Source organism: Mycolicibacterium arcueilense (genome assembly GCF_058536225.1).
Genome location: NZ_JBZTYL010000034.1, coordinates 1 through 57,671 on the forward strand (window position 1 = coordinate 1; position 57,671 = coordinate 57,671).

49 protein-coding genes and 1 pseudogene (1 of these 50 running past the window's edge) are annotated in these 57,671 nt (G+C 62.3%); 15 read left to right on the plus strand and 35 right to left on the minus strand.

Annotated elements, in window-relative coordinates; translation table 11 throughout:
• Positions 1-960: 960 nt before the first annotated feature.
• Both AC4LGL_RS28650 and AC4LGL_RS28655 read right to left on the minus strand, forming a co-directional pair.
• Entirely contained in the window at positions 961-1,392 is a 432-nt protein-coding gene (locus tag AC4LGL_RS28650; RefSeq protein WP_491841699.1) for a hypothetical protein, read from the minus strand.
• An 85-nt stretch (positions 1,393-1,477) separates the two neighbouring features.
• Positions 1,478-2,977, minus strand: coding sequence for an SIR2 family protein (locus AC4LGL_RS28655; protein WP_491841700.1), 1,500 nt, complete (start codon positions 2,975-2,977; stop codon positions 1,478-1,480).
• A 223-nt stretch (positions 2,978-3,200) separates the two neighbouring features.
• Between AC4LGL_RS28655 and AC4LGL_RS28660 the strand changes: the two genes are divergently transcribed.
• The gene (locus AC4LGL_RS28660) at positions 3,201-4,085 is read left to right on the plus strand and encodes an HNH endonuclease (RefSeq protein ID WP_491841701.1); all 885 of its coding nucleotides are present in this window, start codon (positions 3,201-3,203) and stop codon (positions 4,083-4,085) included.
• A 180-nt stretch (positions 4,086-4,265) separates the two neighbouring features.
• On the opposite strand, the gene AC4LGL_RS28665 is transcribed toward AC4LGL_RS28660, so the two are convergent.
• From AC4LGL_RS28665 to AC4LGL_RS28710, 10 genes are all read right to left on the minus strand, one after another.
• Positions 4,266-5,363 carry a DUF3320 domain-containing protein gene (locus tag AC4LGL_RS28665; RefSeq protein ID WP_491841702.1) on the minus strand — a complete coding sequence of 366 codons (1,098 nt, stop codon included), beginning with the start codon at positions 5,361-5,363 and terminating at the stop codon, positions 4,266-4,268.
• Between the two features lie 98 nt (positions 5,364-5,461).
• A complete protein-coding gene (locus AC4LGL_RS28670; RefSeq protein WP_491841703.1) occupies positions 5,462-6,895 on the minus strand; it encodes a DNA phosphorothioation-associated putative methyltransferase in 1,434 nt (477 codons plus the stop codon).
• Between the two features lie 22 nt (positions 6,896-6,917).
• The gene (locus tag AC4LGL_RS28675) at positions 6,918-7,337 is read right to left on the minus strand and encodes a T3SS (YopN, CesT) and YbjN peptide-binding chaperone 1 (protein WP_135359506.1); all 420 of its coding nucleotides are present in this window, start codon (positions 7,335-7,337) and stop codon (positions 6,918-6,920) included.
• A 4-nt stretch (positions 7,338-7,341) separates the two neighbouring features.
• Positions 7,342-8,292 carry a phospholipase D-like domain-containing protein gene (locus AC4LGL_RS28680; protein WP_491841704.1) on the minus strand — a complete coding sequence of 317 codons (951 nt, stop codon included), beginning with the start codon at positions 8,290-8,292 and terminating at the stop codon, positions 7,342-7,344.
• 542 nt (positions 8,293-8,834) lie between these two features.
• Positions 8,835-10,661, minus strand: coding sequence for an ATP-binding protein (locus tag AC4LGL_RS28685; RefSeq protein WP_491841705.1), 1,827 nt, complete (start codon positions 10,659-10,661; stop codon positions 8,835-8,837).
• Positions 10,658-12,256 carry a DEAD/DEAH box helicase gene (locus AC4LGL_RS28690; RefSeq protein WP_491841706.1) on the minus strand — a complete coding sequence of 533 codons (1,599 nt, stop codon included), beginning with the start codon at positions 12,254-12,256 and terminating at the stop codon, positions 10,658-10,660. The genes AC4LGL_RS28685 and AC4LGL_RS28690 overlap by 4 nt, the downstream gene beginning before the upstream one ends.
• A 245-nt stretch (positions 12,257-12,501) precedes the next feature.
• Positions 12,502-13,350 carry a phosphoadenosine phosphosulfate reductase family protein gene (locus AC4LGL_RS28695; protein ID WP_491841707.1) on the minus strand — a complete coding sequence of 283 codons (849 nt, stop codon included), beginning with the start codon at positions 13,348-13,350 and terminating at the stop codon, positions 12,502-12,504.
• Positions 13,343-16,792, minus strand: coding sequence for a hypothetical protein (locus tag AC4LGL_RS28700; RefSeq protein WP_491841708.1), 3,450 nt, complete (start codon positions 16,790-16,792; stop codon positions 13,343-13,345). The genes AC4LGL_RS28695 and AC4LGL_RS28700 overlap by 8 nt, the downstream gene beginning before the upstream one ends.
• Positions 16,789-17,859, minus strand: a complete 1,071-nt coding sequence (locus AC4LGL_RS28705) for a DUF4007 family protein (RefSeq protein WP_491841709.1) — start codon at positions 17,857-17,859, stop codon at positions 16,789-16,791. The genes AC4LGL_RS28700 and AC4LGL_RS28705 overlap by 4 nt, the downstream gene beginning before the upstream one ends.
• A 10-nt stretch (positions 17,860-17,869) precedes the next feature.
• Positions 17,870-19,015: a cysteine desulfurase family protein gene (locus AC4LGL_RS28710; RefSeq protein ID WP_491841710.1), complete on the minus strand. Its 1,146-nt coding sequence runs from the start codon at positions 19,013-19,015 to the stop codon at positions 17,870-17,872.
• A gap of 701 nt (positions 19,016-19,716) precedes the next feature.
• Between AC4LGL_RS28710 and AC4LGL_RS28715 the strand changes: the two genes are divergently transcribed.
• Genes AC4LGL_RS28715 through AC4LGL_RS28725 form a run of 3 tightly spaced genes read left to right on the plus strand, consistent with a single transcriptional unit; the run spans position 19,717 to position 24,278 of the window.
• The gene (locus AC4LGL_RS28715; protein WP_491841711.1) at positions 19,717-21,282 is read left to right on the plus strand and encodes a DEAD/DEAH box helicase; all 1,566 of its coding nucleotides are present in this window, start codon (positions 19,717-19,719) and stop codon (positions 21,280-21,282) included.
• 7 nt (positions 21,283-21,289) lie between these two features.
• Positions 21,290-23,377: an ATP-binding protein gene (locus AC4LGL_RS28720; RefSeq protein WP_491841712.1), complete on the plus strand. Its 2,088-nt coding sequence runs from the start codon at positions 21,290-21,292 to the stop codon at positions 23,375-23,377.
• A complete protein-coding gene (locus AC4LGL_RS28725) occupies positions 23,367-24,278 on the plus strand; it encodes a phospholipase D-like domain-containing protein (RefSeq protein ID WP_491841713.1) in 912 nt (303 codons plus the stop codon). The genes AC4LGL_RS28720 and AC4LGL_RS28725 overlap by 11 nt, the downstream gene beginning before the upstream one ends.
• A gap of 1 nt (position 24,279) precedes the next feature.
• Here AC4LGL_RS28725 and AC4LGL_RS28730 read toward each other — a convergent pair whose 3' ends face one another.
• From AC4LGL_RS28730 to AC4LGL_RS28745, 4 genes are all read right to left on the minus strand, one after another.
• Complete coding sequence (locus AC4LGL_RS28730) at positions 24,280-24,693, minus strand: hypothetical protein (RefSeq protein WP_491841714.1); 414 nt, start codon at positions 24,691-24,693, stop codon at positions 24,280-24,282.
• 285 nt (positions 24,694-24,978) lie between these two features.
• A complete protein-coding gene (locus AC4LGL_RS28735) occupies positions 24,979-25,884 on the minus strand; it encodes an acetoacetate decarboxylase family protein (RefSeq protein WP_491841715.1) in 906 nt (301 codons plus the stop codon).
• A complete protein-coding gene (locus tag AC4LGL_RS28740; RefSeq protein ID WP_491841716.1) occupies positions 25,884-26,588 on the minus strand; it encodes a type 1 glutamine amidotransferase domain-containing protein in 705 nt (234 codons plus the stop codon). The genes AC4LGL_RS28735 and AC4LGL_RS28740 overlap by 1 nt, the downstream gene beginning before the upstream one ends.
• 13 nt (positions 26,589-26,601) lie before the next feature.
• Entirely contained in the window at positions 26,602-27,879 is a 1,278-nt protein-coding gene (locus AC4LGL_RS28745; protein WP_491841717.1) for an NADH:flavin oxidoreductase/NADH oxidase family protein, read from the minus strand.
• Between the two features lie 97 nt (positions 27,880-27,976).
• Here AC4LGL_RS28745 and AC4LGL_RS28750 point away from each other — a divergent pair, with 97 nt between their 5' ends.
• Positions 27,977-28,555, plus strand: a complete 579-nt coding sequence (locus AC4LGL_RS28750; protein ID WP_491841718.1) for a TetR/AcrR family transcriptional regulator — start codon at positions 27,977-27,979, stop codon at positions 28,553-28,555.
• A 225-nt stretch (positions 28,556-28,780) separates the two neighbouring features.
• Here the strand turns inward: AC4LGL_RS28750 and AC4LGL_RS28755 are convergent, their stop codons facing one another.
• The 10 genes from AC4LGL_RS28755 to AC4LGL_RS28800 form a co-directional block, all read right to left on the minus strand.
• Complete coding sequence (locus AC4LGL_RS28755) at positions 28,781-29,074, minus strand: hypothetical protein (RefSeq protein ID WP_491841719.1); 294 nt, start codon at positions 29,072-29,074, stop codon at positions 28,781-28,783.
• 88 nt (positions 29,075-29,162) lie between these two features.
• On the minus strand, positions 29,163-29,975 hold the full coding sequence (locus AC4LGL_RS28760) for a hypothetical protein (RefSeq protein WP_491841720.1): 813 nt from the start codon (positions 29,973-29,975) through the stop codon (positions 29,163-29,165).
• The gene (locus AC4LGL_RS28765) at positions 29,968-30,381 is read right to left on the minus strand and encodes a UCP033725 family protein (RefSeq protein ID WP_491841721.1); all 414 of its coding nucleotides are present in this window, start codon (positions 30,379-30,381) and stop codon (positions 29,968-29,970) included. The genes AC4LGL_RS28760 and AC4LGL_RS28765 overlap by 8 nt, the downstream gene beginning before the upstream one ends.
• A complete protein-coding gene (locus AC4LGL_RS28770; protein WP_491841722.1) occupies positions 30,381-32,963 on the minus strand; it encodes a WXG100-like domain-containing protein in 2,583 nt (860 codons plus the stop codon). The genes AC4LGL_RS28765 and AC4LGL_RS28770 overlap by 1 nt, the downstream gene beginning before the upstream one ends.
• Before the next feature lie 3 nt (positions 32,964-32,966).
• A complete protein-coding gene (locus AC4LGL_RS28775; RefSeq protein WP_491841723.1) occupies positions 32,967-33,254 on the minus strand; it encodes a WXG100 family type VII secretion target in 288 nt (95 codons plus the stop codon).
• A gap of 3 nt (positions 33,255-33,257) precedes the next feature.
• Positions 33,258-33,560 carry a WXG100 family type VII secretion target gene (locus tag AC4LGL_RS28780; RefSeq protein WP_491841724.1) on the minus strand — a complete coding sequence of 101 codons (303 nt, stop codon included), beginning with the start codon at positions 33,558-33,560 and terminating at the stop codon, positions 33,258-33,260.
• A gap of 303 nt (positions 33,561-33,863) precedes the next feature.
• Complete coding sequence (locus AC4LGL_RS28785; protein ID WP_491841725.1) at positions 33,864-34,682, minus strand: SWIM zinc finger family protein; 819 nt, start codon at positions 34,680-34,682, stop codon at positions 33,864-33,866.
• Entirely contained in the window at positions 34,675-37,689 is a 3,015-nt protein-coding gene (locus tag AC4LGL_RS28790) for a DEAD/DEAH box helicase (RefSeq protein ID WP_491841726.1), read from the minus strand. Before AC4LGL_RS28790 ends, AC4LGL_RS28785 begins: the two co-directional genes overlap by 8 nt.
• 479 nt (positions 37,690-38,168) lie before the next feature.
• The gene (locus AC4LGL_RS28795; RefSeq protein WP_491841727.1) at positions 38,169-38,573 is read right to left on the minus strand and encodes a TA system VapC family ribonuclease toxin; all 405 of its coding nucleotides are present in this window, start codon (positions 38,571-38,573) and stop codon (positions 38,169-38,171) included.
• Complete coding sequence (locus AC4LGL_RS28800; protein WP_491841728.1) at positions 38,570-38,800, minus strand: antitoxin; 231 nt, start codon at positions 38,798-38,800, stop codon at positions 38,570-38,572. The genes AC4LGL_RS28795 and AC4LGL_RS28800 overlap by 4 nt, the downstream gene beginning before the upstream one ends.
• Positions 38,801-38,870: 70 nt before the next feature.
• On the opposite strand from AC4LGL_RS28800, the gene AC4LGL_RS28805 reads away from it, so the two are divergent.
• The 3 genes from AC4LGL_RS28805 (at position 38,871) to AC4LGL_RS28815 (ending at position 41,074) form a co-directional block, all read left to right on the plus strand.
• Positions 38,871-40,157, plus strand: coding sequence for a DUF2786 domain-containing protein (locus tag AC4LGL_RS28805; RefSeq protein WP_491841729.1), 1,287 nt, complete (start codon positions 38,871-38,873; stop codon positions 40,155-40,157).
• Positions 40,158-40,235: 78 nt separating this feature from the next.
• A complete protein-coding gene (locus tag AC4LGL_RS28810) occupies positions 40,236-40,538 on the plus strand; it encodes a type II toxin-antitoxin system TacA family antitoxin (protein ID WP_491841730.1) in 303 nt (100 codons plus the stop codon).
• Between the two features lie 8 nt (positions 40,539-40,546).
• On the plus strand, positions 40,547-41,074 hold the full coding sequence (locus AC4LGL_RS28815) for a GNAT family N-acetyltransferase (protein WP_491841731.1): 528 nt from the start codon (positions 40,547-40,549) through the stop codon (positions 41,072-41,074).
• Positions 41,075-41,083: 9 nt separating this feature from the next.
• Here AC4LGL_RS28815 and AC4LGL_RS28820 read toward each other — a convergent pair whose 3' ends face one another.
• From AC4LGL_RS28820 to AC4LGL_RS28840, 5 genes and pseudogenes are all read right to left on the minus strand, one after another.
• Entirely contained in the window at positions 41,084-42,502 is a 1,419-nt protein-coding gene (locus tag AC4LGL_RS28820) for an SDR family NAD(P)-dependent oxidoreductase (protein WP_491841732.1), read from the minus strand.
• Positions 42,503-42,577: 75 nt separating this feature from the next.
• The gene (gene arr, locus AC4LGL_RS28825) at positions 42,578-43,018 is read right to left on the minus strand and encodes an NAD(+)--rifampin ADP-ribosyltransferase (protein ID WP_491841841.1); all 441 of its coding nucleotides are present in this window, start codon (positions 43,016-43,018) and stop codon (positions 42,578-42,580) included.
• Positions 43,019-43,188: 170 nt separating this feature from the next.
• Positions 43,189-44,157, minus strand: coding sequence for a HipA domain-containing protein (locus tag AC4LGL_RS28830; RefSeq protein ID WP_491841842.1), 969 nt, complete (start codon positions 44,155-44,157; stop codon positions 43,189-43,191).
• Between the two features lie 54 nt (positions 44,158-44,211).
• Positions 44,212-44,469, minus strand: a pseudogene (locus AC4LGL_RS28835) (HipA N-terminal domain-containing protein); the annotation flags it as partial.
• On the minus strand, positions 44,469-44,804 hold the full coding sequence (locus tag AC4LGL_RS28840) for a helix-turn-helix domain-containing protein (protein ID WP_074415012.1): 336 nt from the start codon (positions 44,802-44,804) through the stop codon (positions 44,469-44,471). The gene AC4LGL_RS28840 and the pseudogene AC4LGL_RS28835, both read right to left, overlap by 1 nt.
• Positions 44,805-44,957: 153 nt before the next feature.
• On the opposite strand from AC4LGL_RS28840, the gene AC4LGL_RS28845 reads away from it, so the two are divergent.
• Positions 44,958-45,938: an ERCC4 domain-containing protein gene (locus tag AC4LGL_RS28845; protein ID WP_055110220.1), complete on the plus strand. Its 981-nt coding sequence runs from the start codon at positions 44,958-44,960 to the stop codon at positions 45,936-45,938.
• Between the two features lie 103 nt (positions 45,939-46,041).
• On the opposite strand, the gene AC4LGL_RS28850 is transcribed toward AC4LGL_RS28845, so the two are convergent.
• Positions 46,042-46,995: a hypothetical protein gene (locus tag AC4LGL_RS28850; protein ID WP_418026667.1), complete on the minus strand. Its 954-nt coding sequence runs from the start codon at positions 46,993-46,995 to the stop codon at positions 46,042-46,044.
• 99 nt (positions 46,996-47,094) lie between these two features.
• Here AC4LGL_RS28850 and AC4LGL_RS28855 point away from each other — a divergent pair, with 99 nt between their 5' ends.
• From AC4LGL_RS28855 to AC4LGL_RS28870, 4 genes are all read left to right on the plus strand, one after another.
• The gene (locus AC4LGL_RS28855) at positions 47,095-48,678 is read left to right on the plus strand and encodes a serine/threonine-protein kinase (RefSeq protein WP_491841733.1); all 1,584 of its coding nucleotides are present in this window, start codon (positions 47,095-47,097) and stop codon (positions 48,676-48,678) included.
• Positions 48,679-48,982: 304 nt separating this feature from the next.
• Positions 48,983-49,984 carry a Rieske 2Fe-2S domain-containing protein gene (locus AC4LGL_RS28860; RefSeq protein WP_491841734.1) on the plus strand — a complete coding sequence of 334 codons (1,002 nt, stop codon included), beginning with the start codon at positions 48,983-48,985 and terminating at the stop codon, positions 49,982-49,984.
• Positions 49,985-50,020: 36 nt separating this feature from the next.
• A complete protein-coding gene (locus AC4LGL_RS28865; RefSeq protein ID WP_491841843.1) occupies positions 50,021-51,412 on the plus strand; it encodes a wax ester/triacylglycerol synthase domain-containing protein in 1,392 nt (463 codons plus the stop codon).
• A 179-nt stretch (positions 51,413-51,591) separates the two neighbouring features.
• Entirely contained in the window at positions 51,592-52,578 is a 987-nt protein-coding gene (locus AC4LGL_RS28870) for a hypothetical protein (RefSeq protein WP_491841735.1), read from the plus strand.
• A 3-nt stretch (positions 52,579-52,581) separates the two neighbouring features.
• On the opposite strand, the gene AC4LGL_RS28875 is transcribed toward AC4LGL_RS28870, so the two are convergent.
• The 3 genes from AC4LGL_RS28875 to AC4LGL_RS28885 all read right to left on the minus strand — a co-directional run bounded on the left by AC4LGL_RS28875 (position 52,582) and on the right by AC4LGL_RS28885 (position 55,918).
• The gene (locus tag AC4LGL_RS28875) at positions 52,582-53,607 is read right to left on the minus strand and encodes a hypothetical protein (protein WP_491841736.1); all 1,026 of its coding nucleotides are present in this window, start codon (positions 53,605-53,607) and stop codon (positions 52,582-52,584) included.
• Between the two features lie 230 nt (positions 53,608-53,837).
• Positions 53,838-54,158, minus strand: coding sequence for a hypothetical protein (locus AC4LGL_RS28880; protein ID WP_491841737.1), 321 nt, complete (start codon positions 54,156-54,158; stop codon positions 53,838-53,840).
• A gap of 110 nt (positions 54,159-54,268) precedes the next feature.
• On the minus strand, positions 54,269-55,918 hold the full coding sequence (locus AC4LGL_RS28885; RefSeq protein ID WP_491841738.1) for an acyl-CoA synthetase: 1,650 nt from the start codon (positions 55,916-55,918) through the stop codon (positions 54,269-54,271).
• A gap of 151 nt (positions 55,919-56,069) precedes the next feature.
• On the opposite strand from AC4LGL_RS28885, the gene AC4LGL_RS28890 reads away from it, so the two are divergent.
• Positions 56,070-57,119 carry an ABC transporter permease gene (locus AC4LGL_RS28890; protein WP_491841739.1) on the plus strand — a complete coding sequence of 350 codons (1,050 nt, stop codon included), beginning with the start codon at positions 56,070-56,072 and terminating at the stop codon, positions 57,117-57,119.
• Position 57,120: 1 nt separating this feature from the next.
• Positions 57,121-57,671, plus strand: partial view of an ABC transporter ATP-binding protein gene (locus AC4LGL_RS28895; RefSeq protein WP_491841740.1) — the 5' portion only. The gene runs 451 nt beyond the window's last position; only the first 551 of its 1,002 coding nucleotides appear in the window; its start codon is at positions 57,121-57,123; its stop codon lies off the right edge, out of view.

Below are 57,671 nucleotides of genomic sequence, written 5' to 3' on the forward strand. Positions count from 1 at the left end.
CTACCGCCAATGGCTCAACGCCCAGCTCAACAACGCCGCTTGACTCTTACCAGAGATAGGAGCATCAAGTTGATGTGCTGTGGAGGTCCTGCGTCGGCGTTCTCGACGATCGCGGTCCGCCGTCCAGATCACCCGACAGGCCGGACGAAGGCAAAGGTGCGCAAAACCGCTTCAATCGAAGGACAAGCGCCGCAGTATCGTTGAGCACAGCCTGCTGAAACTGAATTCAAACGTCACCGGTCAACACCCACAGTCCTTCACCGAGGTCCGACGTCGACGAGCGCAGCTCGTATCTGGCCAGCCTCATCGCGCTCATCTGGCCAGGCCCCGACAAGCTCGCAGCCGTCCGCCCAACTCCCACGCCGTCAGCCACTCAACCAGCCCAGGTACCGCCAGTGCCCGCGAGCGGTCCATTCGATCCGGATGAGTTGCCAAGGGAGAGCACCTCAACGCCTCCCGCATTCCGCGACCGCATCCGTGAATTGCTCCGCAGCGGCCTAACTACGAGCGAAACTTCAGACCGCCTCGGCGGTGGGCGCGAATTGTGGTTGATCGTTCTCGAAGAAGAAGCAATCCTCGCCAATGAGGTACTAACTCGCGCCCCAAACCCGGCCGATGCGGTAGCTCTGCGCAACGGCCAAAAATATGCGCTGGGAGCGCGTCGCCGCACGACTATACGGGGATCCCCGGCGCGTCGGTGCTGCCCAACGCCTTTACGGTCAAGCCAAAGGTCATGGCGCAGCGAAGCGCTCGTACACCGGCAAAGGCCGCATGTTTCCAGAAATGGGAATCATGACCTGTCTCAGGAGCGAGACAGACTGCTCAGCTTTCGTGCCCAGCCCTCGTTGGCCCCGGGGCATCTCAGTTGGCACCCGAATATAGAAACTCCCACCCATACCCCTGTTTTGGTGCATGACAACGCTTTTGGATGTTCGCACCTTGGTGTCGTTATCTTGCGCCTCATCGTCCGGTGATCCTTTCCAAGACAGCCGGGCGATCTTGCACTACGACGACGTCAGGGAACTGTGCGAGCAATGCACAGACGAACGCAGATCGCATGACTTTCAGGTCGTTGAGCAGCTCAATATGGCTCAGAGTCCCGTTCTTACACAACTGTTCCCAGGCCACGACGATCATCCATGCCGGCACCAGCTGCGGTCCCGTCGCCAAAGCTCGTGACCGCTCCGTCTCCACCCGCACGCCAGTTCGGTCGAACGACGTAATCCAGTTGGTGCGCTTGTTACTCAAGGTCTCGATGACATCGCTGCGGGCGAACACCTCGGTGACGCGCCCTAGCATGTCGACGTCGAGTACCGCCGCATAGTCGCGGCCTTCCGAATGTGTCACTGCCCATACCTTTCGCACTGAATGGCGCTGCCTGTCTTCAGGCAAGCCGGACAGAATGACAGAGCCCACCGACAAACTTGCGAACCCGCACCGCAGGAGTGCCGCCGGTATGACCACCCGGGCGTACGGACTACTCGATGGTTGCGCCCATCCCTCTGAGCGTCTCGGCGATCCGTGACCACCCCGGACTCGTCTTCGCTGCGGGTTCGACGGTATCCAGAAATTGGTAGACGACATCCCGCAGTGCCCGCTCGTTCGGGCGCAGACCGCTCTTGTAGTCGTCATCGAGAAGATACTGAGCGGCCCGATCGTCGCTGGAAGCCGCCTTCCAGCAGACTCGGTCGAGAAAGATCTCCAACCGGCGCGCTCCCTCGGCGAACGACGTCGCCCCCATCGATACTGAGTAAAGATCCTGATACCCAAAGTCTGCGACTGCGCTGTCCACGAGCGCGATCGCAGTTCCGGCCCGGGTCCGGTCCTCACGGAGTGCTCGTTGTCGAACACGGGTAACCTCACTCGCCAACGCCAGAAAGCTCTGTTCGCGAAGGCTGTAACCAACGAACAATAAGTGGCTGGTGAGCAGCAGGCTCTGCACCACGCCCCGTAACGCCTGGCTCTCCTCCTCGTGCCGGCCGAAGTCTTCGCGAGTCAAGACGATTGAGGCGGGCACCTTAATGTCGCCATTGAGTTTGAGCAGCCACGGTAGACTGCCATCGGCGAGTTCTCTTGCGAGCACGCGGTATTCACGGGACGTCACAGAGTCAAGCGCAAGCTCGAGGCAGGGATCGAAATTTGTCGTGACCATCTTCTGCACCCGCAGGCTTGCCAACAGTGCATGGCCGATTGCATGGCGTGGCACGTCGAGCAGCTTGGACAGAAGCCCGTGGTACCGGTCGCCCAGCTGAGCCTCAATCTCGGTTGCGGCATCCTCTGGTGCCGTCTCGTGGGCGGGATGTGGCACGCCCGCTTCGTCTGCCAGTCGCTGCAGCAGCGACGACCAGTCGGGCAGGCCAGCTGGACGAGATACGCCCGCCCCCAAGAACAATGAGAGCTGCCCGTGCCTCCCGAGGTCGCCGAGACGGTCCGCCTCTGAGATCAGCTGGGTAGACAGAGCGGACCAATCACGACTCGGATCCCGCCGGTTCTGCGTGGCTGCAAAGTCCCTCTGGTCGAAGAGGATCAGTGCGATGTCGCAGAACTGCTCCACATCGCGATACTGCTCGAGCAACTTGTCGATCACTTCGCCGCGACGGCCGCTCAGCCCTCCTTCACCCGTTCCCGGCACCGGAACGCCAATAAGCGGACGGGCCCGCCCGTCACCGGTCTCCAAACCCCGTGACACGTGGTCGATGGCCTTCCACATGCGGCGCACCACATCGTCTGGCGTCGTGCGTCCTTCCACGGCGACGAAAGCGCGCACCTTCCTGCCATCGTGGTCATCCAGCGTGACAACGCCATTGGCGTCTTGGTTTCCGGGCAGTCGCAGCCACCTGGCGTCCCCCGCCGGGAGGCCTTTCGGCAGAACACCCGACCACATGCGGTTCACGTTCAGTCGGGAATCACAGGGAATCAAAACCGCGTCGCACGCGAGCCTGGTCAGGTCGCCCTGGGCGACGAAGAGGTGCCCCACGAACAAACAGCCTAGTCAGGACGGCGGCCATAGAACGGCGCATTGCCCGTCCGGCATGGCCAAATATGGCCGCACAGTCAGGATCGCGCCGTAACGAAAGATCCTTACGACAAATGGTGGATCGGTTTCGCAATACCGTGGCAGCTCTTCCCGAGACTGGCTGGCGTGTTGCCAGGTGTCCTACATACTCAGGCACCAACTCACGAGGTGAGAGAATGCCCGAATGGACGGTAACGTCGAGTTGGAACTGCGTCGCATGATCTTTGAGCGACTCGCGGAAATAGTTGCTGACCACGGTGTTGTGACGCGACGCCAGCTGGAATCCCTCGAAGTGGGTGGTGAGATTCGCCGAGTGATCGGCCATAGCGGAGGAATCTGGAACCCCAGCAACCTAGCAGCAACGCTATCTGTGCTTTCGACCCCTCATGGACCGTACGCGGATTCCGACATTGGTGACTCACTGTTCGCATACGACTACCAGGTCGGAAAGAACGACGGAAACAATCGAAAGCTGCGGCGTGCCTACGAGTTGGAGTTACCAATCATCTTGTTGCGCAAAGTAAAAGACGCCGTGTTTGTGCCAGTCTTCCCTGTCTACGTCGCATACGACGATACTCCCCACCGTCGCTTCATCTTGGCGCTTGACGAGAGTCTAAGGTTTCTCCCCGATCCGCTTCATCTGAAACCCGCCGAACGGGATTACGCGGAGCGCATGGTGAAGCTTCGACTCCACCAACCAGAATTTCGTGGACGAATCCTCCTGGCGTACGAAGAACGCTGCGCCGTCTGCACTCTGCGACACGGGAAACTCCTCGACGCGGCTCACATTATTGGCGATAACAAGCCGCACGGTCATCCTGTCGTTGAGAATGGCCTGAGCCTCTGCAAGATTCACCACGCGGCATACGATGCAAACCTCCTTGGTATCTCACCCGAGTACACCGTACAGATCAACCGTGACCTCATGGAGGAAGTCGACGGACCTATGCTCCTACACGGAATACAGGCAATGGACGGACGACAGCTGACCCTGCCGCGCCGTCGGCTCGATCGGCCGTCAAAGGAACGACTGGCTGAACGCTTCGCCGAGTTCCGTGCGGCTGGTTAGCCAAGCCGCATACTGATTTCAATATCGGGCGGTTCAAGCGAGCGATAGCGATCCATCCAAACAACCCAACGGAAGTTGATTTGGCAATCACGCCGATGGGTTCACTCGACCGGGGAGACGCCGTCGTAGGGGTACCGCAGTCCGCGGGATGTCGATCGGCGTCGCATTTTTTGCAGTGCTCTATCCGGCTCGAGCCATCGCAAGCGCAAGGTGGTTAGTAATCTGCTTGGTTCGCCGCTTACGGCCAAAGGTTTGCAGCACGGCGGCGGCAAGCTCGTCTGGGTCAATCCCGGGCTGCTGTGCCCGGATCAAGCGTGCGGCATTCGCAATCTCGACCGGGCTAATGTCCTGGAAAGGACGGTCAACTGTACTGTCGTTTGGCCGGAACTCGGACCAGGTCGCCGGGTCGATCTCTCGGGGCCACACGAAGTCGTCGGTGTCGATCAATAGTTCTGACTGGCGGATTTGGTATGCCAGCTTCTTTTCGCGTGAAGCCCGGACACGTTGCAGGCCAAAGGATTGTGCGGTGAGCTGAACCAATCTGTCTATGTGAATTGGACCTTCGTAAGTGGCAATCTCGATTGCTGCGGCCCGGACTTTCTCTTTGGCTGCCTTCTTTGGAAGTTCGTCGAGATCATCGACACAACCAACTTGCACAACGGTCCAGGGTTCAAACGGAAGTCGCTGATCGCCAATGACACTCGGTTCACGTGTCAGGACGGTGGGATCTGGCTTGACAACCTCCAGCGCCGTATCAGACGCACCTTCAACCTCATCAGTTGCCATGTGGCCGGTACCGGCGGCCTCGACAGGAACACTCGCCAAAGTAGCTACCGCCGCTTGTTCTGAGACACCGGCTTCCGCAGCAAGTGCAGCGAGCGCTAAGTGCCTGACACGCCTGGCTTCTGCCAAACCGTCTGCATCTTCGAAATGCTCGAGCAGCCTGACGCAGAAATCGTTTGCGCGGAAGGCCTCTTCAGTCGAGAACTTGTGCATGTGTGCCATCTGGTTGCGGACGATCCGCAGCTCACCGCCCAGTGTGCTGACAACGCGCTGCTTGTCATCGAATGGAAAGCCCAAGTTCCCCAACCTCTCAGTGATCATCCGAAGCTGGGCTTGAAGATCGGTCGTCAAGTACTTGTTCGCGCGAGTGAAGCCCTTCTTATCATCGACAATCTCCAGGACAACCGTCCAAGGATTCCCGCCGAGCTCGCCTCCGAGCCGGCTGCCTATGATCGGCCCCAACCGGTCCGCGAGGTGGTCGAGCGCTTCCTTCACCGAGAGGTTAGGCTTGAATGTCACTGTAGATATTGCCTTTTCGTAAATCGATAATGTACCCGGGGATGACGAAGCTGAGCCCTAACGTTTCATAGCTATCACTTTGCTTTGACAACCCTGTGCCCGCGCAACATCACGCCACATCGTTCAAGTTCAGCAGCCCACCCATGCTCCAGACCGATATGGGCTGGATTCTGGTAGAGCCCCGCGCGGACCTCGGCGGCAGTCAAGCGTCGATATTTCTCGACATCGCCGTCGGCGGGATCTAGAAACTCTTCCTTGCGGTGCAGTAGCGGCCGATTCTCTCGATCTCCGAACCGCTGGAAAGCGGCCTTGAGCGAAGACATTTCAACCCCGTACGTCCAATCCAACGTGGGATGGGGGTTGGTATCGAACTCTGGGTATGACGACCATGAAACTCGCCGACCACGATGGTCAAGCTTCAAGATGTTCCAATCGGCAGGCCGCCCCGCAGCGACAGAGCCGCAGAACTCGTAGAGCCGGAGCACCACTGGCATCTTCGGCACCGCCCGACGGTGCACGTACAGTGCCGTCGCCGTCAACTTTCCCGGCGAATTCTGCATCGCGCCACGCACGTACTTGTCGTCCCGAATCTTCACCAACAGACGGTCGGCTCGTGCGCATGCCTCCTTGTAGCTCTTAAAACAATGCTTGATGTCTGCCTGAACAGCCAAAGGAAGTTCTCCGAGAGATACCCGACCGCTGAAGATCGATGTGCCTAGGTACAGGAGAGTGTCGAGTGTCGTCCGTTTGAAGCCCTCGGCGACCTTCTCAGTCGCAGCGCCCTTGTTGATCACTTCGAGAACTGCCCGACGCGACATCTTGCCAACCTGGGGGATCAGGTCAGCGGGAATCTCTTCGAAAAGTGGTGGTCGGCCGCGCTTCTCGGTGAACAAGACAAGTTCAGCGACCGCCGATGCGTAGTCCTCGCTCTTTGACCATTCGAACTCCGCAATTGTCCCTCGCGCGAGGTAGGCAAAGCGATCCTCATCCTTCTGGAAGGCATAGACGACGCCCGGTAGGGGTGAGACACAACGTTTCCCGGTTACCTCTTCGACTAGCTGACGAAGCTCGTGCGGACTGAAGAAGTGCTGGAAAGTACCGCGGCTTGTCATGATTCCGTCGCCGGCTGCCTCGCCGCTGACCGAGTTCATCTCCCACTTCAACCGCGTTGACACCACCAAGGCATCCCCTGCGAGCCGCCAAGCCTTCTCGAGCGTCGATCGACGCTCGAGAGGGTCCTCGATGACATTGAGGACATAGGTGAGAAGTACGACGTTGCTGTCCAACAGCTGCGTATCAGGAGAGAAGTAGGGATCCCAACCGATCGCGCTGATGCCCATCTGCTGGAGACGCTTCGCGTCCTGTCCGCGACCCGCGCCATAATCAAGCACCGACAAGCCCGGCCTGATAACTTCGTCGACCAGGCTCTGCCGCAAAGGCATTGATAGGTCGCCTCGACCGATTGCGGTTCGCTGCCGGGAACTGTTCCAGTTCTGACCGTTAGTCATCGCTCGTCCCGAAGTATCCTCGTTATCCCTCAAACGCCCTTCGACCCCCGAGGGTCTGTTTGAGGTGGTCGTCGTGGTAGTCCGCGGCCCGGGCCAACGCGGCAAGGCTCGTCATCAATTCGTTCTCCTGAAGATGGTCTCCCAGAAGGTCGTACTCCACGGAGATTGTCTTCGACTCGCGATAGTAGACCCAGCGGCAGAACTGCGACTCTGCATTAAGCCGGTTCATTTCCCGACGGGCGAGCCTGCCCGCCGCCTCGATGTCGGTTAGGACATCCGCACAAATCTGAATCAAAGTCTGGGCGCCCCAGCTTGCGAGCTCGATCGACACACCAGCGCTAGAGAACCTGAGATACATCCCATCGGTCGGTGTTTGGGACCACGTCAGCGAGTTCGCTTCGAGTATCGCTGCAATCTGTTTACGGACATGCTGTTTCGTCATTCGATCAATTCCTATCCGCATCATCTCTTCGCGCGACAATCTCGGAGTGCCTGTTCACGCTGTGTGTGTACCGATGAGGCAGGAACTCCAGCATCCAGCGCATGATGGTCTGCCAGGATTCGTCAGCCTGGTGGCGATCCATACCAACAACATCGCCAATCAACTCCCGAACTTCGCCAAATCTCCTTGGTACGGCCAGGAATTCGTCAATCTGCTGAAAGATCGGGTGGTGCAGAAGTCTGTGCGCAACGAGCCGCTCAAACTGCGAACGTTCGAGACCAAGAGGCATGTCGAGGACCGCCAAATCAGAAGATGCCGCGGACGCGGAATGCGACGTGAGCGTCGCCGGCCCTCGACTGTAAGCGACAAACAAGTCCGCAGGAAGCCTCAACGACGGCATCCACATACCAACAGGTCGGTGCGCAATATCTACGCGAGGAGAGTTCACAGGTGGCCCAAGCAACCGAGCGAGTTCGTCGACATTGGCGGCAATTTCATCTGTCGCCACGATCCCGCTGCTTAGCAATTCCGCTTCGAGTGCGTTCGCAGCGGCCATCTCCGATTCGACAAGCAGTTCGATATTCGGCAATGCTGCCCAACCAAGCGCTGTCGCAGTGAGATTCGCTGATCCAATTAGCACCCTGTGTTCGTTACGGTAGTACTTCGCGTGCAGGCGATCATGCAGGTATACGGTGCCGCCCCGGGCTCGGAGTACCGGAAGAACTTGAGTGTCAGACACTCCAGCGGCAACTTCATCAGGACGCCATCGCGTAATCAGTACCGGTTCGATACCGTCAGGCACCACCGACAACACTTCCTCCAGTACTGCTTGTTTCGCGAATGGCGCGCACAAAACCAGCTCCCGTCGCGACGACGAGGCGAGATCCAGCAGGGCGGTCCCTGGCGCCGTCAAGGTTCCCGTTCCCGAAGCATCTCGATCGCCCGTCGTCCCCATAGGAGACGTGCATCTTCAGCGGCGCGCCTCGCGGATCCTCCGGGAAGGCCATCTTCGTAGAGCGCCCAAGCGCTGAGCAAGATTTCACAAAGCTGCCTGTAGCTGGCTTCGTCCTGCCCTACCTCGAAAGGCGTTGGTAATTCTGCGAACAGCTCATGAGTCGAATTCAACGTTAGTGTGATGGTGTTTCCTGCTGAGCGGACAGTGAAAAACGCATCGGTATCGATCGGACGTCGGTTCACAGCGATGGTGAGGCCACTAGACAGGGTCAACGCCCGTAGTTCGCGGGGTGCATGTGCTGACATGACGTTTGAACGCACGTCAGGTTGCCCACCGATGTTCTTGCGCTGTGCACGAGACTTGGGGTTCGCCGCCGTCCACCGATGACCGGGCTGCCAAACAAATCGTTCCGGCGCCCCCCATAAGGCTGCGTCGCACTCACTGACTACTCCGCCGGTCCTTGCTGCGATCTCGCCAACAGTCAGCGGTTCCGACGACTCCTTGAGGACCGCGGCAATGTCGTCTGAGATAGACATTGCGGGCTACGAACGACTTCCGAGGAACGATTCAGCCATCCGGCCCCAGTCATGCCTGACATTCTGCGTAAGGCGCCGCGTTTCAATCGGCTGCTCATCTTCGTAACGAGCCCACGCGAACAGCATCATCTCTAGCCCCTCTTGAGCAGACTGAAGCTTCTCCTTCAATTTGTCCGGGTCGTCCGGCAGATTCTGTGGATCTCGTGCCCCTAAGAGGCGGTCGTATGCCGGATGGTCTGTGTTCAGCGTGACGAGGAGAACGCCGCCTCGTGGCTGAACTGAGAAGAATGCCCCGCCTTCCAACGAAGCCACCTCGACTCGGTACTTAAGGCCCTTGTCGATGGTCTCGGCGGCAAGCACCTGCGCCGACTCTGCCGAATGGCCCAGATGCTCCAGCTCTCCGGCGACATCCGCCTTCCGCTCCTCGGCAGGTTTGGTTTCGTCGTCGTCACTCCGGCCGCGGTGCCCTTCCCCCTGGCGCTTCCTGACTGCGTCAGTCGCCTTCGCCTCGACGCTCTCCACCGAGTGGCGGTGCGTTTTGCCCGCACGCTGCGTCTTTATCAAGTTCCGCATTTGTCGGATATTCGTCTGAACTCGTTGAATCACCTCAAGGAGAGGTTCGATTGGGTCTTCCTCTTCTCTTAGCACCGCCCGCGCCGCAGAAAGAGAACCATGCTCCTTGACAATAGAACTGATGTCCATCTTCGCCGCCTCAGCGAAATTCCTCGCCGATTGCTTGTTATTAGACACTCCGAACAGCTCATCCAAGCCGGGCTCAAAAGACACCTCTACGCCCCACCACCGTTCCCGCGGGTCATAGGTGGTCGTCCATGCGGGATCAAGCTCGAGCTCTCGGCCTGCACGCACTACTGACACTCCGGCGTTTCGAGCGGCGTGCTGACCAAAAGGCCGACTGCCGGTCGATTGACCACCGTCAGAGTCGCGCGCTTCTTCGCATGCCATCGACAACTTGACCGTCACAATATGCTCTTCGCCGCGAAAGCCAACGGTAATCGGTATCTCATTATCGCCTTGGGCGGGAAAGGGAGCGAACATTGGCCTGTCCGAGAAGGGTTCAGGGCAGCTCGTCTCGGACATCAGGTAGAGCGGGTCGTTCGGCTTGGCATAGCGCTCCTGCAGCATGCGAGCCGGCTCATCGAAAAGAAAGCTCTTGAGTACGATCTCCACGCGTCCGTCGTTGATCCAATACCGATACATCCGGCCGATCAACTCCTCTGAATTATCGATCAGAGCCTTTGAGGTACGCCACAGAACGCGATCGACGTGGCTCCACACAACGAGCGTCCCCGACTCTCCGAACGCCTTCTTACCCACAGCCGTCCGCCACACCTTCGGCAGTGGTTCACGCCTGGGTGCCGCAAGGCCTTTCATCCGCCCAGCGTTGATTTCGGGCAGATCTATGTAGCTATGCAGCGCATTATCTACGCCACCAGTCCAACTCCAAACGTCCACCCGTTGGCACTGAGAGATTGACGCGCTTGGCAATCCCATGCCGAAACGGCCCATACCATCTTGCTGATCGGACTGCAAATGAGTCCCATTGCCGAACTGCAACGCGATCTGCAGTGTGGAAGCGTCCATTCCGCAGCCGTCATCTAGCACGGCTACCTGATACAAGCGCTTTCGAGTCCGTTGATCAACCTGCACTTCTTTATCGGCGCAGAGAAGCTGCACCGTCTTAGCCCCGGCCTGGATGGAGTTGTCCATCAGCTCCGCAATCGCGTACGCGGCGTTCTTATACCCGTTGTCTCGCATGGCCTTAACGGCCAGTGAGGTAGGCACAATATCAAGCTCGCTCAGCACTTCAGTCACCAGACATCCTCCCAATTCTTAAAGGCATCAGCCATGTTGCAAAAGCCTGGAAGCGTCGTGTCGACAACGGTCGCCACCTCAGCACGCTTGTTTCCGCCAGCTCTATAGCCGCGTGTCGCCCGTCCCACCATCTGGCTGAACAGGACAAGGCTCTTTGTCGGGCGGGCGATAATTGCCGCACTTGTTTGCGGCGCGTCAAACCCCGTTGTAAGCACTCCGTAATTGACGATCACCCGTACCTCGTCGCTGGCCATCTTGAACGCACTAATGATGCGCGCACGTTCAGCACTTGGAGTTTCACCAGTCACTGGGTATGCCCAGTATCCGCGCGCACGCAGCACTGTGGCGAGAACTACGGCATGATCCTTCGTCGCAGCAAAGATGATCAGCCGATTGTGCTTCTGACACATCGACTCGGCCCTGCTCAGAATCAACATGTTGCGTTGCTCGTCGGCAGCGAGGGCGTTAATTATGCTCTGCGGCACATCCAGAGCATCTTCGAGCTCCCGTAGCTCGTCCGGCGACAGTTGCGATCCCGCCGTGTACTTCAGCTGAATGAACTCTGTATCTGCCAAGTAGCCTTCGTCGATGAGGTATCGAACAGGACTTTCATAGCCCTCGACTTCGAGCGCCACCTTTCGGCGAAAGAAGAACTCTGCAAGGCGGCGATCCTCATCGATATCGTTCCAAGTCCGTCCGGGTGTTGCCGTCAGACCGAGTAACGGGGTAGGGCGACCAGACTCGGCTAGGAGCTCAAGGATCAACTGGTATGTCGGGGCCACCGCCTGATGCGCTTCGTCCATAACAACGAGCCCCACGTGACCTGCGATTGAGCCAATCTCAGCCACGGACTTCCGGGCAGATGCGTACATCTTGCTCAACCCGGCGACAATGATGCCGTCACGCACAAGAGGCTGCTGCAATGAGTGCGGACCCCACCATCGCTGAATACCTACGGAACGGTTGCCGCGGTTGGTCCAGGCACGCTCGAATTCTTCGACTGCCTGCTCGCAGAGCTCCTCTGAATGCGCGAGCCATACAACGAGCTTCTGCTCATCGCGGTTGAGTACATCGCAGATGACAGACATTGCCGTTCGCGTCTTCCCCGAGCCAGTGGGCATATGCAGCATCACGCGGTTCGGATCTTGCTCCAGGTTGGTCAATACCCGTCTGGCGGCTAGGCGCTGATGCGCGAACAGAGGACGCGTCGGTTCGACAACTTCGTGCGAGGGCGGTATCACCCGACCGCTCTCAGGCTCGCCCACCGAGAAAAAGTCGAGCAAACTCGCTGCACGCGTCGTACCCCGACGTACCTTCATCTTTCGAAGTGCTTCGTACGGCTCGCCGACCAAATTGAGTTGGTCCGCCAAAGCCTGGGCACTGGATGGAGGAAGCAGGAGGAGCAGTTCCCCTCTGAGCACATTATCGAGGAGCATCTGGGCAGGCGTCTGAAGCCCGACCGCGATCTCGCATAGCTTCTCTGGCCTTGCAAGTGCGGGATCTATGCCGGCGAGCAGACGAACAACGTTGCGCCCCACCATCTGCTGAAGCAGCTGGTCAGAAGCTCGCTGAAGCAGATCCTCGAAGGTAATCATCGAGCACCCCGACTCAACACGGCGTCCATCCACGCCCTGACCGGTCCTCGCCCCCTGCGACGGCGGATGTGCGCAACCATGATCCCCACTCATGACCTTGAACAGTTTGGGCCCCATCTATCGGGCCAAACGCCCTGGACTTGCATGGTGCAAGTCCAGGCCAACCGACAGGGGGAAGATGTCTAGAAGAACTTACGACTTCGTGCCCAACTGTGCGTCAATTTCCGCAAAGAAAGAAGGGAGTGTCACAGAGCACACACGGAGCACTGCATCGAATCATCCTCATCGTCGAGCGCGTCACCGAGCACTTCCCAGACGGGACGATTCTTCTTCCGCTTCTTCGCCTGCTGCTGCGCGTCCTCATGCCGGGCGAGGATCTCCTCACGCCGAGCAATGAGTTCGGGCAGCGATTCGCCGCCCGACCAGGTGTACTGACGTCCCTTCATCGCATACTCGCCAAAAGATGCATCACCATCAGCACCTGCGTCCTGCCGCACTTTCGCCTCAATAGCGATTGCTCTCTGCAACAGCTCCGGGTGCTTGTCCGCAAGGCCAACCCACTCAGCCTTGCGCTGGTAGAAGCAGAAGTAGCAACCCGAGCGCGTACGCCATTCGTAGTACTTCGGAAGACCAATCCCCGCATCCTCGAGAATCCGAAGCACGCCATCGTGATCGATATTGTCCTCCACGAAGGGAAGAACAGTCCGAATGTTCGGTTTCGTACTCACGTATCCCTTGCGCCCTGACTCGTCTGCCCTGATGGCGACGTACGAGACAGCGGGGTCCTCGCCTATCCACTCCTCCAGCGGTTCGATTTTCATCTTCTTGGTGCACCAACGCATCTGCGGTGATGGCAACGTGCCTCGATACACGTCGAACCAATGATCGAAACCCTTACGGGCGTTCAGACGCGCAATCGGCTTACCAAGTGCTGTCTCTAAGCGATCCAGGTACTCATAGGTCTCAGGAAGCTCCGCGCCAGTGTCGCAGAAGAAGTACTCCATCTCCGGCACCCGGTCGCGCATGTACACCGCCAGCGCGCTGGAATCTTTACCACCGCTGATACCGCAGATATGCCGGAAGTTGTCAGCCATGTCGTCGGTCCTTCCTGTCAAACGAACGAGCTTGATCGGCGTCTTCCGCAGATTCATGCTCTGCCGCCAACCTTGCCATGAGCATCCGACACGCAGCAGACCTCGATAGCCCGCCCTTCATCAAGGTAGCGACCATCTTTTCGAATGATGGATCAATTGCCGCCTTCTCAGCGTCCGTCAGGACAAGCAATTCGATCGACTCCGTGCCATCCGGACGTGTGAGTGTCATCCGACTAGACGAATAGCCCTGGTTGAGGCTGGATGCGAGCCGCTCATGGAGCAACGCAGAGGTACGGCGGAGGGCGCCACCGCGCTCGGCGATGGCGAGCGGGAACAGACCGGCAAGCTCGTCGGTCCACACTCGGGGAGCTTGCCCCTCTGCTACAACCATCGCAATGTTCTCCAACCACTGCTGATCTTCCAGCGGCCGTGACAGAGCTCCGACAAACGCCTTGAGGCGTGGCTCGAGCACGTGTCCATCGAGACGAGTCGCATCAGCGGCCAACGCTTGACGCAGCTCTGTCAACGACTCCCCCGTCGAGGTGGCCTGCGCGAGCTGGCTCCGTATCGAATCGAGCAGTGCCGGGTATGCATCACGCAGCTCGAGGATCGACTGAGCGAGTTGATTGGCGAAGTCTTTCGAGGCTTCGGGATCGGGGCGCCCCCTGCCAGCGAATGGTGAATATCCGAATATCGCAGGCAAGGTCTCAAAGATCAGAACGTCAGGTTCAGCTGCCTGATGGAATGCCTCCCGAACGGCGATGGTTTCGGGTGATAGCTGAGCTCGGGTCTTTTGCGAGTACGGCGGCAGCACCCGCAGTTCTCGGTAGAGCGCTGTCGCCACATTCAAGAATGTCGGCCTGGCCGAGACGGACGAAATACCAAGTCTGTCAACAAGACTTTCGATTACTGCCGAACGCTTAGCTCCGCGTACTTGGGTATTTTTGACCGAGAAGTGCCCGATGTTCTTTGTAAGGCGCTCTGCCACTGCGTCATCGAGCGCAAGCACCAGGCTGCCGTGCTCGTAAAGTGCAATGTCGTCACGGCGGGAAATGAGCGCCGCAATAATCAACATCGGGATGATGCCGTCCTTGATTCCGATCGGAGGCAACGTCAGTTTGGCGTGTACATCCGATAGCTTCAGACGTTCATCTACCGCAGAGTCGAACGCAGAGTTCATCGCTGCCCACACGGACCTCCAATCGCGGGAAGTGGGCGCGTGTACGGACCATTCCCCGTCACCGGCAGGGCGATGGATGCCAGTCGATCGGAAAATTGCTTCGTAGATCGCGCGCTCCGGGCCGTATCCCTCGATTGAAAAGGCTTCAGCGTCTTGGTGTTCCAGCATCGCCTCGATAAGGAACCGCCGCGCCTTCGCGCCCTGGCTAGTGAGCTCACGGCGTGCGATCATTTCGTTCGCGACGCGAGGCGTCTGCCGGTAGGCCGTATCAGCCACATCGGATAAAAGCGCCGAGATCCCCCGGGCCGTAGTTAGCCGGTCGTCGCGACCGACTTGGAACCAATCGGCACGCGTATCCCACGTTTGAGCGACCTGCAGCTGAAGCCTCTGCTGCGCACTCGCGACTCGCTCGACTAGTTCGCGTTTAGCTACCCAGTCCGCGCCCTCGGCTTCGGCGCTTTGCAGAGCTGAGCGCAACGCAGCGGCATCGATCGCCGCCTCGTGAACCGATGACACGTCGTCTGGCACGACTAAGACAACAGGCCGACCATCTTCGCGTGCAGATATCTCAGCCGGGTCGAGGTCGGGATCAGTTGCGTAGTAAACAATTCCGTCCCATGCCCGGTCCAGCGGTTCAGCCGACTCCGAGTCGTATCGACTGAATTCGCGCGCAAATACTCTCAGCACGCCTGTTGTCTGGCTGTGCCGGCCCGCAACCAGCGGTTCCAACACTGCGGCGTCATTGAGAAGGTCCGCCAGATCGGCGTCCTCGTATGGGCGTTTCGCATTCTCGATGACGCGACGCAAGTCGTAATCGGAACCCTGCCAGATCCGGAACTCGTCGGAGAAGGCGCGATACGTGATCAGGCCCACTTCCGTCATCGAGTTCAGAAGAGCATCAACATCCACAGGATCGCCACCGCTACCTGCGAAATCCTTGAGCGCCAAGTCAAGCAGTGGCCGAGACGCGCGGATGTGACCGCCGCTCGACACGAGATTCAACACACCGATCGTCTTGAGCGCTTTGAGCTGAAGCGCCGAAATGCCTGCTGTATCTCGGATTCGAGTTTCGATCTCCAACCAGCGACTCGCACTCTCCGACACTCCCACCATATTGTTGGATGATTCGAGGAAGTAGTCGTACAGAAGGTCAACGCCGGCGAGTGGCAGCGGAGCTCCCGGCGCCCACTTTGCAGCCTCCAAGTAGCGAGGCAACGCGTTCGGCTCCGCACCCGCAATGAACGAGAAGAGCGTCCTTTCGTTTTGTCCATATCGACTGCACAAATCGGGAAGGACTGCCAGCGCTAGCGGGTCGAGCGGCATCGCACCCACAATGTCGTCGGCAATGTCGCGCAAGCCCAGAGATTCCAAAGACTCTCGCTGTTGGCGCATCCACGCCTCAGCCGCTGCTCGGAACTCGGGCGCTTGGTCAAGCGCCGAGGCAATCAGCCTTCGCGACTGAGCCGGCGTCTCCACGTACGGAATATCCTGAAACCGTCCCTGAACCTTCGACCACTCACGCCGTCGGGCTGTCGAACTATCCTGGACATACTCGTCAAACGAAAGGTGCTGCATCGTGACTACGACCAGTGGAGCCGCGTTCTGACCTTGCGTTAGCTCAGCAAGCTCCTGGAGAAGAAACGGGTCGCCTTCAGCCCCGGACGAAGCGAAGTACTCAAGATTCTTTCCGAATTCATCGATGACCAGCAGTGTCGGGCTTTTGGCACACACCCTTTCAATGCACTCACGAATATCTGAGGCTGCCGGGACCCGCTTTGCTCTAGCGAAAGTTGCGGGCACTAGTTCTTGCGAAGGCCCAAACTGTCGTACCGCGCCTTTATGAAGTGCACGAGCGATAGTCGAAGCAACGGGCTCGCGCTGGGCAGTTGCGAACGCTCGCACGAACCCGCCACGGCCTGCTTTCACGGACCGCATACCGCTGCGAAGCGCGGCGTCAGTGTCTCCGTCGATGGCTTTGAGAATCGAATGAGCTGCCTTGTGTTCATCAGTCGCCGGCCCAGCGAGCAGTCCATCCAGGAATACTGCTAATGATGATTTTCCACCACCATGAGGTCCAGTGATTGAAAAGGTCCGCCCGGCAGCCGGGTTCGCCAATCCATTGGCGATCCGAGTGATTACATCAAGGGCACGCCCGGTAGGTACATACCCGTCGATCGCGTCGCTACCATGATCACGTTCTACGTTGGCTGACTTGCTGAACCGTCCAATAGCAGTCACATAGTCAGACAGAGCACTACTCACGCCGCATCTCCCTGATTCTGTGTCCGCGCCTTGAGGCGCTTGTGGACTGCAACTGCCAGCTCGGCGTCGGACAGAACAGGCTTCGTCGCGGCTGATCCGACGAGTTCTAGCTTGGACATCGGTAGCTGCGACAACCATTGCTCGTGCCGTGCACCAAGCACCTCGATCGCTGCGTCACCCGGCGGCGCAGCGATCGCAAGCTGTCTAGATCCAGCCGGTCGAGCCAATGAGAGACTCGAAGCAACCGCGGACACCTCCGCGATCGCGTCGGCGATGTCTTGCTCGGTGAGTTTCATGATGCGCCCAGGTGCGCCAGGGTCAGCGGCCAGACGGGTGAGCGAGATCGTGCGGGCACCTTCGCCTGCTCGGCTCAGGTAATCGAGGCAGGCGTATGCAATAGCTGCGGCGGGAAGACTCGCCTTGCCACCTCTGACGATGCGATACGTATTCTTCTGACGTCCAGGTGACGGGCGGATCAGGCCGAGTTCCCGAAAGGGCGAGTCAAGTAGATCGTCTAGGGTCTGACGGCCTTGCGTTTCCCGACGGGAGTACATCCGCAGAAGGCAGTCAACGTCTTTCTGCACGCTGCTCTTCATCGGCTGTGTCCATGTCGTAGCAGCGATCTCATCTAGGCAGTATTGGAGCAACTCGCTCTCGGCAAATTCGACCGCACCAAAGTCGTTGAATACCAAGCGCCACACCGGGAGTACAGATTTCTCGGTTGTCGCATGCCAGTGAAGTATCCACAACGTTGCAGGGTCTTGCAGATAGGGGTCGAGCCCATCGTGGTCATCAAGAAGCGCTCGCCCTAGATGTGTTGGTGTATAGATCCACAGGCGAGGACGATCTGGGTGCGGTCGCCGCGCAAGAATTTTCGTCGCGAAAGCCCAGAAGCGAATCGCTTCCACCATGTTCTTCCCGACACCGAGCTCGACCGGAGCCGATTTCTCACTGAAAATGTTGGGGTCGGTCGATGCCGCGTCGTATCCCTTTTTGATCCACCCGAAGCGGGGGTGGAAGGTCTGATGGTTCGCGAACATTGGAGTCGCTGCCTGCTCGAGTGTCATTGTCAGACTCCTATTCGCCGGTCAATTCTCGGACTCGGGATACAGCGGCTGCGATCGCGGTCGCTGCCACGTCGATCTCATCCCTCGTCGTTGGGCGACCAAGTGAAATTCGGAGAGATTCGGAGGCCTCGGTACCACTCATTCCCATCGCTAGCAGAACATGCGATGGACTAGGCACCGCGGAATTGCACGCGCTGCCGGCGGACACACAGACTTCCGGCATAGACGCCATCACTGCTTCGGCGTCCGCCCCAACGAATCTCAGGTTGAGAGTGTTAGGAAGTCGATCCGCTTCAGCACCATTGACGGAAACGTCGGGCAACTGGCGCTGAAGACCAGTGAGCAATGCATTGGCCAAGTCACGGATGCGGGCGGCATCGCTGGCTTGCTCTTTCATTACGAGCTCGGCTGCCAACCCGAAGCCAACGATCGAAGGTGTGTTCTGTGTACCTCCACGGAGTCCGCGCTCCTGGCCGCCGCCCGATGCAATCGGGACGATCGACTTCTGAACACTCCTGCTTGCTACCAAGGCGCCGGCCCCCTTGGGCCCGTAGATCTTGTGGCTGCTGAAGACCATCAGGTCCGCTACGGCCGCCACTCCGTCGAGGGAGTCCTTACCAACCAGCTGGGTGGCATCAACAAAGAAGAGCGCTCCAGCTCGATTCGCAATCTCGGCGATCGCCGCGGAAGGGGCGATGACACCAGTCTCGTTATTTGCCGCCATCGCCGCGACTGCTGCAACGGTGTCGTCGACAACACAAGCAATGTGGTCGAGGTCCACAACCCCGTCTCGATCGACCCGGACAAACCGCACCTCACCTCCCGTAAGGCGAGCGCCGAGCTCTGCGGCCGCGAGTATTGCCTTATGTTCTGTCGGCGACACAACAACATTGGGCCGACTAGGTGTCCCAAGCATCACACCGAGCAGACCAAGGACGGCTGCCTCAGTCGCTCCGCTCGTAAACACCACGTCTTGCGGCGAGCGCCCGACCAGATCCGCAACCCGGCCACGTGCTTGTTCGACGCACTCTGCAGCTGCCTGTCCGACGGCGTGATGCGAACTCGCTGGGTTGCCGTACGCGTCGACCGCCTCTACCAGGGCCGGGAGTATGCGCTGGTCGACCGGTGTGGAAGCGTTGTAATCGAGGTAGACCATTTGACCGGATCCTATTCGCCTGAGGGTAGAAACTTGGGCGCCACGCTGAATCGCATCCACTTTCGCACGTACGTACGACACGAGGCCCATAACGCGCGCTCGGGCGGGCGCGCTCGCCAGCCGTGACCAGTGCATTGCTGGCACAATCGCTCGGGCCGACGCCGCCGCCCACGTCCGCGAAGCTATGCAGCGAGCTTAGAGCCTACGAGTCACGGGAAGCCCATCAGTCGCCAGTCTGGCTACCGACAGCTAGCCGAGGGCGACCAACTAGCCGGCATCCGCTCCTAGTGCGCAATCACCCTCGAATGCCGATTCGAGCGTCGCAACAGCAGAATGCATCGATGATGTAGCTAGCCAACTACCAGGAATGGTCCTCGAAAGTTCAGATGGGCCAGACCACAGACACCGCGGCGGTGATGACATGGGAAGACAGCACCGATGCCGACATGTACTAGAGATTCCGAACTTTCAGCGTAAATCTGTCGGACCGAGCCCTTAGAGTGTCGGCGACACCATCGAAGTGTGAACAAGCATCGGGGGAGTGCGATGGACGCAGTTTCGGAAGTCGAAGGGCAGCATCCATTAGATCGGCTGGGTTGCTCATCGTCGCCCCGGCTCGGACACCACGATGATCCCCGATTCGCGCAGCGGTTGAAGACCCTCTGCTGCAACCACGGGCATTTCCGCCAAACCTAACTCCGATGCCGCCTACACCAGCGCAGTTGTTTAGGGCCTCCGGCGCGGCCAACGCCTATGTTGACCCGCACATTGCCGCGACGATCCACCGCCTAGCGGAACGCGGCCGCTTAGGCAGTCCCGTCGATGACGCGATGATCGCGATCGCGTCCCTTGGCGCCCCCACCGGGATCGTCGACGCCCTTGTCACTTGCGGCGCTGTCCCGCATCTCCTGCCCAAGAAGGATCGGGATCGCTTATCGGCTCGAACGGGACTATACGGCGAGGATTGGAAAAGCCGCTCCAAGGTAGCGACCGCCTACCCTGAGATCGCTTCATTTCTAGGGCTCTCCCGTATCGAAGCGGGTCATGCCGTTACCCCGCCCGAATGCGCCGAAGCCTCATACCCCCTCTTCAGGCATCAACGGCGCGCTCTCCGCGAAGTGACGAAGATACTCGCTGCCGGCGGGGTCGTTCTCCTCCACATGCCTACAGGAGCCGGCAAAACACGCACCGCGATGAATGCAGTCTGCGACACTCTGCGAAGGCACGAGGGAAAGACGGTGTTGTGGATCGCAACTATGAGAGAACTGCTTGAACAAGGTGCGTTCGAGTTTGAGAAGGCATGGCGGTTCCTAGGCGATAGGACTCCCGTCACAGTCAACCATGCTTACGCGTCTCGCGAATGGTGGCGCGAAGAAATCGAGGATGGGATTCTCTTCGCGACTCCGCAAACGTTGCGAGCCCGCCATGTTCGCATGATGAATGAATCCCAATCGAGTCTCTATGCACAACTCGCAGACCGCTTGTCACTGATCGTGTTTGACGAAGCACATCAATCTACGGCCGACACCTACCGTGAAGTTCTCCAGGGCGTTGCCCTAGCGACGTATCCGAATATCCCGGTTCTCGGTTTGTCTGCAACTCCAGGGCGTACGTACCTCGGTTCATCTGATGATTTCGCCCTCATCGACCTGTTCGACGGAACTAAGGTCACCCTTGACACCACCGATAGCGGATACGCGAACCCTGTCGACTACCTGATTGGAAATGGATATCTCGCCCGACCCGAGTTTCGCCTCCTAGGCGACATTCCGCCCACCGGCACTCCCCGACCTGCACCGATGGGGACCGTCGACTACGTAACATTCGTCGTCACGACTGCACTCGACCTCATTGACGAAGGCCACCGCAGGATCATGGTATTTGCGAGGACGGTTGAGGAATCGAATCTCGTGGCCGGTGTGCTTAGAGCGGCGGGCGTATGGGCTATGTCGGTCAACGGAAATACTCCGGGCGATGAGCGAGACACTGCCGCTCGTGAGTACAAGGCACCCGGCGGTGCTCCGCGAGTTCTGGTCAATTTTGGCGTTTACACCGCAGGATTCGACGCCCCGCAGACCAGCGCGGTCATAATCGCTCGTCCCGTCCGATCACTTGTCGCCTACAGCCAGATGGTCGGACGAGGAATCAGGGGTGTCGAAGCAGGAGGCAACGATCACGCTGTAGTTGCTACGGTCGTCGATCCGTCTGAGCCGGCATTCGGCGATATCGCAACAGCTTTCACCAACTGGAACGAGATGTGGGATTGAGGATCACATGACAGGGGAACGTCAAGGCCGGCGACTCTTGAGCGGCAAGCAGACAGTGTTCTCGATCAGAGACACGGGTTATAAGTCGACCGATTACGCCATCGCTGAACTGCTAGACAACTCGGTGCAAGCCGAAGCAGACACAGTCTTAATCGTCTTGATCACGGAACCGAAGACCGGCGGGCAAAGGGCAGTCGAAAATGTCTCCGAGATCGTAGTCATCGACGACGGCGAAGGAATGCCAGAGCCGCTTCTGTTCGACTGCCTCGCATTCGGGGAATCTGGTCGTTTCGATGACCGGTCTGGCATTGGAAGATTCGGAATGGGCCTTTCGCAAGCCAGCGTCTCCCAAGGTCGCCGAGTCGACGTGTGGTCGTTCCAGGACACGCGGCCGACTGAAGCTGGCCACGTGTATGTCGACCTCGACGAGATCGAGAAGTCAGTTAGTTCAGAACTAGACGTGCTTGAACCGACTTACCCCGGCGACAATGACCATCAACCCCTTCCTGACTGGATAGACTCGTTGTATCCGATTTCTGGCATGAAGTCTGCGCAGAAGGACGGGGTTGAGGTCCGTTCTGGAACGATTGTCAGATGGAGCAAACTCGACCGACTCCGCTGGGTGCGGGCAAGCGCGATAAAGGAACACACCGAGCGGACTCTGGGTCGAATCTATCGACGGTTCTTGACTGACGAGGCGGAGCGCCGGGTGCAAATTCGGTTGGCGATCGTCACTCGAGCAACTCTAGATTCTAAATCAGTTGACGCCCTCGATTTCACATCCATGCGTCCGACCGATCCGTTGTTTTTGCTGCGGCCGAACCAGTCGACTCTCGAGTATTGGGAACGGGCACCACTCGACCCCGAAAATACAGACAAACTCGTCAGAGTCCGCAATGTACCAATGTTCCGCCCTTATCCAGCCGGGGCCGGGCCGCTCCCCAGCGCCGTTGACGACGACCCAGCTAGTGCCGCGCCCGATGCCGAGACGACCACTTTCGCCGTCCAGGCACGGCCTGACGCGGCCAATTCCGAGCTGAAGGGCAGGAAGTTCGACGTCAAGGTACGCGCCTCGATGAGTCGAATCGACGCTCAGCCTGGCCGAAACCCCGGGCGCGACACCTACCAGGGCCGGATCGCGCGCGACCTCGCAGGCATTTCAGTTATGCGAGCCGATAGAGAGCTCTGCATTGAAGCCACTCTTGCGACGGAAGCCACTGATCGGTGGTGGGGTCTCGAGCTGTCTTTCGACGCCGAACTCGACGAAGTATTCGGCGTCACAAATAACAAACAGGAAGTTCCTTATTTCACACAGGCACTCAGAATGTGCCGGGAATTGCCAAATTTCAGCGTCGACGACGCCATTAAACAAGGCCTATTTGATGAAGAGCATCCGATCAGTGATTTATGGACCATAGCACAATATATTCTCGCGAAACGCAACTCTATGGTCGCAGAAAGGAGGAAAGATAAGAGCACTGCGAATAACTCGACCGGCAAGAAGCAGCCAGGCGTAGTTGCCGGGGTATCTAAGCAGAAGACGGATCACCCCGAAATCCTGCCGCCGTCCGATACTGCAAGGAAGTTCGAGGAAGAACATCCTGACCCTGACGAGCAAGCTACGCTAATCAAGAAGGAGCTCCAAGAGAAGCACGGCGGGCATCTGACCGACGAGCAGATCGAGGCCATAGTCGAACTCAGAGACGCCAACTTCGTCGTGCAGGTTCACGAAAAATACGTCCCGGAAACAGACGCCGTGTTCTGGCCTGAGGAAACAGGAAATCTGAGTATCGCTTGGATCAATACGGCGCACCCGGCCCACGACAGGCTACTAACACCATTGCGCGTAACAGACGACAAGCTAAATTCCATGTCGGTCGACAATCTACGCAAGCTAGCAGCGGTAGGCGCCGACGCAGTGGGAATGTTGATTCTGATGTGGTGCGAAATGGAGATTGACGACCCGGCCGGCCGACACACATACAAGCAGACGAGGGAACGTTGGGGCGGGGTAATTCAAAGGCTCTTGAACGGTACCGACATCACGATCGGCGAAGATTTACTTGCGTCCCTAGATGACGAGGATGACGACTAGCCCGGCTATGGATTCCTCCGACTTTTGCTTCAACCCTGAACATCTCGGCGAGGACGTCCGAACACTGTTCGCCAACTCGACCGCTGCGACGATAATCGCGCCCTTCATCACTAAGGCGGGACTTCTTCCGTTAGTTGATGCGCTTGCCCCAGGTGGCCGGATAGATGTTGTGACGCGCTGGGATCCGCTAGAAATAGTGGCGGGAGTATCGGACCCGATGATAATCGACAATGTAATTGCGACCGGTGGTACACTACGCCTTCTCCCTCGCCTGCACGCAAAGGTCTATCTGACGGACACAAAGGCACTCGTCGGCTCAGCCAATCCGACCGGCCCGGGCTTGGGTTTTACGAATCCTGCGAATATCGAGATAGTAGTCCCGACCGAAGTTAACAATCCCGCCTTGGTTCGATTGATCGAGGTCGTCGAGGCAGTCGCTTCGATTGCGGACCGCGACTATGCGGTCCAACTTGTAAACTACGCTGAATCGCTTCCTAAATCTGCCGCCGGCGCGGCGCCCGATATCGCTTCTGGAGCTGCATATTGGATTCCAACTACGATGGTGCCCTCCAGGGTGCTGGAATTGTATCTTGGCGGAATGGAACGGTATGACTATCGGGCCGATCTAGATGTTATATGTGCACCACCAGAGTTGACCGCGGATGCATTCCGCGCATATGTCGGGCTCATTCTGCAACAAGGACTGATCGGTAGAATTTTTCACGAATGCGAAGGCATGTTGCAATGGCACGGAGTGGAACACATGCGACGATTACTCATTAATGCTGGAATCGAGATTTCCGATGAACCAATGATGCTTTGGAACAGGCTTTTGAATTGGTTTAAGTATTATCTCGGAGCTACCGACAGTCCCGCCGGCGGCTACATTGCTAAGCGATAAACTATCGCCACATCGCGAAAGGAACGTCGCCATCGAGCTTTTTGACACTCTCAGGAACGATTAAATCGTCCTTTGTTTCTTGTCGGCGCGTCGGCGACACCGCGTCACCAAGGCTAGAAATCACCAAGCTCAAGCGATCGGCCGGTAACGACGCTGCATCATCCCCTCGCAGAACGCTGAGAAGTCGGCATGCGATATCGTGTAAAGGGCCTTCGATTCTGCCGCCGGCTGGTCGTCCCAATGCACCAGCGAACAATGCTTTCACCTCACGCCGAGCGACGTTGTGCGCCTCCACGGACTCAACACCGAGGGATACATCATCTGCGTCGAACGGACGCGTAATAACGGCAATCAACTCAGCGAGCGGTTGCGGGTAGTGCTCTGCCCACATTTGTGCGAGTTTCTCGCGGTTCATGGCTTGTGGCCTCCTCGCCGTCTGACACGCTCACCCCAACGACCTTCGTCAGAACTGCATACAGCACATTAACTTCGCGCGCTAGCGCGGCTGGCCCTGCGCCGTTGACGACGCCGTCGGCGTCTTGAGGTCGTGCCAACCTAGTTCATGAATCGTCACATAAGGTACCGACAACGCCGCCCCAAATCGCTCGGTGCACACATCGACGCGGTGGATACCGTCAAAGGTACTGACGACTTCCAAGAAGCGGCTGCCGCCCGGACAGGCACGTCCTCAACCGTCACCTCAGTCCCGCACTGACACCGGCACCGGCATGTGCAGCGCGAGTTGACCTTCCGTGACGACGTCGAACTGAATGGACTTGATCGGCTTCAGCGCCCGCAGGTCGTCGGCCATCCGCCCCTGCCCGATCTCCAGATCCACACCTCGAGGAAAGCGCACAGACCCTGCCGACAACACATTGGTCTGACTCAACGTGGAATGCCAGGCGCCACCCAACGACGTGTAGGACGTGAGCGTCGAAACCCGCTCCCCTGTCCCGCACTTCGACTGAGACGGCGTGACAGCCGACAACGCCAAATCCACCCCACCCGAGTCGTTCCCGACACGCGCGACGGTCCGGTCCGCGTCGATCGAGACATCTAACTCCGTCACCCACTTCGGGAAGCCGTACCCGTCATGCCCACGCACCTGGGCGATATGCGTGCTCACCGGCAGCGCCAGCACATACGAGTGCAGGTGATCGTTCGCCAGGCTGCTCGCCAGGTCGGCGAAGCCGAGCTTGCCGTGCCGGGCCGGCCGCACCGCCACCCCGACGGCGGCCTCGGTGTAGAAGTCGATGTCGCACACGTCGTACCGGAAGAACATCACCGAAACGATCCCGAGTCCCGGTGCAACCTCTAGCGGCGCAAGTGCTTTAGGCAGCCGTGTACGGATGTCACGGGACCGGGCCAGCATCACGAGCCGGGCCGTCGAGATGCGGTAGTAGAAGTTCGGGGTCAGCGTCGGGCCGATCGCCGAGTTCACCTCCGTCTTGGGGAGCTTCCGGAAGAAGTCGACGCTGGACACCCGGGGATCACGGGCGACCTCGTCGAGATCGGTCCGCATCCGAAACCGGTCATACAGACCACCTTTGGGCACGGTGACCGGACGCCCACCAAGATCGACCTCGACTACGTCCTGAACAGGCATCAGGACCTCCCCACATCGGCCACCAAGCGCTCGGCCAACTTCTCCGAGGACTGCGGGTTCTGCCCGGTGTAGAGATTTCCGTCGGCCACCACATGCGGACGCAGCGGCAGCGTTGCCTTCGAGTAGTCGACGCCCGCCTCTTTCAGCTTGTCCTCCAACAGCCAGGGCGCCTTGCGCGCGAACCGGTTCAACAACTCCTCGCGGTTCGCCAACCCGGTCAGGCGCCGCCCGGCGAACGGTGACACCCCGTCCGGCCCCGAAGCGGCCAGGATCGCCGCCGGCGCATGGCACAGCAGTGCGAGTGGCTTGCCGGATTCCAACCGGTGCGCCAGCAGTGCACCGGAGACCGGGTCGTAGGCGAGGTCCTCCATCGGGCCGTGTCCGCCGGGATAGAACACCACGTCGTAGTCGTCGGCGTTCACAGTGTCGAGCGAGACGGGATGGGCCAGCACGTTGGCGATGCTGTCGAGGTAGCTCTTGACCTCGCGTCGCTTCCACGGCATGCCGCCGGAGATGCCGAGGCTGAGCTTGTCGAGCGTCGGCGCCTTGCCGCCCGGCGTCGCCACCGTGATCTCCCACCCCGCCTCGGTGAAGATCTGGTGCGGCCGCGCGACCTCCTCGGCCCAGTACCCGGACGGATGCACCGTCCCATCGTTGAGTGTCCAGCGGTCGGCCGCCGAGATGACCATCAGTACTTTCGTCATGGTCCGTCTCCCCTTAAATGTGTTGGGTACCAACAACGCGAGCCGGCCGCGGCCGGGACTTCAACCATCGTGAGTACCCGCGCAGGGCACGTCGCGACACCATCTGATCGACTACCAGCGCGAAGGCTGGGCCGACCCACAGCGCGGGCTTCTTCCCCGCGCCGAGCCGGCGCATCTGGTAGCGGACCATCGCCATGCTGGCGATGGAGGCCAGCGGCTTGTCCGACCAGGTCACAGGCTTCAACCGCCCGGCCGCCTCCGCGCCTCGGCGCCACCGCGCGGGCAGGTCGGGGGTTTCGGCCAGCGCGGTGGCCATGCCGACCACCGCGACGCCACTGGCCAGCACCCGTTCGGCCGTCTCGCGCCGGGTGATCCCGCCGGTCAGCATGAGCGGGATGGGGCTGTTCACCGCGAGTTCGGCGGCCAACTCCAGGAAGTACGCCTCGCGGGCCGCGGTGCGCTCATCCGTGGGACGTCCGGTCATCGCGGGGCTTTCGTAGCTGCCGCCAGACAGCTCGACGAGGTCGACACCCAAGGGCGCGAGCATGTCGATCACCTTGCGGGCATCGTCGGCGTCGAAGCCGCCACGCTGGAAGTCCGCTGAATTCAGCTTCACCGCAACGGAAAAGCCCGGCGCCACCTCGGCGCGGATGGCGCGCACGATCTCCAGAAGCAGACGTGCCCGGTTCTCCAGCGAGCCACCCCACTCGCCGGTGCGCGTGTTGACGAGTGGAGACAGGAACTGCGACAAGAGATATCCGTGAGCGGCGTGCACCTCAACCCCGTCGAATCCCGCCTGCTCGGCACGCCGCGCGGTGGTAGCGAAGCGGGTGACGGTGTCGGCGATCTGCTCGGCCGTCATCGCCACCGGCCGTCCGAACCGCTTCGAGTGCCGACCCAGCTCGACCGCGACGTCCGACGGTCCCCACACCACGCCCGGCATGTTGGCCTGGACCTGTCGACCGGGGTGGCTGATCTGCATCCACATCGCCGCACCGTCGTCCTTGCCAGCGCGCGCCCACGCGACGAAGGGCTCCAGCGGCGAGTCGGCATCGAGCACGACGCCGCCCGGACCGGTCATCGCCTCGGCATGGACCATGACGTTGCCGGTGATGAGCAGGCCGGTGCCGCCGGCGCCCCACTGCCGGTACAGCGTGATCAGGCGCTCGTCGGGAAGCTGCGCCGGCCCGGCCATGCCCTCCTCCATGGCCGCCTTGGCGATCCGGTTGCCCAGGACCTGGCCGGACTTGAGCTGCAGGGGCGCGAACAACGCCTCCGACGCTTTCGACACGGAAACTCCCTACCAATGTTGACAGTGCTTACTTCCGACGCCTGCTAACATACGGTCAGCATGTAAGCGGTGTCAACACTTGTGAGGTAGATCCCGAATGGCCACGTTAACCAGGTCGTATCACCACGGCGACCTGCCCAGCGCGCTCGTGCAGGCCGCCCTGGAGCTGCTCGAGGAGGGCGGCGCGACCGAACTGTCGCTGCGCGCGGCGGCCCGCCGCGCGGGGGTCTCCACCGCCGCGCCGTACCGGCATTTCGCCGACCGCGATGCGCTGTTGTCGGCGGTCGCCGCGGTGGGCTACCGCGATCTGGCCACGCAGCTGGTCGCGGCGAACCCGTCACCGGAAACACCCGACGACCTCGCCGACATCGCCATCGCCTACGTGAACTTCGCGCTGCAACGCCCCGGCCTGTTCCGGGCCATGTTCGCCGAACCGTGCGACCCCACCAGCCCAGAACGGGTCGCCGCGGTCGAAGCCATCAGCGAGTACCTCAGATCGATTGTGCAGCAGGCGACTCCCACGTCGGATCCGGACGCGATGGCCAATGCCGTGTGGGCACTCGTGCACGGCCTGGCTTTCCTGCATCTCGACGGCAAGTTCGACGCGTCCTCCCCCGAGACCGTCGCCACCACGGTGCGCGCGGCGGTAGCGGCGGCGCTCGGGCAGCTTGCTTGACTGAGTCGCTAACCGATGCAGCGTGGTGCGACGTAAATGCAGGGTCATCGAATGGGCGCATTAGTACGGCGGCCCGAACGACCGGCGGGCAACCCTTCCTGACTCGCAGTTGTCCTGCGTCCAGCCGCGGACGAATTTCGGTGCAGCCCTGCGATCCCCGAGTGGCAGTATCGCGACAAACCCCTCAGTAACAAGAGGAGACCCAGGCTTCGAAGTTCGATCGTATTAACGCATCAGATACGTGAAGTAGTTGCCGATACAGTCCAAGGACTTCCTCGAAAGCTCGGGGTGGCGATCCTGCATCACTGATTCGACGTAGTCACCGGCCTCGTTGAGGTCCATCGAGTTCCAGTCAGGGTTGATACTCAGCGCCTCGTCAAGTAGCGCGCGAACCAGCCTTCTGGCGACTCCGGCTGCAGCCGGACCGAAATATGAAGCAAAATCCGCATCATTGCCACCCGGAAAGTGCTCCAAGTACAAACGAATCGCCTCATTGATATCGATGTCGTCGCCTGGCACCTGACCTCCCCATCTGCCCCCTCGACAACATGGGAGCTGACTTCCATCTGCGAGCACCCGTAAGCGCACGCGGAGATCCTGCGTCAACTCACCCCCGAGCCAATTGGTTCTCGACACCTTGCACGTTCGCCAACCGACTGGGATCCGCAATCAGTTCGTAGACACCAGGTTCAACGAGTCCAGCGCCGACCTGCTCCGCATCGGCGGGATCATCGGAGAGCAAGAGCAGTTCGGCTGCCCCTCCGCCGGAACGCAATACACGCACAGGAACACCTTGTAACTCAGCAGTGTAGACCCGCTCGAACACCTCACATTCCGACAAAGGCGCTGTCGCAGACCACGCCCGCGGATGAACCTGCGAGAAACCTGCGGGACCTTCCTCGGCCGTCGCAGTCAGAAGGACTTTGTCGCCAGCCACGTCGGCGAAATACTCCCCGCCGCGCCAGCGTGCCATGTTGCCCACTAGGGGACTCGGCAGTCGCCATTTCCTGGCACCGACCCAGCCGCTAGCCGCGCCCTCGTAACGCGAAAGGCGCTTCTGCTCACCATCGGAACGAATCCGCCAGTACTCAGCGCCGTATGAGTACCGAGTCCGTTCCATGACCCATACCTGCGCCAACGAGTCGCCGCGGAGGAAGCCATGTGGAAACACCGGCCACGGCCGTTCAGCTTCACCCGGGGCACTGAATCTAGCCGGTCTTGGCTGCTCGAACCGCACGACATCGACGAATTCGGGCGTTCCCTCAATGCCATACGCCGCCAACAATTCTGCCGGGGTCCGCAGGCCGACGGCCGCTCTCGCATCCGTCACAAACCCGCCAACTTGATCGTGGCCCGTTTCCACGATCGCACTAGCAGTGGGGCCTGCAAGCAGCTTCTGCAATACCAACGTGTCAGGCACGACGCCTCTCTTCCACCTGTACGTCTGTCAACCTGTCGGGCATCACCAGACCAGTCCATCCCATGTATTGGTCGCCGTCCAATCCAAGTTCCCGAGCCACCGCGGGGGGACCGACGAATTCAACCCCAATTTGTCCGTCAGGGAATTGGCTCTGCAGGGACACAGCGTGTCCGGATAGCTTTCCGCTCACGCGAACGTGCACCACGCCGTCCAGCGCGGACCGGGGAACCTTCACCCAAGACTGGTGGTACCCACGACCCATGGACGCTTCGCCGGTCGCGAACCCATCCGGGATCTCAGTATCCGGTTCTGCGTGCAATGCGACCCAGTCGTCACCGCTGAAAACGATGCGGTATCGCTCACCGCGATATTCCGCGATCGCGCCCGTGGTTGGCATTTCAATCATCAGTTCCCCTGCGGAATCCAGTGTCCGCCCTTTAAGACTGCAACGAGGCGTTGTGTGCCGTCGTCAAGAACTTCCCACATCTCGGCACCCTCTCTCATCGTCGTGTTTCTGGCGTAGTACTCCGGAATGACGTCGTCCCCGGACTTCGTGAACCCATTACCGGTGAACGGATCGTCCCACGAGTCGTAGGCATTGCTGCCTCCCATGTCGGAGTTGCGCGGCACTTCATAACTGCCCGGTGACTCAGGGTCGGCTTGGAACCGAATGACGTGTGTGCCTGGGTCGTAGCGTTCAAATGGAGAGTCGGTGTAGTCCAACCTGAGACCGTCGTAGATTCCGCCGGGTGTGCCGAGGTGAGCCGTATCGTCTGCCACTGTGACCGCACCACCCACTCGATCCGGGCTGACACCGTGCTCCATGATGTAGTCATCGGCACGACCCTGCACCAAGCCGTTTGCTTCGTCGAAATACCCCGGCGGAATCACCTTCTGCATCACGGTGTCGCTCGTCGGATGGGGCAAATAGTCGCGCACATCATTGATCAGGTCCCGCTGGGCCGGGGTGAGACTATCGGTCGCTGTGTTGATCAAGTCGATGAAGTCACTCTTCTTGACGCCGTGGTCGGCCAATGCGCCATCAATGCGCTGGACATCCGATAGTTGGTCCGGGGCAAACCCGGTGCTATGGGAGCTATCGTCCATCAACGAGTAGGTACGCGACCCGTCAGTCGACCCGCCATGGTTACCACCGCCTTGATCACCGCCGCCGTGCGAACCACCACCCTGGTCTCCACCACCGCTATGCGCTTCAGCCGTCTCGTGCGGTAGAGGGGGCTCATGCGGAACAGCGCCTCCCGGGCTTGCTTCGTTTGTCCACGCGTACTCCGGTGGTGACGGATGCGTGCCATTGCCGACGCCATGTTGCGGGCCAGCGGCGCCCTCGCCGTCATGTGCAGCCGTCCCCGGCCCATGAGTGGCGGACACCGACTCCTCACTCGGCCTTACCCCAGCATCGACCGGGGCCTTCCCAGCACCAGCGTCCCCCGCTGCGGCACCATCACCAGGTTTCGCCTCCGGCACAGGCCCCGAATCCGCCGGTCGCGCCACCGGTTCAGGGACCTTCGGCACTTCCACCGGCGTGGCACCCAAAGAGTCGAGGTCCTTGCCGATCTTGCCGGCCTGGCCGGCGATTTCATCGACCCCGGTCTTCCCGAATGCCTCCACCCCGCTGCGGGCTGCCGCCCCCTCGGCCCGAGCGACCTGCGCCCCTTCCTCGCCCGCCTTCCCCGCCGTCACGCCGGCTTTGGCCTCGCCGACACCGGGCATCAGGACCTGTGCAATGTTGCCGAGATTGTCGCCCAGCCCGACCAGCGGACGATCGCTGGACCAATCCTTGTAATCGACAACACCTTTGACGGTCTCGAGAAGGTGCTCTCCCGCTTCTTTCTGCCCCTCCGGATCAAGCATCGGCCCCAACGGATTGAAAAACTCCGCCAGGTTCTTGTCGATTTCCCAGATACCTTTCGCTGCTTCTACCGGGTGGGCGAGCATCGTCGGAACGGTCTGCCCAACCTCCAGCCCCGACTTCACCACGCCCTCAGCGATTTGTGTGCGCGCATTAACAAAGCCCGCCAAGAAACCGCCGACGTCGTTGCCGAAGAACCGGGTGAACTCCTTGCGGTCCCATTCCTCGAACTCGCGAACCAGCCCATCCATGCCATCGATGAGCATCTGGAAACCGGAAGCAGCGGTGTCCAATTCACCGCTGAGGGCGTGCAGGATCTCCGAGATATCGTGGCCGATCTGTTTGAGTCCATCGAGCGGGTTATGCCCGCTGAAAACGCTGCCGATCTGGCTGACAATTCCGGAGGCACTCAATCGGTGGAGCAGATCCCGGATCGCATCCTGTGCGCTTCGCACGTCACCGGCGAACGAATCCAGCTTCTCCGCAAGGGAACTGCACTTACCGGCCAAAGCATTAGTACCACCGGTCAACGTGTTCAGAGCTCCGGTGATGTGCGTCAACTCAGGAATGTCCTGGCCCGACACGCTCGAGAGGCAATCTCCGGCGTCGCCTGCTGCAGTCGATATCGCCATACCGAGCGCGCGCCACGCGCCCGCGACCGCGCCCATCGTGTCCGGATTGCCGTTCGGCCAGGCATGGCTGACGAACGGCTGAACCAAGGACCACAAGCTCGGTTCGGGGATTTCCGGCCCTGACTGTCCGGCCACCCCCGAAGCCGTGTACTTGGTCGGCTCTGCTGGCACAGGAATCGATTCGCGTCCACCGCCGACGGTCGAGGCAGCATCACTGACCCCATAGTTGTGCGCCGACACCTCGACGCCATAGCCGACATTACGGAAGGCGTTCACGGCCGACTCAGCCGCCGAGATCACCGCTTGCCCACTTTTGCGGTAGTCGGAGAAGAATTGCAGACCAGCCGCATCGGTTCCACACATCAACCCGGATCCCGCCAATGCAGAATCCAGGGCATCCAGCGCAGCGACCAGCGCATCACCTTGCGCACCAACAGTTTTCCCAGAGGCCGCTAACTGTTGCGGATCAACCTCGTAGCCACCCACCGACTAACCCCAGTTGCGCAGGTTCATTTGCGCAGCACCGTGATAGTTCTCGTGTGCGCCTTCAGCTATCGCGCGCAAATGGGCCAATGCTTGCCGCATCTCGGCCACGCCCTCGGTCCACTGCTGCTGGGCGGCAGCTTGCGCGTGCCCACCCTCGCCATCCCAGGCTGTGCCCAATTGATGCTCGACGGCCTCCAGCTGCGCCACCGTCTGCTCCATGTGCTGCTCGAGTTGCGACATCCGATCGGCAGCGGCCAACAACACCGCCGGATCCACCTTGAAAGCGGCCATGCCCTAGAGGCCCGATCCTGCGATGGACACGCCACCGTCCCGGTCAGTGCCCGAATACCCGGCGGCCGCCGCGACCAAGAGGTCCGACATCGCCGTCAACCCCTGAACGACTTTCGACGACCCGTCATGCCACTCGCGCCAGACTGAGTCGTAGGCCGATGCCGCGTTCCCGGTCCAACTCGGCCCCAGCATCTGCGCGACCTCGCTGTCGAGCGATGCCAGGCTCGCGTGCAACTGCTGCGCCGCCGTCCCGAATTCCGTCGACACCTCTCGCAGCACTTCCGGTGTCACATGCAGATCTGCCATAGTTCCCCCCTGGGCGCTCGCCCTGACTACAGCAATCATCTCAGTCCGATCGGGCGCATTTGCTGTGAAGTAGCTGTCAATGGCCACAGCCCGAATCGGAAAGCTGCCTCGGCAGTGCCAGCAAATTCGTGAACCGGAATTTGTCAAGGCGGATGTGTCCATCGGGTGTTAAGCGGCTGTGGTGTTGGCCTCCCGGGCTGGCGGGTTGATCCAGACGGTGTCGGGTAGGTCGAGAATCTTGAGCGCACCTTGCTTCCGAGAGCTGGCATGCTTGCCGCCATGTGGGGCTAGGAGTAGACCTGGTCAGGGCGCCGCCGCGTCGGATTCCCCGAACGCCACATACGCCGGTCGCAAAATCTCAGCGAGCCCCCGCCTGCGCACGGCGACCGCCACCGCGGGCAGCTGATCCATCAGTGCCGTCGACGAGGCAACGGGAGGGCCGAAAACGGGAAGAGCGCTCTGCCGCACAAAGAATGAATCGAGACAGTCAGCCAAGTCAGGCCCCGAGGACGCCGCACGATCAGCAGCAGGGCGCCCACCCGAACGGGCGGCCGCCAGATTCTCCAACAGGTCCTCACGGTCCCTGCCTCGCCAGGCAAGGATGGTGAACGGATCCTCGTCGAACGCCTCGGCCAGCAGGTAGAACGTCGCCGCGAGATGCTTGCACGGCACGGCGAAGTCCGGACACGAACAGTCCAGAGACAGGTCCCGGGCCGTCGTCGGAAACAGCGGCAACTCCAACGCGCCGAACACATTCTCAATATCGGACGGCATCTCACCGGACAGCAAAGCTGCAGTGTACAACGCACTTTCGGCCAGTACAGCTTCGATCTGCAACCACTCGCCCTTGCCGAATGCGGCGATCCCGATCCGGACCCGATAGGGCCGTACCCTACTGCCCTGCACCTCCGCAGTGACCAGACCCGGCCCGACGTCCAGCGAGATCACCTGACCCCGGCGGGCATAGTTCCGGCCGCGCTGCATCCGACTGCCCATCCCCATGGCCTCGAGCACTTCGATGAACCGTTGCGACCACCATGTCTGAGCGATCGCACCACGGGCGCTGCGGGCCTTCAACCCGTCAGCGGCACGGGGCCGCGACGGCGGATACCAGTCATTCACCGACGGCCCCCTCCGACAGGCTGAACAATGTGCGCAGATCCCCCGTGGACAACTCGGTCAGCCAGCCTTCGCCGTCGCCGACCACCAAATCGGCCAGCGCCTTCTTCTGCTCGATCATGTCGTCGATCTTCTCCTCGAGCGTGCCCGTGCAGATGAACTTACGTACCTGCACGGTGCGCTGCTGACCGATCCGGAAGGCCCGGTCGGTCGCCTGGTTCTCCACCGCCGGGTTCCACCACCGATCCAGGTGCACAACATGATTGGCGGCGGTCAAGGTCAGGCCGGTTCCGCCCGCCTTCAATGACAGCAGGAAGATCGACGGTCCCTCACCGGACTGGAAACGCTCGACCATCTCGTCGCGCCGCTTCTTCGACACACTGCCGTGCAGGTACGCGACGTCCTGACCGAACCGCGCGGCCAGGTGCGGCGCCAACATCTCGGCGAACTCGGTGAACTGGGTGAAGCACAGCACCCGATCGCCTTCGGCGAGAATCTCCTCCAGAATTTCCTCGAGCCGGATCACCTTGCCGGAGCGCATGCCAACCGGTGAGCGGTCGTGCAACAGCTGCGCGGGGTGGTTACAGACCTGCTTCAATTTCGTCATCGCGGCAAGTACATTGCCGCGCCGCTCGATTCCGTCGGTGTGCTCGATCTTCTCCATCATCTCGTCGACGATCGACTGGTAGAGCGATGCCTGCTCGGTGGTGAGTCGGCAGTACTGCTTGACTTCGATCTTCTCGGGCAGATCGTCGATGATGGCCGGATCGATCTTGAGCCGCCGCAGAATATAGGGGCGGGTGATCCGGCGTAGCCGTTCGGCCGGCTCGGTCTGGCCGTATTTCTCCACCGGCACCGCGTACCGGGTCCGGAACAGCTCCGACGAGCCGAGCAGGCCCGGGTTGAGAAAGTCCATGATGGACCACAATTCGGCGAGCCGGTTCTCCACCGGGGTGCCGGTGAGCGCGATGCGGTTCTCGGCGTCGAGCCGACGCACCGCCTTGGCGCCGCGCGACAGGCTGTTCTTGACGGCTTGAGCCTCGTCGAGCACCACCCGGTTCCACCGGTAGCCCGCGAGTTCGTCGATATCGCGGGTGGCGGTGGCATAGGTGGTGACAATCAGGTCGACCTCGGCCAGCCGTTCCTCCAGAGCCTCGCCGCGCAGCCGTGCCGGGCCGTGGTGGGCGTAAACCCGAAGCGCAGGTGCGAATTTCGCGGCCTCACGCTGCCAGTTGCCGACCAGCGACATCGGGCACAGCAGCAGTGTCGGCGCAGTACCGGGCTCGTTGTGACGTTGTGTGGACTCCAGCGCAAGCAACTGCACGGTCTTGCCCAAACCCATGTCGTCGGCCAGACAACTGCCCAGACCCAGCGCCGACAGGAAGGCCAGCCACGACAGGCCCCGCTGCTGGTAGGGACGCAGCGTCGCAGCGAAGTCCGGCGCCGGTTGCAGGGGCTGAAGTGATTGCCCGGCAACACCGTTGAGCAGATCACCGAGCCAACCATCGGCCCGCACTGACACGATCTCCAGCGGGGTGTCGGTGTCGTCGGGGTGGCTCGCCGCCAACGCCAGAAGCTCGGCGGGACTCGCCTGCTCCGACCGATGGGCCTTGAGAAACTCCAGCCCGCGGCGCAGCTGCTCCTGGTCGACCGCCACCCATTGACCGCGCAACCTGATCAACGGTGCCTTGGTCTGCGACAGCGCGTTGATCTCATCCTCAGTGAGCGTGTCATCGCCGACCGCGAGCGCCCACCGAAAGTCGATCAGCTGCTCGCGGCCGAACCGGCTCGCCGTCGCCACCACACCGTCGACGGGGGTGGACGCCGATACGGCGAGACCGAGCTTGCGGCGCCGATCCCACCACGACGGCAGTAGCACCCCGAAGCCCGCATCGTCGAGCAGCGGCGCCGCGACCGACAGGAAGTGGTAGGCGCCCTCGGCGTCCAGGTCGATACCGCAGGGACGTGCGGTGCGCAGACCGGAGGTCAGTTCCGGGTAGACCCGGACGGCCCGTCCGAGTTCGGCGAGAAGTAACTCCTCGGGACGGTCAAGCCAACGCCGCAGGTTGCCGTCGTCGTCCCAGGTCTGCTCGGCCGGGACCAACAGGCTGGGGTCGGCGACCGACTGCAGCAGGAACTCCAGTCGCCAGCCCGCGTCGTCGTCGTCGGATTCGTTCTCGGTGAGCCGGAAGGTCGCACGAGCCGGGCCCGGCTCCTCGATCCCGATCTCATCCCACGGCGTCAGCGCGTCGGCCAAGGCATCGAGATCATCCAGGTCCGCATCGAACCTGCCGTCCGGCGCCGTCAGTGCGGTCACCCATTCTTCTTCGACCGCAAGGCGTTTCGGGCGCCGCCCGCGTCGGGGTGGCAATAACTCCTCGGCCGGCGGCGCGGCGGCGCGCGCCAACTCGTCGACAAATGCGGCCAACGCCGACGTCACCAACTCCGGTGCGCCGGCCGCATCCGACTCCGCCCGGCACACCGGAGGCATAGCCGCGATGATCGCGGTGAGTTCCATCACGTCGGCGCCCTGAATCACCGGCCGCCAGAACGCGACGGGCTGTCCCTCGTCGACACCCAGTGCGGGCAGAATTCGACCGCGCGCCACCAATTTTCGCGCGAAGTTCGCGATATCGGCGATGTAGGTCACCGACTCGCCGTACCGCACATCGGCTGCCTTCTCATCGAAAAGGGCCAGCGCAGAGGCGGCGGGAAGCGATACCACGGGAACCGACCACGGCAGCAGCGCGGGCGCACTGCGTGATGCGGGCCGCGGCGTGACCCGCATCAGTTCCGGCGAGTCCAGCGGCGACGTCCGCAGCGAAGGCAACAGGAGCACGGCGTTGCCTGGCTTGCCGGTGTGGATTTCGGCGATCACATCGGCCGGCGCCGCGAAGGGATGCGGACGGGCGGCACGCAACGCCTGGCTTGCGCTCTTCACCGACAGGGCTGAATCCTCGGCCCACAGACACAGGTCCTCGGTCGACCAGAATCCGTGCAGAACCAACATCGATATTTCACTTCCCTCGAGGCTTCGCCAGGCTAGCTATCGGCACCACCATCCCGAAACCGCCGCGCCGGATTCACCCTGAGCCCGAGCCTGATTGGTGACCAGTGAGGCAGTTGGTACCGGTGAGGTCGGCTGCTTCGGGTGTGAGCCGGCTAAGTTGCGTGCCGGTGACCATGACGGAGCGAGGGGGCGCGGCGCACCCGAGAGACGGGGCCCGCACATGACACGGCGCAGCCATTCGGCTGGATTGGGGATGCACTCAACGGTGTTCGGAGTCCGCGGCGTCCACCGATTTGGGAGGCCGTCAAAGAATTTGACGACCTCCGACAAAGACCCACTACCCAGACCCCGGCCCTTGCCGGTCAGATCAGTGGAGCTGCTGAACCACGCGTCACCGTCGGTCAGCGACTGAATCGCGTCCTGCGCACCCTGCAGATCCATCCCGATCGAATCCGACATGGTCCATGACGACTCCGACATCAGTGATCGCCGGACGACACCAACTCCGCGACGTCGTCGTGCAGATGCGCCAGCCCGGTGTCGAGCGTCGCCAACCGCCCGCCATAGTGGCGAGCAAGCTGCGCCAAGTAGGCGTCGGTCACCTGTCGGTGCCCGATCACCCCGTCCAGTCGCACACCATCGAAAGACACTGCATCCGGCCAGAACTCGTGTAGATCGGACGCTGCGACTGCGACGAGCACCTCGCGGGCCGCCAAAGTGGGGTACCCCTTACGCAACAGGAAACGCAGCAGGCTCCCCTGTGTTATCGGGCAGGTCGCAAATGCCTCGTCCGACGCTGCCAGCCACTCGGTAGCCGCCTCGTGATGCACATGCTCTACCACCACCAGCGCGATCAGCACGTTGGCGTCGAGCAGCGTGGTCACTCGTCGTCCTCCAGCGACCGCACATCCTCGGAGGTGACGACGGCGCCTACGCTGACCACCGGCAACCCCGTCCTGGGATCGGTCGAAACCGTCGAGGGAGCCACAGCTACGCCCAGGCCCCTTCGCATCAGGTCAGCAACCGTCTCACTCAGGGTCCGGCGTGTGTCCCGCGCTATCGCGCGGGCCTGCCTATGCAGGTCATCAGGTAAATCAACGGTGGTCCGCATGCCACATCCTAGCATCTTTGCATCATGATGCATTGATGCGCTAGGCAGACCGTTGCAGCACACTCCACACATGAGCCGCCGCAACCGCCAGAAGCGCGCCGCCAACCACAAGAGCCGCCGCGCATCGTCCCGACGAGAACGCTGGAGCACCGATCCCGGGTACGACCGGGTCGCCCTCCTCGACCGCATCACCGCGGCGCTGTACGACTCCGCTTTGTGTCCCGACCACGATGCGGAATTCCACGCCGCCGAGTTACTCGACGAATTCCCCTGCTGGGCAGACGATCTCGACCTTGCCGCCGAGGGCACCTTGGCCGGTGCCATCAACAGCGCGTGGCAGGTGGGTTGGTCGCCCAATGACCTGCACGAATTCGCTCGTCGCCGTCTCGACGCAGCGGCAGCCGGCTACCTGGCCGAGGCCGTCGTTCGCGAATCCCGGCACTATTCCGTCACCACCTTGCACCCGCGATGGCGCGCCGAGCTTGCCACACTGCCTACGAGCTTCGATCACAGAACTCCGCAGATGTGGGACTGGGCGGACAAGAATGCCGTCGACCATCACGCGGCGTTGACGGTCGTATTGAAGGTGCTGCGGCTGCTGGGAACCCTTCCGATCCTCGAGCCGTTGCTGCCGCTGCCCGGCGCGCACCAGCATTCTGCGGTCGCGGTGAACCCGACCGATGCGAAAGCGCTCAGCCGGGTGCGCGGGCTGCTTGCCAAGGCAGAGGCCACCAAGTTTCCCGAAGAAGCTGAAGCCCTTTCGGCCAAGGCCCAAGAACTGATGAGCAGATACTCGCTGCAGCATGCGATCCGAGATCACGAGCAAGGTCGCGCAGCCGAGGCGACCGCCCGGCGAATCTGGATCGACAGTCCCTACGTCATCGCCAAGGCAGCGCTGGTGCAGTCCGTGGCAACGGCCAACCGGTGTCAGATGGTGTGCGCGGAGAAGCTCGGGTTCGTCGCCGTCATCGGCGCCGCGTGCGATCTGGAATTCGTTGAGCTGCTGTCGACTTCACTACTGGTCCAGGCCAACCGGGCGATGCTGGCAGCGGGCCGCGTTACCGGCGACGGACGGACCCGGACCCGCTCGTTTCGTCAATCATTTCTTCTCTCGTACTCCGAGCGCATCGGTGAACGCCTCACCGTCACCTCCACGACGGTGGCCACCGAGGTGGACCGCGGCACACTGCTTCCGGTACTGGCAGCGCGCAGCCAGGCAACCGATGACCTCACCAACCGGCTCTTCCCGGCGACGATTGCCCGCATGATGTCGCCGTCCAACGGTGCCGGATGGGCGGCCGGGCGCATCGCAGCCGACTTGGCACAGCTGGACGTGCGTCGACCGATCGCGGGGTGATGTGGCCGCCAACGAATCGTCTTGTTGATCCCCGACAGCGACGTACGTACGCTGTACATACCGACCGAGTGAGGCAATATGCGCAACACCGACGCCAGCACCACGAAAACCACCCGCGACCAGCGGATGAATATTCGTGCCAGCGCGCAGCAACAGCTCCTCATCCGTCGGGCGGCCGAAGCCACCGACAGCACGGTCACCGACTTCATTTTGGACAGCGCACTAGAGACCGCCGAGCGAGTTCTCGCAGACCGCAAGTGGTTCGTCGCCAGCGAAGAGCAATGGGTCGAGTTCCAAACCCTGCTCGATGCACCGCTGGAGCCGATGCCCAAACTTGGACGGCTTCTCCGACGCGAGAGCCCTTTCGCCGACAACGATTGACACGACCGGTGGCGGACACCCAGCCAAAACCAACTCGACCCGAGAAACTCACGAAAACCCACGACCGATCGGCCTTCGAATCAGGCGCCGCCGAACTCGACGATTGGCTCCGCAAGTACAGCTGGCAAAACCAGCGGGCCGACAACGCCACCACATACCTCAGCACGTACGAAGGCCGCGTCGTCGGCTACTACGCGATCACCGTCGCCGGCTACCGACGCCGCGCCGCACCCGAGGCAATCGCAAAAAAGGCACCCGAGATGGTTCCGTGCTTCCTTCTGGCACGACTCGCCGTCGACCTCGAATGGCAGGGCCGCGGCTTGGGATGGGGCCTACTCGGCGACGCACTCCAGCGCGTCTTCATGCTGTCGAGGTCCGTAGCCGCACCCGCACTCTTGGTCCATGCTCGTGACGACAATGCCCGCAGTTTCTATCTGCACCACGCAGAGTTCATTGCGTCGCCGGTGGATCCTCTCCACCTCTTCCTTCCCATGAAGGCCATTGCGGCCGCGATGCATGACCTCGATGCGATCTGAAGGATCGCCCTACCAACTAGCCGGCGAGTAATCCTTCAAGAAACACCCATACAGATCCTCGCCCAACTCCCCGCGCACGATCGGGTCATACACGCGCGCAGCACCATCCACCAGATCCAGCGGTGCGTGGAAACCTTCCTCGGCCAGCCGCAGCTTGGTCGGGTGCGGACGTTCGTCGGTAATCCACCCGGTATCGACGGCCGTCATCAAGATGCCGTCCTGCTCCAGCATCTCCCCAGAACTGGTGCGGGTCAGCATGTTCAGCGCGGCCTTGGCCATGTTGGTGTGCGGGTGCCCGGGGCCCTTGTAGCCGCGGCCGAACTGGCCTTCCATCGCGGACACGTTCACCACGTACTTGCGGCGGGCCGGTGAGGCGGCCATCGCGGGACGCAGCCGGCTCACCAGAATGAACGGCGCGGTCTGGTTGCACAGCTGCACTTCGAGGAGCTCCATCGCGTCGACCTCGTGCACGCGTTGGGTCCAGCTGTTGACCGACGCGGTATCGGGCAGCAGACCACCGGCGTCAATGGCCGTGTCGGCGGCGATCCGCTCCGGGGAGGCGCTGCGGGCGGTCAGGGCCAGCTCGGTCAGTGCGTGCGCGGTGGGGTGCTCGCCGAGGCTCCCGGCCAGGGCATGCGGATGCGCGTCACTGACGTGATCGAAGGTGACGACGTCCACCAATGCCGGCGGCGGGGTGCGCTCGGCCTCGACCAGCGCGGCATACGAACCCGGCGCGCGACGGACCGTCTGGGCCGCGTTGTTGATCAGGATGTCGAGCGGGCCCTGCGCGGCGACCTCGTCGGCGAGGGCAACCACCTGGGCCGGGTCCCGCAGGTCGATCCCCACCACCCGCAGCCGGTGCAGCCAGTCGGCGCTGTCGTCCATCGCGGCGAAGCGGCGCACCGCGTCGTTGGGAAACCGGGTGGTGATCGTGGTGTGCGCGCCGTCACGCAACAGCCGCAGCGCGATGTACATGCCGATCTTGGCGCGCCCGCCGGTGAGCAGAGCCCGGCGCCCGGTCAGGTCGGTGCGGGCGTCGCGTTTGGCCCGGTTGAGCGCGGCGCAGTCCGGACAAAGCTGGTGGTAGAAGGCATCGACCACGGTGTGGTGGTTTTTGCAGATGTAGCAGGCCCGCGAGCGCAGCAGCGTGCCCGCACTGGCCCCGACCGCGGTGGACACCAGCGGCAAGCCCTGGGTTTCGTCATCGATCCGTCCCGGCGCACCCGTGGCGGTCGCGGCGATGACAGCGCGGTCAGCGGCCGCGATCGCGTCGCGTCTGGCGGTGCGACGAGCCTTCTTCAGCGCCTTGAACATCTTCGCGGTGGCCAGCCGCACAGCAACGGCGTCGGGGTGCTCGGGAGGCAGCTTGTCCACCTCGGACAGCACCCGTAGGCACGTGCTGAGCTGGTCGGGGTCGATCGCGTTCACCATCGAAGGGTACGGGGAGTGGGCACAAATCCCCTTATCGAGCGAACCGGTGGCAACCCAGTGCGGCCCGTGAGGTCAGTCGTAGATGACGTCCAGTCCTTGCCGACGGAGGTCAGCCAGACCGTCGCGCATGCGCTGCAGCTGCTCCGATGAATGGCCGACCCAGTCGGTGAGCTCACCGACGATTCTCACCGGCCCGCGGGTGCGGTAGGAGCAGGTCGGGTTTCCGGGCAGCTTCTTGTCGGTCACGTTCGGGTCGTCCTCCAGCGCACCGTCGGGTTCGACGATGTAGATGCGGCCCGGCCCGTCGCCGGCCGCCATCTCAGCGCCCCACACCGCGGCATCCAAGGTGCGGGTGACGTACACGTGGTTCATGATCCGTCCGGCTTGGTAATTCGACTCGCGTCCGGGCACCAGGTATTCACCAACCGCCAGGTCGGCCTTGGTGCCGTGCAGGAGCGCACCGGACTCGTGCACCTCGAACGGTTTCGGCGTATTCGTCACAGCATCCCCCATCTCGTCACGGACCGGAAGATTGTGCAGCACGTCAGGGGCCTTGCCGCAAGCCCCACCCCCGGCCGTATGGTGAGAGTGGGAACGGATCGAAAGTCTTTCGCGCCCAGCCAACCCGATTCGGCCGCAACCTATGTCGAGCGAACTGACGTATGTCGCCGCCCTCACGCTGTTCAGCGGTCCAGGTTGGGCTTCCATGTCCCGGAAACATGCTCAATGATCCGCTCCGTCATGCGTTCCGCCTCGGGTTGCACGCTCTCTGGCAGAGTCACCGCAGCACGCGCGAACGCAGCAGGAAGGTCGCCACGGAGTTCGTCCACCCAGGCCACAGCTTGGTCCGCGGGAATCCCGAGACGGCGTCCAACCTTCCTCCAATCCGAGGCGGTGACGTCGAGCATCTTCCAGTGGTCACCGATCTTCATCGAAGAGTAGAGGCGCTCGCGCTGGTCATACGGTGCTGCCGAGGCAGCGTCATACAGCGGCGACACCTGGGCGCGTGACCCAACGAGGACGAGCGAGTAGTTCTTGGCGTGAGCGTCAGTTCCGCCGATGAGGACGTTGTAGGACAACGATTTGAAGAAGCGCTCGGCGTTCACAGCGCGGTCCTCGATCGGCAGCCTGTTGAGAAGGTCAGCGATATCACCGACACCGGGGCCTCCGTCGGACTGGTATTTCAGACTGGGGTGGACCGACAACGCCTGGCAGATGTCTTCTTGGTGGACCCGGTGCCAGGTAGTCCCGTCATAAAGGCGGTCGTAGCGCGTCGAGGTCAACACCTGAACGTCACCGATCTCCATCACTGTGGATTCGGCTGCGAGCAGCCCGGCTTCGCTCGCTGCACGCTGGCACAGTGCCTCGTTGATGTGATGCCGTGCGTAACCAGCAGTTGCCGGCTTGACGATCACGGTCGTCGGCGTCGAATCTCGCGGGATCCCGAACCGCCCGGACTCTGGCTCCCGGAATAGCGCGACCTTGGGTTGAGCGCCAGCGAGGCTCCACCTGCCCTCGAACCTTCCTGCGTCCCAGTCGGATTGATGAGCAGCGAGCGCTTGGACGAGCTCGGCGAATTCAATCTCACTGAGCCATTGAATGTCACCTGTCCGCGCCCGCGCGTCAGACGGATCGGCCTCGGGCGGGAGAATCTGGACTGCGCCGGCTGCGTCGCGCCCGACGTGAGCGAGCAGGGCGAAGGGATTGTTCGGCGAGACGTTGTATTCGCGTCCCCACCGCTGTCGCGCACCTTCACTGTCTGGAAGCAGACCTTCAAGATAGGACCGAACAGCCTTGTCCCGATGCCGATTCGACACGACAGGTAAGGACAGCGACAAGGGCGTAGGATCAGCCCGCTCGGCGTACTCATCGTCATAGGTGAAACTCAGCGCTCCGTGAGCAGACTGTGTCACCGTGCCGGTCGGGATCCCGTCCAGGTAGATCCGCAACGCCCTGTCCGCCATCACCTTTTCCCTGTGCCGAACAGCGCGTCGAACGGATCAAGGGTTGCGGGAGCCGTTCCGGCAGGCGTGGACTTCTCGGGAGCTCCCTTCCGGGTACGTTTTCGAGCGTTCGACGGCGCCTCGGGAGCGGTCGCCTCCAGGCTCACACCGACGACGCGAAGTGCATCGAGCACCCGTTGCGCTTCCAGTCGTGGATGCCCCTTCTCCAGTCGAACGACCCAGTCCCGACTCATCCGCAGTTGCTCGGCCAGCTCAGCCTGAGTCATTCCACGGGCTGTGCGAGCTGCTCGGACGAGGGCGCCAACGTCGCCCATTGTCTTGACTTGCATGTCCATTCCTTGTAGTCGCTCGACGACATTTCGGATTGTAGTCGTTCGACGTCTTTTGCAAAAGAGGTCGTTCTACCACTTTTCACACGTCAGGCGCCTACACGGCGACTGCCGGCGGCACCGCTTGGCCTCCCAGCCGAATCCGGGCACAATCGCGGTGTGGCGGAGATGGTCATAGCCCTCAACCCGGACGAAGGTTCCAGACTGCCCTACCTACTGCGGATTCCACAGCCCGGCAACGACCTCCTGTTTCGCACTTCGGGGACGTGGCCCCGAGCCAAGGCGCTGTACTGCTATCCGGTCGGCCTCGACGAGTGGCCGGCAGACGCGCAGATCGTCGAACGCGTCGCATTGCGGTCGTGCGAGCGCCGGGGCGCTGCCATCGACGTGATTCTGCAGCGCGGCCGGGAGAACCGCTCCCAGTTGGTGTTCACCACCGCCCGGGGCCGGGACGCGGTGTTCTGGCAGTCGCCGCGTACCCGCAAGCAGGCGCGCCCCAACGTGCGGACCCCGGCAGCACGCGCCCAGGGCATCGACGAGCTACAGATCGTGGTCGACAGCCACGAGCGGTACGCCTACAAGTTCGCCGGCCAGCAAGCCAATACCGTTCAACGTGCGCTGCCGTGCGGCGACTATGGGCTGCTCATCGATGGGACGCTCATCGCCAGCGTGGAGCGCAAATCCCTGGCCGACCTGGTCTCCAGCCTCACCACCGGCAAGCTGCGCTATCAGGTCGCCGACCTGGCCGCACTCCCCCGAGCGGCGGTGGTCGTCGAGGACCGCTACTCGCAGCTGTTCAAGCTCGACCGGGTACGCCCCGCTGTCGTCGCCGACGGGCTGGCAGAACTGCAGGTCCGATGGCCGAATGTACCGATCGTATTTTGCGAAGCTCGCCAACTCGCCGAGGAATGGACCTACCGGTTCCTCGCTGCCGCACACGCCTGGTCGACGACTGAAGATGCTGCGATGCAACGTATTTCACAGGTCCGCGTCGACGTCGCCGTCGTCGATCAGGGCAGCGCGGCGCCCGGCCCGAGCACCGCCGAGGTCCGAGCCTGGGCCCGAGAAGCCGGCTTGGAGGTTCCACCCCGCGGCCGACTCCGCCCTGATATCTGGCAGGCATGGCAAGACGCTCACTGACACCCTGGGCAACGTCGAACAATCGGCCTAGCGTGAGGTCATGACAGAGCAGTCGCCCGCGGTCACCGTGGCTCATCCGCCGGCAGCGATGTTGCGCTAGCCACTACTTGAGACACGTGTCGAACTCGTCGCGGATGCGCTGCTGCAGTGCCAACGCTTCCGGCAGGAGCGGTTCGGACTTGGTGCGGTCGCCGTTGACGTACTCGCATTTGCCGATCATGGCGCGGCCCGCCCAGCGAGGCTCGTCGTAGCGGGCCCGGTCGCCGTCCCAGGCCCAGGTGAGGCTGACCGGATGCTCCGGACCGGCCTTGAGCGCGTGGATGGTTCGCACGATGTCGTCGTAAGCGGTCTCCCGCGTCGGCACACCGAAGGTGAAGTGGTCGATCCACCCGTCCCGGACACCGATCCAGCCGGGGTCGGCGGGGGCTGCCGCGGCCAACTGCTGTTCGATGCGTTGCTTATCCGCCGGGGTAAACCGGTTGAAGATCATCCAGTGCGGATCCGCGACCCGGTTGGCGGCGGAGACTTCGATGTCTCTGGGTGGCCGATCGGCGAAGATCCGCAGGATCGAGTCGACCGCGTGATCAGGGTGCTGGGCTTCCAGAATCTGCACCTCTGTGGAGTCCGGCGCGGAGCCGACGGACCACATGATGTCCCGGGCCGGAGCTTCGACGCCGAGGCGACGCACCAGGCCGGTGAGCTGTTCGGTGTCGTCGGGCAGATCAGCGCTCGCTGAAATCGAAGTATCTTCCCCCACAACGATCTTCATCGACTGGTCGAACTTCGCGAAGTCTTTTCCGCGGAGTTCGTCGAGTTCAGCGGCCACTGCGCCGACCTGCTGATCGGTTGCCTGCGACATGTCAACCTTGAGTTGGAACCGAGTGCCCTCGATGATGCCGTTGTTGTAGATCAGATCGACCTCGGACACCCCCGGCATCGCCACGATGCGGTTCTTCATGTCGACGGCTTCCTGTTCACGATCAGGCGCACCGGTGCAGCCACTCACGCCCACCATCACCGCGACCAACAGCGCGGCGGCACCAGCAGCGAATCGCATGCTCATGAGCCTAAGGCCGGGACCGGGTCTGGCAATGCGCAAATCTTGTCGGCACCCTGCGTTACGTTCGCCTGTTCGCCAGTCGAGGAGGCACACAGGATGGTCGAGAACAACCCGGGCGTGGGTGACCGGTTCGGCAAGTATGAGCTGACCGCGCTCCTCGGCCGTGGCGGCATGGGCGACGTGTACGAAGCTCTCGACACCGACAAGGGCCGGACCGTTGCCCTGAAGATCCTGCGCGCGGAGTTTGCCCACGATGAGCAGTTCCGGATCCGGTTCCTGCGTGAGTCGCAGGCGGCGGCGAGTTTGGAGGAGCCCCACGTCGTGCCGATTCACGACTGGGGCGAGATCGACGGCAACCTTTACATCGACATGCGTCTGGTCCGCGGGCAGACCCTGCACGACCTCATCAACAGCGGCCCGCTCGAGCCGCGCCGCGCGGTAACCATCGTCGAGCAGATCGCTTCCGCGCTGGACGCCGCGCACGCGCACGGGCTGATCCACCGCGACGTCAAGCCGCAGAACATCATCGTCACCCCCGCGGACTTCGCCTATCTGCTGGACTTCGGCATCGCTCAGGCCCAAGGCGATTCGAGCCTCACCCAGGCAGACACCCGGATCGGCTCCTTCAGCTATATGGCCCCGGAACGGTTCGGCGACGATCCGTGTACACCCGCTGCCGACGTCTACTCGCTGGCCTGCGTGCTCTACGAGACGCTGACCGCCGACGCGCCGTTCCCGACCCACAGCAACGAGCAGCTGATCGCGGCGCATCTCTCGACCCCGCCGCCACGGCCCAGTACGGTCCAATCGGGCATCCCGACGTCCCTGGATACCGTCATCGCGCGCGGCATGGCCAAGGAGCCGGACGACCGTTACGGCAGTGCCGGCGCATTGGGGCGCGCCGCGCAACGGGCGTTGCACACCACTGACGAGAGGGTCGCCGCCAGCGCCGAAACCATGATGGCGCCATATGTTTCACCCCCGGCCCTCGGCGCACCGCCGGTCGTCGCGCACTACGCACCTGCCATCACCGCTCCCGGCCCGCCCGCGCGGCAACCACTGGTGCCGCTGGCGGCGGTCGTGTTGGTGGCTGCGCTGCTGCTGGGCGCGGTGGGCCTCGTCATTGGTCTGCTGCTATCGAAAAACTCTGCGCCGACGGTCAACTCGGCACCGACGCAGACGGCCACGCTCACCCCGCCGCCCGGCGTGACCGTCCCTGGACCGACTGTGTACAAGACGGTGCCGGCCCCGACGACACCGCCCGCACCGTCGTACACGCCGACGGCGTCCCGCAACCCGGAAGCGTCGAGTTCGGCACAGCTACGCCAGATCTCGCTTGGTGACCACACCGTCGTGAGTACCCAGGGCTCGGATCGGTGGGTGCCGCAATTGAGTTCCAAGCGGCCGGGCGTCGTCGACCAAGGTGTGGTGTGGGACAACGAGTTGACATTGGAAGAGCATCTGCGGCTGCGCCAGGAGTACGGCGCCAAGCTCCTGTGGTCCGGTGATTGGTCGACGTTCGACGCGCCCAACTTCTGGGTCACCATCGCACCGATCACCTATCCCACCGCGAGTGGGGCGTTGGCCTGGTGCAGCGACCACGGTTTCGATCGGAATCACTGCTACGCGAAGCTGATCAGCACGACGCACGCCGTGGCCGGCAGCACCGCATTCAACTGACGGGCGACGACCACGTCGGATACACGACGCTGAGCCCTGCGTCCGGCCAGCCCATCTGGGTGGCGGGAAACGGGTCGACGCCCGTGTCCCGACTCCCCGGCGAACCCCCGGTTTGCAAACTAGAACACGTTCCAGTACAGATTGATTGTCTGCGCGAATGAGCGGCGTTCGGCAGATGAGCAAAACCATGGGGGCCGCATCGCACGTGGGGGATCTTCGCGCTCGGCACCGGCAGCAAACGGTGCCATCACTTTGGCGTGTCCCCTGACGGCGGTGCCAGCCGCCACGAGGGGAAGGGCGATTGATGACCTCCGCAACCGAGTCGACCAGTCTGAGCCGGGTCGGGGACCCGTACCCGCCGTACCCGTACAGCTGGTACTCCGTGGCCTTCGCCCACGAACTGCGCCCCGGCACCGTGCTGACACGCCGCTTCCTCGACGGCGAGATCGTGCTGTTCCGCACCGCTTCGGGCGAACTCTCGGCCGCCGTGCCGTTCTGCCCACATCTGGGTGCCCACGTCGGCAAGGGCGGCTGGATCGAAGGCGACACCATCGTGTGCCCGTTCCACGAGTTCAAATTCGCGGCCACCGGCAAGTGTGTCTCCACCCCGACCGGTGAACCGCCCCGCGGCGCCGCCCTCACCACGCTTCCGGTGCGCAACCACCTCGGCATGATCATGGTCTGGCACGGCCCCGAAGGACAGCCACCGACATTCGAACTGGAACTGCCCGAGTCCGACCCCGACTGGCATCCGATCGCCACGAAGAAACTGCACTTCCACACTCATCCTCAGGAAGTCAACGAAAACGGCCTCGATCACGCGCATTTCGCGACGATCCACAAGTTCCGCAACTTCGTCGTCCCGAAGCCGATGGAGGTCGACGGACCCCGGATCCACACCGAATACGGTGGCACCAAACCTGTCCCGGTCATCGGCGGCATCAACTTCCACTTCAATTCCGTCCTGATCGGGCTCGGGTTCTCGCTGGTCGAGATCGCGATTCAGGGCGGTCTGACCGTCCGCCAGATGGTGCTGCCCACCCCCGTCGCCGAACGTCGCGTCGACATCTACATCGGCATCAGCGCCAAGAAGCGCGCCCGCAACAAGGCGCTCCGCGCTCTGCTGGCTCCGGTCGAACGGCTCCTCGGCTGGATCGTGCTGCAGGTAGTCGCCTACGAGGTCCAGCGCGACCAGATCATCTGGGACGAAAAGGTCTATCTCGAGCATCCCAAACTGGCGCCTGGTGACGGCCCGATCGGCAAGTACCGGCATTGGGTGCGGCAGTTCTACACATCATCGTCGTGACCTGACGGCAATGGGATTGGGGACAAAGTGACGACCATGCAGGGTGCCCGCGCGGAACGTGTCAGCGGGATGGATGCCTGGCAGCTGTATCAGGAGACCGAACTGCAGGTTGGCAACGGAATGTCGTTGATCCATGTGGACCGCAGCTCGGTGCCCGGTGATCTACGGGAGCACGTGGTGTCGGCACTCAACAACCGCATGCACCTGATGCCGGCGTACCGCAAGGTGCTCCTCGACCCGTGGTTCAACCCAGACCGGCCGATGCTGGTGGCCCGACCCGAGATCGACGTCTCAGCGCATGTGACGGCGCTGCCGATGCCGGCGCCGGGCGGCGCGCAGGGAGCCTCCAAGGTGCTGGCCCAGGTCCGCGCCACCCATCTCGACCGTCGAGAACCGCTGTGGCACATGTACGTCATCGAGGACGACGAGCGCCACGCATATCTGATCTCGGTCCTCCATCACCTGCTTGTCGACGGCGACGCCGCCATGGAGGTCGTCGGTTGCCTGATGACACCCGGCGATCTGAGCGCCAAACCGCCCCGACCCATCGCACCGGCGTCGTCGTTCCCGGCGCGGCCCTCGGCGATCGTGGGCGATGCGCTGCGCCGCAAGGCGAAACGGCTGCGACGGTTGCCACGCCTGGTTGCGATGTCGGCACGCACCACCGGCAGCCGGTGGGCCGCACGACATCTCAAGGTCAAGGCGCCCAAGACCACGCTGAACTGCTCGCTGTCGGGTTCCTCGACGGCAGCGGTCGCGGTGCTGCCGATGGCAGATCTGCAGGCGGTGACCGAAAAGTATTCGGTCACCATCAATCACGTCCTGCTCAGCTGCGTGGGGGCGGCCCTGGACGGTGCGCTCGCCGGCCGGGGCGAACGTCCACAGAAACCGCTCGTGGCGGCGGTGCCCTACGCGATGCGGAGCGCAGACACCTCGGAGTACATCACCGATGGTGTCGGCACCACCACGGTGCTGCGCGTGAACCTCAACACCACGATCTCCGATCCTGTCCTGCGACTCCTCGCGATCGCCGACCATGCCCGTGCCGTCAAGGCCGTGCAGGAACGCCGCGGCATCAACCTGTTCCGGCAGTGGAACGAATATGCGCCGGGGCGGGCGGTCAATCTGCTGTTCCGGAGTATCGAATGCTTCGGCCTGGCTGAACGAATCTCCTGGCCGTGCAACGTCATCGTGTCGAATGCCAGCGGTATCGCGGTGGAGGATCCGGTGTTCCTCAACATGCCGGCACTGAGCTTCTACCCCGCCGGCCCGCTGTATCACGGCATGGGACCCAGCGTGATCGCCATGTCCTGGGCTGACAACCTGTGCCTGTCGGTCGCTGCCGACACCCGCCATGTCACCGACGCCGCCGTCATCACCGCAGGTATCGAGGCCGAGCTCACGAAGCTCGTCACCTCTGTCACCTAAGAGTTCGAGGCTCCGCTCCGGCGCAAACTGGCGCAACGGACAGGTGGCCGACGATGTCACAATCGCAGGGGTCAACTGGAACACCGCGTCATCCGTCGAAAGGACACAGTCCGTTGTGGGTTTGGTACAACACCGCACCATGGTGGGCTCGTTGGCTCGTCAATTCGGCATGGATAACGGTGTGGTCCTTGTACGGCTGGGCCGTGCTGCGACCCGAATACCATTGGTCGACGCCGTGGCCGATCTGGGTTGACGCGATCGGACTGGCCATATTCGGGCTGGTAGCCGGCATCCCGATCACCCTGCTCGGCCGACCCGTCGTGAGAACCTACGCCACCGTGCTCGAGGGCCTCACCGCCGCCCAGCGCACCGCAACCGCCAGGGCACTGCGTCGCGGTCCGGTACCCACCGACCCGGCGGTGCTGACCGCCGCCGTGCGCGCCAGCGATCTGGCCCGGGCATACCGGAACCGTGTCACCCCGACGGGCCGCCGCCTCACCTGGGTGCTCATCGGACTGTTCGCCGTACCGCTTCCCGCCGTTGAATTCATGACAGACCAGCCTCGACTGGCCGTAATGTTTCTGGTCCTGGCCGTGATGATGGTGGTCGCACAGGTATGGCCCGCATGGGTCCGACGCCGACGCGCCCCGCATCTGGCACAGTTGCGCGCCACCGCCGATGCCGATCCGGAGATCGCCGCTGCGGTCGCTCACGCCGTGCCTCCCGCGGTGCCGACGACCCGTGAGCATCTGCTTCGAATCGGTGTCATTCTCGTGTTGCTGGCCGCGGCTATGCTGGCCACCTTATTCTTCACGCAAGAGTCCGGCCGAGACTGCCGCACCGCCCGGGCAGCAGTTGGCTACATCGCTGACCACCAGGACCTTCTCGACCCGGGCCAAATCGGCCCCGGCGGACCAGCCCTGTACAAGTACCACGCGTGGTCAGCTCAGCTGGGCCGCTATGCCGACGAGGTCGCCGACCCCGGAATCAGCAGCCATCTGCACCAGATCAGCGATCTGTCAGCCGAAGCCGTCAGCATCGTCGAACAAGCCCGCACACCCGGACTATCCGACGATAGCGTCGAGATCCGAACAGCGAGCTATACCAACATCATTCAACGACTCGTCGATGCGGATACGCAGATGTACGAGCTGTGCAAGCGGTGACGCTCAGCCCGCCCGCTGGACTGCCCTCAGTGCCACTTCCTTCGCACTGCCAGCGCAGTTCCCTGCGGTAGGTGTGTTCACTCCCACCGTGACGATCGGAGTTGACGCGACCAGGTCGGCAGCCCCGGTTCCCACGGTCACCGGTTCAATACTGCGGTTGGTGTTGGCGATCACGTAACAGTCTGGACCCGAAGACCCACCGACGTCGAACAGTGTCACGCCGTCCTGCTCGCTACGTTGCGACTCTGGGCTCCACGGCATCTTGACAATGTCATCGGACCACTTGACCAGTCCGTATTTGACTACGGCCGTGGCGGATTTGCCAGCGGCCGGATCGAGTTGGAGTTCGCACACACCGGGATGCCGCCACGTCGTCGGCCACTGCGCTTCGGGTTTGGGTTCCCACCATTCGAAGCCCACCGCGTGAAGATCCGCCGCTGCCGCACACGGATCGGCGGTCAGAAACCGTGTCGCAGTTGAAGACTTATCAGTGTGCACCGGGACGCCGTTGGCTTCGACGTGTGCCGCGATCTCACCCGCGATCGCCCCACCGAGCTCGCACAGCTCGGTGTCCTCGGAGTTCCGCCGCCCGTCTGTCACATCCACCACAGACACCTCCATCACCGGATCCCGCATCGACTCGGGTGCGCCGGTCAGGCCGGCCAGTGGCAGAGGAACCCGAAACGTGCAGCCCGGTGGCGTCGTCCCCAGGACACCCGGATGCGCTGGATCGGAATTGAACTGGCTGTCGTTCCACCGGACTTCGCCCGGTCGGACCAGAAGTTCGAGCCCCGCCTTGGTGTCCGGGAAGCCAACCGTGCACCCCTCACCACCGAGTGTCGCGATAGGCGAATTCGCACCGGTTTCGATCCAGGACACCGAGGAATAGGTGTAGCTGAAGTCCGTGTGGCCCTTGCCTTCAAGGGTTTTCCGGTCGACGAAACCGCACGGATCGATCTGGCGCAGCGCGTACCGCTCGGCCAGATGATCCCGGTCGGTTGGTGTCAGGTCGAGTCCGTAGGTCTCCACCGTCCCTGGAAAGAAGACCTTCGATTGATCAGGCTGTACCGGCGCCTCCGTCCGGGGGCCGCACGCCGTCACCGATAACCCGAATGCCAACAGCACGGACGTACACATCATCGCTCGCAACATCTGGCCCCCGGTTCCGTCGTCAACCAGAATAAGGCGGGCCGGCCTACCGCCCACGCAGCGACTTTCGGGGCTCAAAGCGACGGCTTCGAGCCCCAAAAATCACAGCCTCACGGGCACTTCTCCGTGTCGATGCGCACCACCCCGAAGTCGATCTTGGTCGACGTACCGAACGTCGACCCGGGCGGCGGCGTCGAACTGCACACCTGCCAATTGCGGTCGCTGATCTGGGCCCGGCCCTTCCCGGTCAGATCGGTCGAGCTGCTGAACCACACCTCACCGTGCGTCAGCGACTGGATCGCGTCCTGTGCGCCCTGCAGATCCATCCCGATCAGATTCGGCATGGTCCACGACGGCGACGCCACCGCCGCCGGGCTCGTCGCCAGAGCGACGGCCACCAGACCGACGACTGCCACCAATACACGCTTCATCTCAACCTCCTGTTTGAAGTGAACCGCGCATCGTCGCACCAGCCACCGACAATCCAGGAGTCTCACCGGGCGTGCCTGTGACAAGCGTGATGAGGGCCAGCGCACCGACGTCAGGTATCGACGACCATCTCGACGAGCACCCGTCGCAGCAGCTTGCCGGTGGCGTTGCGCGGCAGTTCGTCGACGAACACCACATCGCGAGGCACCTTGTGCCGGGCCAGGTTGTTCTTCACGTGCAGCTTGATCTCGGCCGCGTCCGGGCTGGCACCAGGTTCCGCAACGATGAAGGCCCGCAACCGTTTTCCGAACTCGACATCATCCACACCGACCACCGCCACCTCGGCGATGTCGTCGCGTTCCTCGAGCAGGTTCTCCACTTCCTGCGGGAAGACGTTCTCACCACCGGAGACAATCATGTCGTCGTCGCGGCCGTCGACGAACAGCAATCCGTTCTCGTCGAAATGGCCCATGTCGCCGCTGGACATGTAGCCGTCGATGATCTGTTTGGTGCGACCATCGGTATAGCCCTGAAACGGCGCACCGTTGCGGATGAAAATCCGGCCGCGCCGGTTGGCGCCTTCTACCCGCTGGTCGTTCTCGTCGTAGAGCACCACCTCGCAGGTCACCGGGGCACGCCCCGCAGTTCCCGGAGCGGCCCGCAGTTCGGCCGGCATGGCGATGGTGGCGATGGCGCACTCCGTCGAGCCGTACATGTTGTACAGCACGTCGCCGAAGGCATCCTGGACCCGAGTGGACAACTCCGGGCTCAGTGCGGACCCGGCGATCAGGATCACCTTCAACGCCGACGTGTCGTACTTGCCGAGCACCTCGGGGCCCAGTTCGACCATCCGGTGCAGCATCGTCGGCACCGCGACCAGCATGTCGGCCCGCTGCTCCGCCATCAGCTTCAGCGTGCCCTCGGCGTTGAACCGCCGCGCCGTCACCACCTTGTTCCCCAACGCGGCACCCACCAGGTAGGTGGCCCAGCCGGTGCTGTGGAAGATCGGTGAGACGATCACCATGGTTCCCTTGCGCGGGAACGGAACTCGGTCGACGATCTGCGCAGTCGCGAACGGGGACACAGCGTCACGCGGGGCGCCCTTCGGCAGACCGGTGGTGCCGCTGGTCAGGATGACCGACCCGCCGGGCTTGCTCGGCGGGGGCAGCGGTCCGGTCGGGTTCGCCGCCACGATGTCGTCGATTGTCTGTGCGCCGTCGGGTAACTCGACGTCGTCGTCCACCCAGGTCAGTATCCGCGGGAGCTCGGCAGGGAGTGCGTCGAGCAGTCCGAGGAACTCGCTGTCGTGCATCACCACGCTGACGCCCTCGCGCGCGCATACCTCCGCGAACTGCGGTTTGGCGAAGCCGGTGTTCATCAGCACCAGCCGCACACCGAGTTTGCCGCAGCCGGCCATCGCGACGATCAGGCCGCGGTGATCCCGGCACAGCAGCCCGACTACGGAGCCTTCCTTGAGGCCCAGGCCTTGCAGTCCGTGCGCCAACGCCCATGACTGGTCGTCGACCTGCTTATAGGTCAACGTGCCGCGTTCGTCGACCACCGCAGGCAGGTCTGCGTAGCGGCGCCCGCCCTGAATTGCCATGGTGGCCTGCGGCCCGTACAGCCGGGCAAGTTTGGCGCTGCGCACCACCGCACCGATATCCAGGGGCTCGATGATGCCCCGGTCGACGAGACGCACGACCGCATGCCCCGACTCGATGATCTGACCCAGCTTTTGCCGAACTTCGGCTATTGCTTGCATGCCTCTGCCCCTCGCCGATTTCGCTGGACAGTAGCAGTGCGCGGGGCGCCCGTCACCGGCACGAAACCGCACCCCCACACCAAATGCCCCAATAACCGCCACCAGCAACATCCACCTCGGTAACGTCGGAAGAGATGCGGCGGGCACTGACGTGTTGATGGCGGCGTTACGCGATCTGCAGTGGCGGCGACGGCGATTCCTGATCGCCGCCGTCGGCACCGGCCTGGTCTTCGCGATGACGCTGGTGTTGACGGGCCTGGCCCACGGCTTCCGCGTCGAGGCCGAACGCAGTGTCGACGCCCTGAGCCTCGACGCATTCATGATCAAAGCCGGTGCGGCGGGCCCGTTCCTCGGCTCGGCGCCGTTACCGATCACCGACGTCCAGCGCGCCGCGCGCCTGCCCGGCGTCACCACCGCCGTCCCGCTCGTCTACGGATCCTCGACCATCCCCAACAACGGCACTCCGCGCAACGTCAACGTGTTCGGCGTTCCCGAGGCGGGCCCGGGCACGCCCGCGCTGAAGGAGGGCCGGGCCCCGCGCGCCACCGACGAGGTCGCGGTCTCGACGACGATGAACCAGCCGATCGGCTCCGATGTCGCGGTCGGCGCGGCGAAACTGCGCGTCGTCGGCCTGGTCGACGACCTCACCGCCCTGGCCGCCCAGGACAACATCTACCTGACGGTCCCCGGCGCCCAACTACTGCTGTTCTCGGGACAGAAACTGATCTCCTCGGTCGGCATCGTCGGCAACCCGGGCCCCCCGCCACCCGAATTCCGCATCGTCGACCGGTCCGGCGCCATCGACGACATGGTGCGTCCACTGCGGGGCGCCAACCAGGCGATGAGCCTGATGGCGGGCCTGCTGTGGGCGGTCGCGGTGTTGATCGTCGGCTCGGTGATCTACCTGTCGGCACTGGAACGCACCCGCGACTTCGCGGTGTTCAAGGCCGTCGGCGTGGCCAGCCGCTCCATCATGGCCGGACTGGCGATGCAGGCCGTGACGGTCGCTCTGCTGGCCGCGGTGCTGGGCGCCGGGCTGTCCTTATTGCTCGGACCGCTGTTCCCGATGCGTTGCGACGTGCCGACCGTGGCATTCGTCGCGCTACCGATCGTCGCCGTCGTGGTGGGCCTGCTGGCCAGTGTGGCCGGGCTGCGTCGCGCCGTGAACGTCGACCCCGCACTGGCATTCCGAGGTCCCTGATATGGCTGATCTGATGGTCAAAGACCTCGTCGTGGAGTACTCCAGCGGCGGCTATGCGGTACGCCCGATCGACGGCCTCGACCTCGAGGTTCCTGCCGGGTCACTGTCAATTCTGTTGGGCCCCAGCGGCTGCGGGAAGACCACACTCCTGTCGTGCCTCGGCGGGATCCTCAAACCGACCGCGGGCCGTATCGAGTTCGGTGACATCGACGTGACGACGCTCGACAAGAAGTCGCTCTCGGACTACCGGCGCGACACCGTCGGCATCGTGTTCCAGGCCTTCAACCTGGTACCCAGCCTGACCGCACTGGAGAACGTGATGGTGCCCCTGCGCGCCGCGGGCCGGACCCGACGTGAAGCCCGCGAACGCGCCACCGAACTGCTCACCCGCGTCAACCTCGAGAGCCGATTGCACCACCGCCCCGGCGATCTCAGCGGCGGGCAGCAGCAACGCGTCGCGGTCGCCCGGGCGATCGCCCTCGATCCACCGCTGATCCTGGCCGACGAGCCGACCGCCCACCTGGATTTCATCCAGGTCGAGGAAGTGCTGCG

Coding starts and splice junctions, on each gene's coding strand:
- AC4LGL_RS28660 (WP_491841701.1), top strand. CDS start 3,201: ATGGACGGTAACGTCGAGTTGGAACTGCGTCGCATGATCTTTGAGCGA.
- AC4LGL_RS28670 (WP_491841703.1), bottom strand. CDS start 6,895: ATGACTAACGGTCAGAACTGGAACAGTTCCCGGCAGCGAACCGCAATC.
- AC4LGL_RS28675 (WP_135359506.1), bottom strand. CDS start 7,337: ATGACGAAACAGCATGTCCGTAAACAGATTGCAGCGATACTCGAAGCG.
- AC4LGL_RS28680 (WP_491841704.1), bottom strand. CDS start 8,292: ATGGGGACGACGGGCGATCGAGATGCTTCGGGAACGGGAACCTTGACG.
- AC4LGL_RS28690 (WP_491841706.1), bottom strand. CDS start 12,256: ATGATTACCTTCGAGGATCTGCTTCAGCGAGCTTCTGACCAGCTGCTT.
- AC4LGL_RS28695 (WP_491841707.1), bottom strand. CDS start 13,350: ATGGCTGACAACTTCCGGCATATCTGCGGTATCAGCGGTGGTAAAGAT.
- AC4LGL_RS28705 (WP_491841709.1), bottom strand. CDS start 17,859: ATGACACTCGAGCAGGCAGCGACTCCAATGTTCGCGAACCATCAGACC.
- AC4LGL_RS28710 (WP_491841710.1), bottom strand. CDS start 19,015: ATGGTCTACCTCGATTACAACGCTTCCACACCGGTCGACCAGCGCATA.
- AC4LGL_RS28715 (WP_491841711.1), top strand. CDS start 19,717: ATGCCGCCTACACCAGCGCAGTTGTTTAGGGCCTCCGGCGCGGCCAAC.
- AC4LGL_RS28720 (WP_491841712.1), top strand. CDS start 21,290: ATGACAGGGGAACGTCAAGGCCGGCGACTCTTGAGCGGCAAGCAGACA.
- AC4LGL_RS28725 (WP_491841713.1), top strand. CDS start 23,367: ATGACGACTAGCCCGGCTATGGATTCCTCCGACTTTTGCTTCAACCCT.
- AC4LGL_RS28730 (WP_491841714.1), bottom strand. CDS start 24,693: ATGAACCGCGAGAAACTCGCACAAATGTGGGCAGAGCACTACCCGCAA.
- AC4LGL_RS28735 (WP_491841715.1), bottom strand. CDS start 25,884: ATGCCTGTTCAGGACGTAGTCGAGGTCGATCTTGGTGGGCGTCCGGTC.
- AC4LGL_RS28740 (WP_491841716.1), bottom strand. CDS start 26,588: ATGACGAAAGTACTGATGGTCATCTCGGCGGCCGACCGCTGGACACTC.
- AC4LGL_RS28750 (WP_491841718.1), top strand. CDS start 27,977: ATGGCCACGTTAACCAGGTCGTATCACCACGGCGACCTGCCCAGCGCG.
- AC4LGL_RS28765 (WP_491841721.1), bottom strand. CDS start 30,381: ATGATTGAAATGCCAACCACGGGCGCGATCGCGGAATATCGCGGTGAG.
- AC4LGL_RS28775 (WP_491841723.1), bottom strand. CDS start 33,254: ATGGCCGCTTTCAAGGTGGATCCGGCGGTGTTGTTGGCCGCTGCCGAT.
- AC4LGL_RS28780 (WP_491841724.1), bottom strand. CDS start 33,560: ATGGCAGATCTGCATGTGACACCGGAAGTGCTGCGAGAGGTGTCGACG.
- AC4LGL_RS28790 (WP_491841726.1), bottom strand. CDS start 37,689: ATGTTGGTTCTGCACGGATTCTGGTCGACCGAGGACCTGTGTCTGTGG.
- AC4LGL_RS28800 (WP_491841728.1), bottom strand. CDS start 38,800: ATGCGGACCACCGTTGATTTACCTGATGACCTGCATAGGCAGGCCCGC.
- AC4LGL_RS28805 (WP_491841729.1), top strand. CDS start 38,871: ATGAGCCGCCGCAACCGCCAGAAGCGCGCCGCCAACCACAAGAGCCGC.
- AC4LGL_RS28810 (WP_491841730.1), top strand. CDS start 40,236: ATGCGCAACACCGACGCCAGCACCACGAAAACCACCCGCGACCAGCGG.
- arr (WP_491841841.1), bottom strand. CDS start 43,018: ATGGGGGATGCTGTGACGAATACGCCGAAACCGTTCGAGGTGCACGAG.
- AC4LGL_RS28840 (WP_074415012.1), bottom strand. CDS start 44,804: ATGGACATGCAAGTCAAGACAATGGGCGACGTTGGCGCCCTCGTCCGA.
- AC4LGL_RS28850 (WP_418026667.1), bottom strand. CDS start 46,995: ATGCGATTCGCTGCTGGTGCCGCCGCGCTGTTGGTCGCGGTGATGGTG.
- AC4LGL_RS28855 (WP_491841733.1), top strand. CDS start 47,095: ATGGTCGAGAACAACCCGGGCGTGGGTGACCGGTTCGGCAAGTATGAG.
- AC4LGL_RS28860 (WP_491841734.1), top strand. CDS start 48,983: ATGACCTCCGCAACCGAGTCGACCAGTCTGAGCCGGGTCGGGGACCCG.
- AC4LGL_RS28865 (WP_491841843.1), top strand. CDS start 50,021: ATGCAGGGTGCCCGCGCGGAACGTGTCAGCGGGATGGATGCCTGGCAG.
- AC4LGL_RS28880 (WP_491841737.1), bottom strand. CDS start 54,158: ATGAAGCGTGTATTGGTGGCAGTCGTCGGTCTGGTGGCCGTCGCTCTG.
- AC4LGL_RS28885 (WP_491841738.1), bottom strand. CDS start 55,918: ATGCAAGCAATAGCCGAAGTTCGGCAAAAGCTGGGTCAGATCATCGAG.